Source organism: Salinisphaera dokdonensis CL-ES53, assembly GCF_040361215.1.
In the GTDB taxonomy this organism is placed as follows: domain Bacteria; phylum Pseudomonadota; class Gammaproteobacteria; order Nevskiales; family Salinisphaeraceae; genus Salinisphaera; species Salinisphaera dokdonensis.
In genome coordinates this window covers 910,650-968,320 of record NZ_APND01000001.1, presented here as the reverse complement: position 1 = coordinate 968,320, position 57,671 = coordinate 910,650, and the positions used below count along the sequence as shown (strand labels likewise).

47 protein-coding genes and 1 tRNA gene (2 of these 48 cut by a window edge) are annotated in these 57,671 nt (G+C 63.1%); 28 read left to right on the top strand and 20 right to left on the bottom strand.

The features are described 5' to 3' along the window. Positions 1–978: the 3' portion of a TRAP transporter substrate-binding protein DctP gene (gene dctP, locus SADO_RS04480; RefSeq protein WP_353109560.1), read on the top strand. Its footprint begins 225 nt before the window's first position; the window shows 978 of its 1,203 coding nt (coding positions 226–1,203); the start codon falls outside the window, past its left edge; the stop codon is at positions 976–978. Between the two features lie 637 nt (positions 979–1,615). Here dctP and SADO_RS04475 read toward each other — a convergent pair. The 4 genes from SADO_RS04475 to thiS form a co-directional block, all read right to left on the bottom strand. Beyond that, on the bottom strand, positions 1,616–2,899 hold the full coding sequence (locus tag SADO_RS04475) for a TRAP transporter large permease (protein WP_353109558.1): 1,284 nt from the start codon (positions 2,897–2,899) through the stop codon (positions 1,616–1,618). Between the two features lie 45 nt (positions 2,900–2,944). Next, entirely contained in the window at positions 2,945–3,577 is a 633-nt protein-coding gene (locus SADO_RS04470) for a TRAP transporter small permease (RefSeq protein ID WP_353109557.1), read from the bottom strand. A 347-nt stretch (positions 3,578–3,924) separates the two neighbouring features. Then, positions 3,925–4,605, bottom strand: a complete 681-nt coding sequence (trmB, locus tag SADO_RS04465) for a tRNA (guanosine(46)-N7)-methyltransferase TrmB (protein ID WP_353109556.1) — start codon at positions 4,603–4,605, stop codon at positions 3,925–3,927. Positions 4,606–4,688: 83 nt separating this feature from the next. Further along, positions 4,689–5,687, bottom strand: a complete 999-nt coding sequence (gene thiS, locus SADO_RS04460; protein ID WP_353109555.1) for a sulfur carrier protein ThiS — start codon at positions 5,685–5,687, stop codon at positions 4,689–4,691. A gap of 217 nt (positions 5,688–5,904) precedes the next feature. Here thiS and SADO_RS04455 point away from each other — a divergent pair, with 217 nt between their 5' ends. The 10 genes from SADO_RS04455 (at position 5,905) to SADO_RS04410 (ending at position 15,496) form a co-directional block, all read left to right on the top strand. After that, complete coding sequence (locus SADO_RS04455) at positions 5,905–8,130, top strand: AsmA family protein (protein ID WP_353109553.1); 2,226 nt, start codon at positions 5,905–5,907, stop codon at positions 8,128–8,130. Next, positions 8,072–8,707, top strand: a complete 636-nt coding sequence (locus tag SADO_RS04450) for an SRPBCC family protein (protein WP_353109552.1) — start codon at positions 8,072–8,074, stop codon at positions 8,705–8,707. The genes SADO_RS04455 and SADO_RS04450 overlap by 59 nt, the downstream gene beginning before the upstream one ends. Further along, a complete protein-coding gene (mutY, locus tag SADO_RS04445; RefSeq protein WP_353109551.1) occupies positions 8,679–9,758 on the top strand; it encodes an A/G-specific adenine glycosylase in 1,080 nt (359 codons plus the stop codon). The genes SADO_RS04450 and mutY overlap by 29 nt, the downstream gene beginning before the upstream one ends. After that, on the top strand, positions 9,755–10,027 hold the full coding sequence (locus tag SADO_RS04440) for an oxidative damage protection protein (protein WP_353109549.1): 273 nt from the start codon (positions 9,755–9,757) through the stop codon (positions 10,025–10,027). Before mutY ends, SADO_RS04440 begins: the two co-directional genes overlap by 4 nt. An 80-nt stretch (positions 10,028–10,107) precedes the next feature. Next, a tRNA-Phe gene (locus tag SADO_RS04435) sits at positions 10,108–10,183 on the top strand. A gap of 154 nt (positions 10,184–10,337) precedes the next feature. Next, a complete protein-coding gene (locus SADO_RS04430) occupies positions 10,338–10,934 on the top strand; it encodes a GNAT family N-acetyltransferase (RefSeq protein ID WP_353109547.1) in 597 nt (198 codons plus the stop codon). A gap of 109 nt (positions 10,935–11,043) precedes the next feature. After that, positions 11,044–12,258: a glycine betaine/L-proline ABC transporter ATP-binding protein ProV gene (gene proV, locus SADO_RS04425; RefSeq protein WP_353109545.1), complete on the top strand. Its 1,215-nt coding sequence runs from the start codon at positions 11,044–11,046 to the stop codon at positions 12,256–12,258. Continuing rightward, positions 12,255–13,202, top strand: a complete 948-nt coding sequence (locus SADO_RS04420) for an ABC transporter permease (RefSeq protein ID WP_434547877.1) — start codon at positions 12,255–12,257, stop codon at positions 13,200–13,202. The genes proV and SADO_RS04420 overlap by 4 nt, the downstream gene beginning before the upstream one ends. Before the next feature lie 64 nt (positions 13,203–13,266). After that, on the top strand, positions 13,267–14,148 hold the full coding sequence (locus SADO_RS04415) for a glycine betaine ABC transporter substrate-binding protein (protein WP_353109543.1): 882 nt from the start codon (positions 13,267–13,269) through the stop codon (positions 14,146–14,148). A 163-nt stretch (positions 14,149–14,311) separates the two neighbouring features. Beyond that, entirely contained in the window at positions 14,312–15,496 is a 1,185-nt protein-coding gene (locus SADO_RS04410; protein WP_353109542.1) for an MFS transporter, read from the top strand. 6 nt (positions 15,497–15,502) lie between these two features. Here SADO_RS04410 and SADO_RS04405 read toward each other — a convergent pair whose 3' ends face one another. The 3 genes from SADO_RS04405 to SADO_RS04395 all read right to left on the bottom strand — a co-directional run bounded on the left by SADO_RS04405 (position 15,503) and on the right by SADO_RS04395 (position 20,444). Then, on the bottom strand, positions 15,503–17,293 hold the full coding sequence (locus tag SADO_RS04405; protein WP_353109540.1) for an ABCB family ABC transporter ATP-binding protein/permease: 1,791 nt from the start codon (positions 17,291–17,293) through the stop codon (positions 15,503–15,505). A gap of 76 nt (positions 17,294–17,369) precedes the next feature. Continuing rightward, complete coding sequence (locus tag SADO_RS04400; protein WP_353109538.1) at positions 17,370–17,921, bottom strand: lipocalin family protein; 552 nt, start codon at positions 17,919–17,921, stop codon at positions 17,370–17,372. A gap of 81 nt (positions 17,922–18,002) precedes the next feature. Then, a complete protein-coding gene (locus SADO_RS04395; RefSeq protein ID WP_353109536.1) occupies positions 18,003–20,444 on the bottom strand; it encodes an EAL domain-containing protein in 2,442 nt (813 codons plus the stop codon). A 383-nt stretch (positions 20,445–20,827) separates the two neighbouring features. Here SADO_RS04395 and SADO_RS04390 point away from each other — a divergent pair, with 383 nt between their 5' ends. From SADO_RS04390 to SADO_RS04375, 4 genes are all read left to right on the top strand, one after another. After that, positions 20,828–22,081: a sensor histidine kinase gene (locus tag SADO_RS04390; protein ID WP_353109534.1), complete on the top strand. Its 1,254-nt coding sequence runs from the start codon at positions 20,828–20,830 to the stop codon at positions 22,079–22,081. Between the two features lie 7 nt (positions 22,082–22,088). Then, positions 22,089–23,114, top strand: a complete 1,026-nt coding sequence (locus tag SADO_RS04385) for a response regulator (RefSeq protein WP_353109532.1) — start codon at positions 22,089–22,091, stop codon at positions 23,112–23,114. A 332-nt stretch (positions 23,115–23,446) separates the two neighbouring features. Beyond that, positions 23,447–24,712 carry an alpha-hydroxyketone-type quorum-sensing autoinducer synthase gene (cqsA, locus tag SADO_RS04380; protein WP_353109530.1) on the top strand — a complete coding sequence of 422 codons (1,266 nt, stop codon included), beginning with the start codon at positions 23,447–23,449 and terminating at the stop codon, positions 24,710–24,712. A 109-nt stretch (positions 24,713–24,821) separates the two neighbouring features. Then, positions 24,822–25,028, top strand: coding sequence for a hypothetical protein (locus SADO_RS04375; protein ID WP_353109529.1), 207 nt, complete (start codon positions 24,822–24,824; stop codon positions 25,026–25,028). A 104-nt stretch (positions 25,029–25,132) separates the two neighbouring features. On the opposite strand, the gene SADO_RS04370 is transcribed toward SADO_RS04375, so the two are convergent. The 5 genes from SADO_RS04370 to SADO_RS04350 all read right to left on the bottom strand — a co-directional run bounded on the left by SADO_RS04370 (position 25,133) and on the right by SADO_RS04350 (position 32,314). After that, entirely contained in the window at positions 25,133–26,593 is a 1,461-nt protein-coding gene (locus SADO_RS04370) for an alanine/glycine:cation symporter family protein (RefSeq protein ID WP_353109528.1), read from the bottom strand. 315 nt (positions 26,594–26,908) lie between these two features. Further along, positions 26,909–27,880: a putative solute-binding protein gene (locus SADO_RS04365; RefSeq protein WP_353109526.1), complete on the bottom strand. Its 972-nt coding sequence runs from the start codon at positions 27,878–27,880 to the stop codon at positions 26,909–26,911. A 155-nt stretch (positions 27,881–28,035) separates the two neighbouring features. Then, positions 28,036–29,082: a putative solute-binding protein gene (locus SADO_RS04360; RefSeq protein ID WP_353109525.1), complete on the bottom strand. Its 1,047-nt coding sequence runs from the start codon at positions 29,080–29,082 to the stop codon at positions 28,036–28,038. A gap of 83 nt (positions 29,083–29,165) precedes the next feature. Next, entirely contained in the window at positions 29,166–31,295 is a 2,130-nt protein-coding gene (locus tag SADO_RS04355; RefSeq protein WP_353109523.1) for a TRAP transporter large permease subunit, read from the bottom strand. Next, entirely contained in the window at positions 31,295–32,314 is a 1,020-nt protein-coding gene (locus tag SADO_RS04350) for a hypothetical protein (RefSeq protein ID WP_353109522.1), read from the bottom strand. The genes SADO_RS04355 and SADO_RS04350 overlap by 1 nt, the downstream gene beginning before the upstream one ends. A 363-nt stretch (positions 32,315–32,677) precedes the next feature. Here SADO_RS04350 and SADO_RS04345 point away from each other — a divergent pair, with 363 nt between their 5' ends. Continuing rightward, positions 32,678–33,877, top strand: a complete 1,200-nt coding sequence (locus SADO_RS04345; RefSeq protein ID WP_353109520.1) for a BaiN/RdsA family NAD(P)/FAD-dependent oxidoreductase — start codon at positions 32,678–32,680, stop codon at positions 33,875–33,877. 98 nt (positions 33,878–33,975) lie between these two features. Further along, entirely contained in the window at positions 33,976–35,286 is a 1,311-nt protein-coding gene (locus SADO_RS04340) for a lytic murein transglycosylase (RefSeq protein WP_353109519.1), read from the top strand. A gap of 53 nt (positions 35,287–35,339) precedes the next feature. Here SADO_RS04340 and SADO_RS04335 read toward each other — a convergent pair whose 3' ends face one another. Beyond that, on the bottom strand, positions 35,340–36,323 hold the full coding sequence (locus tag SADO_RS04335; protein WP_353109517.1) for an aldo/keto reductase: 984 nt from the start codon (positions 36,321–36,323) through the stop codon (positions 35,340–35,342). Positions 36,324–36,462: 139 nt separating this feature from the next. Between SADO_RS04335 and SADO_RS04330 the strand changes: the two genes are divergently transcribed. Further along, positions 36,463–37,053: an exopolysaccharide biosynthesis protein gene (locus tag SADO_RS04330; RefSeq protein ID WP_353109516.1), complete on the top strand. Its 591-nt coding sequence runs from the start codon at positions 36,463–36,465 to the stop codon at positions 37,051–37,053. On the opposite strand, the gene nei is transcribed toward SADO_RS04330, so the two are convergent. Then, entirely contained in the window at positions 37,046–37,888 is an 843-nt protein-coding gene (gene nei, locus SADO_RS04325) for an endonuclease VIII (RefSeq protein ID WP_353109515.1), read from the bottom strand. The genes SADO_RS04330 and nei overlap by 8 nt on opposite strands. Before the next feature lie 171 nt (positions 37,889–38,059). Here nei and SADO_RS04320 point away from each other — a divergent pair, with 171 nt between their 5' ends. After that, positions 38,060–38,653: a YceI family protein gene (locus SADO_RS04320; RefSeq protein WP_353109513.1), complete on the top strand. Its 594-nt coding sequence runs from the start codon at positions 38,060–38,062 to the stop codon at positions 38,651–38,653. A 1,069-nt stretch (positions 38,654–39,722) separates the two neighbouring features. Here SADO_RS04320 and SADO_RS04315 read toward each other — a convergent pair. After that, on the bottom strand, positions 39,723–41,633 hold the full coding sequence (locus SADO_RS04315; protein ID WP_353109511.1) for an ATP-binding cassette domain-containing protein: 1,911 nt from the start codon (positions 41,631–41,633) through the stop codon (positions 39,723–39,725). 173 nt (positions 41,634–41,806) lie between these two features. Between SADO_RS04315 and SADO_RS04310 the strand changes: the two genes are divergently transcribed. The 7 genes from SADO_RS04310 (at position 41,807) to SADO_RS04280 (ending at position 49,458) form a co-directional block, all read left to right on the top strand. Then, positions 41,807–43,210, top strand: coding sequence for a DNA recombination protein RmuC (locus SADO_RS04310; RefSeq protein WP_353109510.1), 1,404 nt, complete (start codon positions 41,807–41,809; stop codon positions 43,208–43,210). Then, complete coding sequence (gene moeB, locus SADO_RS04305; RefSeq protein WP_353109508.1) at positions 43,207–44,316, top strand: molybdopterin-synthase adenylyltransferase MoeB; 1,110 nt, start codon at positions 43,207–43,209, stop codon at positions 44,314–44,316. Before SADO_RS04310 ends, moeB begins: the two co-directional genes overlap by 4 nt. Positions 44,317–44,433: 117 nt before the next feature. Then, on the top strand, positions 44,434–46,140 hold the full coding sequence (locus tag SADO_RS04300) for a carbon starvation CstA family protein (protein ID WP_353109506.1): 1,707 nt from the start codon (positions 44,434–44,436) through the stop codon (positions 46,138–46,140). Beyond that, positions 46,137–46,604, top strand: a complete 468-nt coding sequence (locus SADO_RS04295) for a hypothetical protein (RefSeq protein WP_353109504.1) — start codon at positions 46,137–46,139, stop codon at positions 46,602–46,604. The genes SADO_RS04300 and SADO_RS04295 overlap by 4 nt, the downstream gene beginning before the upstream one ends. A gap of 50 nt (positions 46,605–46,654) precedes the next feature. Beyond that, positions 46,655–46,918, top strand: a complete 264-nt coding sequence (locus tag SADO_RS04290; RefSeq protein WP_353109502.1) for a cory-CC-star protein — start codon at positions 46,655–46,657, stop codon at positions 46,916–46,918. Beyond that, positions 46,918–47,886 carry an ArsA family ATPase gene (locus SADO_RS04285; protein ID WP_353109501.1) on the top strand — a complete coding sequence of 323 codons (969 nt, stop codon included), beginning with the start codon at positions 46,918–46,920 and terminating at the stop codon, positions 47,884–47,886. Before SADO_RS04290 ends, SADO_RS04285 begins: the two co-directional genes overlap by 1 nt. Positions 47,887–48,243: 357 nt before the next feature. Next, the gene (locus tag SADO_RS04280) at positions 48,244–49,458 is read left to right on the top strand and encodes a GGDEF domain-containing protein (RefSeq protein WP_353109500.1); all 1,215 of its coding nucleotides are present in this window, start codon (positions 48,244–48,246) and stop codon (positions 49,456–49,458) included. Here the strand turns inward: SADO_RS04280 and SADO_RS04275 are convergent. The 5 genes from SADO_RS04275 to SADO_RS04255 form a co-directional block, all read right to left on the bottom strand. Beyond that, positions 49,436–50,497: a hypothetical protein gene (locus SADO_RS04275; RefSeq protein ID WP_353109498.1), complete on the bottom strand. Its 1,062-nt coding sequence runs from the start codon at positions 50,495–50,497 to the stop codon at positions 49,436–49,438. The genes SADO_RS04280 and SADO_RS04275 overlap by 23 nt on opposite strands. A 69-nt stretch (positions 50,498–50,566) precedes the next feature. Next, entirely contained in the window at positions 50,567–51,772 is a 1,206-nt protein-coding gene (locus SADO_RS04270; RefSeq protein WP_353109496.1) for an NAD-dependent epimerase/dehydratase family protein, read from the bottom strand. A gap of 2 nt (positions 51,773–51,774) precedes the next feature. After that, the gene (locus SADO_RS04265) at positions 51,775–52,815 is read right to left on the bottom strand and encodes a glycosyltransferase family 4 protein (RefSeq protein ID WP_353109494.1); all 1,041 of its coding nucleotides are present in this window, start codon (positions 52,813–52,815) and stop codon (positions 51,775–51,777) included. A 207-nt stretch (positions 52,816–53,022) separates the two neighbouring features. After that, entirely contained in the window at positions 53,023–54,003 is a 981-nt protein-coding gene (locus SADO_RS04260) for an NADPH:quinone oxidoreductase family protein (protein WP_353109493.1), read from the bottom strand. A 194-nt stretch (positions 54,004–54,197) separates the two neighbouring features. Beyond that, on the bottom strand, positions 54,198–54,830 hold the full coding sequence (locus SADO_RS04255) for a TetR/AcrR family transcriptional regulator (protein WP_353109491.1): 633 nt from the start codon (positions 54,828–54,830) through the stop codon (positions 54,198–54,200). Between the two features lie 186 nt (positions 54,831–55,016). Between SADO_RS04255 and SADO_RS04250 the strand changes: the two genes are divergently transcribed. Then, complete coding sequence (locus SADO_RS04250; protein ID WP_353109489.1) at positions 55,017–56,807, top strand: acyclic terpene utilization AtuA family protein; 1,791 nt, start codon at positions 55,017–55,019, stop codon at positions 56,805–56,807. Positions 56,808–56,820: 13 nt separating this feature from the next. Then, positions 56,821–57,671: the 5' portion of an acyl-CoA dehydrogenase family protein gene (locus tag SADO_RS04245; protein ID WP_353109487.1), read on the top strand. Its footprint extends 316 nt past the window's final position; only the first 851 of its 1,167 coding nucleotides appear in the window; the start codon lies at positions 56,821–56,823; its stop codon lies beyond the right edge, outside the window.

The window sequence follows — 57,671 nt, the reverse complement described above, 5'->3', positions numbered from 1 at the left end:
GACGTGACCGTCGAGCTGCTGCCGTACGGCAAGTGGGGTTCGAGCTACTCGGCGCTCTACGACGCGATTCAGGGCGGTTCCATCCAGATCGGTTTCGGTTCCGGCGCGCTGGGCGGCACGGTGCCGGAGTCGCAGTTGCTGTCGCTCAACTTCGTGACCCCCGAGGACGAGCGCCAGGCCGCCGAAGTGCTGAACTCGGATGCCTTCCTCAAGAGCGATGCATGGCAGACCTCCTTCAAGGAGCGTGGTCTTGTGCCGTTGGCCGAGCTCACCGAGGGCTATCAGGTCTGGACCGCCAACAAGGAAATCCACACGCCGGAAGACATCAAGAACCTCGGCATTCGCGTGATGGACAACAGCCTGCTGCGTTCGACCTATCGCGCATACGGCGCCTCGCCGATCACCATCGCCTACGGCGAGCTCTACAGCGCGCTTCAGCAGGGCCAGGCGGATGGCAACATCCAGCCGGTGTTCGCGCACGAGGAAATGGGCTTCTACGAAGTTCAGGACTACATGATCTTCGCCAAGCAGTCGCAGTTCGTGGCGACGCTGATGGGCAACCTCGATTGGTGGGAAGGCCTGTCGGACGAGCAGCGCACGATGGTCAACGACGTGACCAAGACGCTGGTCGATCGCGGCTATGAGATCCAGAAGAAGTTCAACGACGAGCGTCTGGAAACCATCAAGGAAGGCGATATCCAGATCATCGAGCTGTCCGATGACGAGCGCAAGGCGTTCCGCGAGATGTCGATGCCGGTACGCGACGTGTTCGTCGATGAAGTGGGCGAGCGTGGCAAGGCCGCGCTCGATACGCTGCTTGCTGAGACCGAGAAGGTGAGCGGCGGTAGCAGTGATGACAGCAGCGCCAGCAGCGAAAGCGATGCGGGTGGCGACGACGCCAGCGCAGACGACGAAAGCGGCAGTGATAGCGCCATGGAAGACGAGGAAAGCATGGAAAGCGCTGAAAGCGCCAACTGATGCGTTTCGACGCGACATGATTGTCGCCGCGCGGGCCACGAGGCCTGCGTGAGTCACGCTTGAGACCCGGCGGGGTGCGGTGGTGAAACCACTGGCCCGGCCGGGTTTTTTTATGCGTGTCATATAAGCGCGCGACCCGGACGACGGCGGCTCGCGCAGATGTGCGGACGGGCCCGCGACGGATGGGTTGAATACGGCCCTTGCGACGAGTGTTATGGCGTACTCGAGTGGCGGCTTTGGATGACACGACGAGCCAGTCCAGCCGCGATGAAGCGATCGCGGGTGGCGTCATGTGCCCTGTGCCGTTTCAGTTCAGTAGAACCGCCGCCGTGCCGGTGCAGAGGGCAGCAACGTAGGCGAGGGCTGAGCGAGCCTCGCTCCGGCGATGCCAGGCGATTCTGGCGTCATGCACCAAGCCGCATTGGGCTGGCAGAACGGTGCCATGCCGGTGTTGGTGCCCTGTGGTGCAGGCGATGGCTGGGTGAGCCGCGCCCCCGTGTCGGCAACAGCGTGGAGCGGCCTTTAGGCCGTCGTATCGCTTGTGATTGGCGGATATGCGGCAGGCATGCAGGCAAAACGCCGTGCATAAAAAAGCGCCGACCGCGAACACGGTCGGCGCCAGATACCAGCGTATCTTCTATTGGCCGCCGAGAGACGGCAGGAACAGCGAGATCTGCGGGAACAGGATCAGGATGAACGTGGCCAGCAGCAGGATGGCGATGAACGGCGGTGTGCCGCGAATCACATCCAGATAGGGGCGGCGGAAGACCGCGATCGCGGTGAAGATGTCGCAGCCGAAGGGCGGCGTAGCCGAGCCGATGGCGGCCTGGAGCGTGACGATTACGCCGACATGGACCGGATCGAGGCCGGCTGACTGCACGAGTGGCTTGAAGATCGGCACCAGAATCAGGATCACCACGATCGGGTCGACGAACATGCAGCCGACGAAGAACGCGGCCGCAATCAGAAGCAGTGCCAGGATCTGGTTGTCGCCAATGGCGTCGATGGCCGGCCCGAGGATCTGCTCTGGCACACCGGCGGTGCCCAGCGTCTGCGAAAACGCGGCGCCGATGGCTACCAGGATGAACACCACCGCCGTGATCATGCCGGTCGACAGCGCCAGTGAGCCGAGGTCGCGGATCGAGACCTGTCGGTAGATGACCACTTCCAGAAGCAGGGCGTAGGCGACCGCTATGGCAGATGCCTCGACGGCGCTGAAATAGCCGCCGTAGATACCGCCGACCACCAGGATCGGGAAACCGAGCGGCAGGATAGTCTTGCGAAATGCGGTGAAACGCTCGCTCCAGCTGGCCTTGGGCTCCGGCTGGATATCCTTGATCCGCGCGCCGACATAGCAGTAGAACGAGAACATCCCGAGGATCAGCAGGCCCGGCAGGATCCCGGCGAGGAACAGATCGCCGATCGAGGTCTTCATAACCACGCCGTAGACGATGAAGCCGATGCTCGGCGGAATCAGCAGGGCAATGTCGCTGGCGTTGATGATCAGCGCCAGCGCGAAGCTGTCGGGATAGCCCTTGGCGAGCAGGCGCGGGCGCATCGGTCCGCCCATGGCGACCACGGTGGCCTGGGTGGAGCCGGACACGGCGCCAAACAGCGCGCAGGAAGCCGCCGTGGTGATCGGCAGGCCGCCGCGCAGATGCCGGGTGAAGGCATCCACGAGATCGAGCAGGCGGTTCGCTGTATGGCCCTTGGTGAGGATGTCGGCAGCGAAGATGAACATCGGCACGGCGGCCAGCACCCAGCTGCCCACGCCGCTGATCATCCAGCTGACCGCCTGGTCTGGGCCGAAGAACGTCATGTCCATGAACATCATGTACAGCGTGCCCACGGCCAGCGGCACCATCATCGGAAACCCGAGCATCAACAGCACGAGCATGAGCAGGCCTAGTCCAATCAGCATCCTGCGTCCCCCAAAGTCTTCTTGATCCGGTATGCGTACGTCACTTCAGAGGCCATGCGGTTCGTCGGGCGCATGGGTCTGGCCGCTGTCATCGAGCGGCACGTCGCTGTAGGTCTCTTTCTCGGTAAAGGAGCGGTAGATATCGTCGCTCACGAGATTGCGGATGGTGGTGAGCAGATACTGCACACCGGCCAGTGTGAAGCCGATGGGTAACGCCAGATTGATCATCCACAACGGCACGTGCAGCGACGAACTGGTGCGCCCGCGTTCCTGCAGCACCATCACGTATTCCGCTGATTTCCAGGCGAAAAAGAACATCAGTGCGCCGGTGCCCAGGCAGATGATGATCAGCAATGCCTTGCGCGGCCAGCCGCTGAACTGGTCGTAGATCGCGGACATGCTGATATGGCGTGCACAGCGCGCGGCGTAGCCGACACCGACGAAGGTCATGATCACGATCAGCATCTCGGTAACCTCGTAGGTCCCGGGAATGCCGCGATCAAACAGCAGATTACCGACGACGTGGCCGCTCATCAGCAACGCCATGATCAACACGCTGCCGGCCACCACGACGCGCTCCAGCCAGCCGAGGCCCAGATCGATCGCGTTCAGCACCGAAAGAATCACGTTGCTCTCCCGTGGTGCGTCGTGTGGGTCGGCGTTATCCGGATCTGCCATGTGTCTCGCCTCGTGCGATGGAACGATTCGGGTCCAGCAGAGCCATCGCCCTGCCGGGCCGAACCGTATCTATTCGACGGCCGCGTGCGACGAAATGCCAGCACTGCTGCGCCGGTTGCCACGACTCGGCCAATCCCCATTTCGACGGTACAGGCAACGCCGGGGCCTCGCCACTCGCCATTCGGCCAATGGGCGAAATCCTGCGTATGCGTCAGGCACCGCTGGCCTGCGGTATGCAAACGGGATGCCAGTCGGTGCGGCGGCGGGGTTCGCTAGGCAGGCGGACCCGTGGGCGAATTACGAGAAGAGGCTTTCGGACGCGGTGAAGACGCCGTCGGAAGCGCTTTTCAGCGGCGGCGATACGCCATGTCGAAGACCTCGTGGCCCTTGCGGCGCCCACGGGCTTCGAAGCGGGTGCCGGCCCGCGGCGGCTCACTGACGAAACCGCCAACGTCGCCCACGTTTTCGAACGCTTCGTGCGCGTCGAGCACCTCGCGCATATGCTCGGCGTAGTTCGCCCAGTCGGTGGCCAACCGCCACAGCCCGTCGGGCTTGAGGACCCGCGCGATCTCGTCGGCGAAGGGCGGATGCACGATGCGCCGCTTGTGGTGGCGTTTCTTGGGCCACGGGTCGGGGAAGTACAGCAGGACGTTATCGAGACTGTCGTCTGCAAAACCCGCCTTGAGCACCTCGACCGCGTCGAGATTGAACACCCGCGCATTGGTGGCGCCGGCGTCTTCCAGTGCCCCGAGCAGCCGGCCGACACCAGTGAGATAGACCTCGATGCCGATGAAGTCCTCTTCCGGGTGCCGCGCGGCGAGATCCGCGAGCACTTCGCCGGCGCCGAAGCCGATCTCCAGCGTGCGCGGCGCCGTGCGGCCGAATTCGGCGTCCCAGTCGATGGGTGCCGTCGGCATTTCCAGGCCGTAGCGCGGCCAGAGCTCGTCGAGATTGCGCTGCTGGCCGGCAGTAAGACGGCCTTCGCGGCGAACGAAGCTACGGATACGGCGATCGTGCGTCGTGTTCACGCGGTGTAATCCTGGAATCGGCGCGCGGTTGCACGGTTGGTTCGGAACGCCGAGCCGCCGCAGCCGCGCTGAAGACGTGTGGGCTAGAAGGGCAGGTCGGTCATGGGCGACGAGGCCGAGGCATAGCGCCGGCGCGGCATGCGTCCGGCCAGGAACGCCATGCGTCCGGCAATCACGGCGTGGCGCATTGCCTGGGCCATCAGGATGGGCTTGCTCGCCCCGGCAATCGCGGTGTTCATGAGTACGCCGTCGCAGCCCATTTCCATCGCGATCGACGCGTCCGAAGCCGTGCCCACGCCGGCGTCGACAAGCACGGGCACATTGGCGTTCTCGACGATCTCGATCACGTTGTAGCGATTCTGGATGCCCAGTCCGGAGCCGATCGGCCCGGCCAGCGGCATGATCGCCACACAGCCGATGTCTTCCAGACGACGCGCGGCGATCGGATCGTCGCTGGTGTAGACCATCACCTCGAAGCCGTCATCCACGAGCTGCTGTGCGGCGACGAGCGTTTCGCTCATGTCGGGATACAGCGTCTTTTCGTCGCCCAGCACCTCGAGCTTGACCAGGTTATGGCCGTCGAGCAGTTCGCGTGCCATGCGGCAGGTGCGCACCGCATCCTTGGCCGTGTAGCAGCCGGCGGTGTTGGGCAGGAGCGTGTATTTCTCCTGCGGCAGGATATCAAGCAGATTGCGCTTCTTTGCGGCTTCCGGGTCGGACAGCGCCGGCGTGCGCCGGATCGCCAGAGTGACGATCTCAGCGCCGGAGGCCTGGATCGCGGCATCGGCCTGATCGAGATCGGCATACTTGCCGGTGCCGACCAGTAAGCGCGACTCGAACTTGCGCCCGGCGATGGTGAGGCTGTCGGATTCCGACACCGCCTGGCCGCCGCCGATCGCGTGCACGATCTCGAGCGTGTCGCCAGCTGCGATCAGGGTCTGTTCGTAGCGCTCACGCGGCACGATCTGGCCGTTGTGCTCTACTGCAATGCGTTGGTCGCCATAGCCCAGATCGTTGATCAGGCGTGCGAGCGTGGTCTGCTCCGCGCATTCCGTGGGAGCGCCGTTGACTTCGATCTGCATGATTGTCCGAGCACGTCGTCGAGAGTGGTTCGCGGCCGCCATGGCCGCCGAGACGGGTTAGAATAACGCGCCTCGGGCCGGCATGCGACTTGCGCCTGTCACCGTTCAGGCGCCAAGGTTCTCGGGAACACGGCGGCCGGAGACAGGGTCCATCATGACCTGTACGCGGCGTGTCCGTACGTCGTTTCGCTAATCCACAAATCTTGGCGTTGCCTGCATGAAACGTACCTTCCGGATCCTGCTTGCCGTGGTGGGCGTGCTCGTTGCGCTGGTCATCCTGGCGATGATCGCGCTGCCGCTGTTCTTCGACCCGAACGATTACAAGGCGCAGATCAATGCCGCCATCGAGCGCCAGATCGGGCGCGAGGTCGATATCAGCGGTGATATAGGGCTGTCGGTATTCCCCTGGCTGGGGCTGGAGCTCGGCCGGGTCGAAGTCGCCAACGCCGAAGGCTTCGGCGATGAGCCGATGGCAGAAATGAATTCCGCCGAGATCAGCGTCAAGCTCCTGCCGCTGATTTCGCGCGATATCGAAGTAGGCACCGTCAGCCTCAACGGGCTGCGTCTGCGCCTGGCGCGTAACGGCGATGGGCGCAGTAACTGGGCGGATATCAGCGAACACCTGGCCGAGGGCCAGGCAGAAGCCGCAGAAGAAGAGCAGACCGATGCGCCGGACGATTCCGACGGCGAAGGCGGCTTCACGCTTGAATCACTCCAGGTCGGCGCGATCGATGTCAAAGACGCCGCCGTATCGTGGCAGGACGCGACCACCGGCGCGGATTACCGCGCGACCGGTGTGAAGCTCTCGACTGGTCGCCTGGTGGATGGCGAGCCGGTACGCCTCGAGTTCTCCGGGAATATGGATGCGCCCAAGGAAGAGTTCGCCGGTGACTTCAACCTGATCACGCGTATCGAGCCGAATATCGAGGACCAGTTCTATCGCTTTTCGGACATGAGCCTGAACGTGCTCGCCACGGGCAAGGCCGTACCGAACGGCAAGCAGCAGGCCACCCTGGGCGGCAACGGCGAGTTCGACATGGCCGAAGGCCGGCTCAAGCTTTCGGGTGTCTCCCTGCAGGCCGCCGGGCTGAACGTGACCGGCAGCATGGACGGCACTGGTCTCAACGGCGAACCGTCCTATTCCGGTCGTGTGACCGTGAAGCGGTTCGACCCGCGTGCGGTCATGCGCGAATTGGCCATCGAGCCGCCGGCAACCCAGGATTCCGGTGCGCTGTCGTCGGTCGGGTTCGATGCCCAGTTCAACGCCGATAACAACCGTGTTCAGTTCAAGCAGATCCTGGCGACGCTGGACGACAGCTCGCTCAAGGGTTCTGCAGGGGTGGCGAACTTCGAGAATCCGGCGGTCACTTTCGACCTCGATCTCGACGAACTCAACGTCGACGATTATCTCCCGCCGGGCAGCGCCGAGCAGGCGCAAACCGAAAAACCGCCCGAAACCGGCGGGGGTACCCAACAGGAAGAGGCCGAAATCGACCTGTCCGGGCTCAAGGATCTGCGGCTGGACGGCAAGCTATCGGCGGGTTCGCTGACTGCAGCGAACATCAACGTCACCAACGCGGAGCTCACCGTGAAGGCGCGTGACGGCGTGCTGACAATCGAGCCGCTCACAGCCGATCTATACGACGGCAACGTGCGTGTGACCGCGCGTGTCGATGCCTCGAAAGACACGCCGCGCTATGCGCTCAAGGGCAATCTCAACGGCCTGCAGTTCCAGCCGTTGCTCAAGGACGTGGCGGACACCGAACGAGTCGCCGCGCTGGCCAACATGAATATCGATATCACCACGGCTGGCAAGCAGGTGGCATCGATGAAACGCGCGCTCAACGGCAAGTTAGGTTTCGACCTGCGTGACGGTGCCTTCAATGGCTTCAACCTGGCGCAGGTGATCGCCTCGGCGCGCAGCCGTCTGTCCGGCGACGGGTCGGCCGATGGCGGTGATGGCCTCGGCGAGTCCGAGAACACGCCCTTCAATCGCTTTGCGGCGTCGTTCAATGTCGTCGATGGTGTGATGGCCGGGCGCGATCTCAATCTCGTGACCAAGCTGCTGGAAGCCAGTGGTTCTGGCAGCTACGATTTGGCGAAAAACGCGCTCGACTACAACGTCAGTGCGAAGGTGCCGGAGAACGCGTCGGGCAAGTTGTCCGATCTGGCTGGCCTCACGGTGCCCATCAGCCTGACCGGCAATTTGCTGTCGCCGAACTACAGTCTCGATGTGAAAAGCGCGCTTCGCGGCGCGGCCGAGAAGCGTCTGCAAGACGAGAAGGCCAAGCTGCAGGACAAGGTCCGTGAGAAGCTCAAGGAGCGCACTGAGAGTGTCGACAGCGAGGTGCGCGATAAGGTGAAGCAGGGCCTCAGAGGTCTGTTTGGCGGCCAGAAGAAGTCGGCAGACGAGAGCGCCGATTCGTCGCCTGATTCGCAATAGCCTGCGTCCAGCGCGCCGGCCCGGCGCGCTGGCGGGCCTGCTGCTGTTTGCGGCCGCGAACGCGCAGGCCGTGGTGATCGAGCGGATGCAGGTTAGTCGCGACGACACGCGCTATACCGTCGCCGCGGCCATGACTATCGATGTGCCGCAGCCCACGGCTTTCCGCGCCGCGACCGACTATGAGCGCCTGCCCGAATTCAATCCGAGTATCGTCAGCAGCAAGCGCTTGTCCGGTCAGCGCCTGCGCTCGAATATCCGGCTGTGCGTGGCTTTCTTCTGCAAACAGATCAAGCAGGTCATGCGCTACGGCGAACAGGCGCCGGAGAGCATTGCCATGAAGGTGGTGCCCGGCGCGGGGGATTTGAAGGACGGCCATGCCGATTGGCGCTTCAGTTCGGACGAGCACGGTGGCACGCGTCTGTTGTTCGATGCCGAAATCGAGCCGGCCTTCTGGGTGCCGCCACTGATCGGCCCTTATCTGATTGCTCGCGAGCTGCGCCGCCAGGCGCAAGTCACCGCCGAATCCATCGAACGTCTCGCTGACGACTATGAAAAAGACGACAGCACAGCCGACTGAACGCGCGCCCGATGAAATCGCAGGGGCGTTGCTGAACTGGTTCGATGTCCACGGCCGGCACGATCTGCCTTGGCAGCACCCGCGTACGGCCTATCGGGTCTGGGTCGCGGAGATCATGCTCCAGCAGACTCAGGTCACGACCGTTATCGGCTATTTCAATGCCTTCATGGCTCGATTTCCGGATATCGAGACGCTCGCCGACGCGCCAAGCGACGACGTCATGGCCCACTGGGCCGGGCTCGGCTACTACGCCCGGGCCCGTAATCTGCACGCCGCTGCGAGGGCTGTGGTGGCCGAGCAGGGCGGGGTGATGCCGCGCGATGTCGACGGCCTCATGGCACTGCCCGGGATCGGCCGCTCCACGGCAGGCGCGATCGTGGCCCAGGCGTATGGCGATTGGGCGCCGATTCTGGATGGCAACGCCAAGCGCGTCGTCGCTCGCCTGGCCGCGGTCGAGGCTACACCGGGTACGGCCGCCTACGAAAAACCGCTATGGCAGCTCGCCGAGCGCTATACGCCCCGCGAACGTGTGACCGACTACACCCAGGCGATCATGGATCTCGGTGCGACGCTGTGCACGCGGCGCCGCCCGGCCTGCGAGCGCTGCCCGTTGGCCGATTGCTGCGTTGCCCGTGCCGAAGGGATTCAGGATCGAATCCCGACCCCGCGCAAGCGTGCCAAGAGGCAGCAGCGCGAAACCCGTGTGCTCGTGGCGGTCGATACGCAGGGGCGGGTACTGCTGGAAAAACGTCCGCCGACCGGCATCTGGGGCGGGCTCTGGAGCCTGCCGGAAGTGCCCGTCGACGCCGATGTTCGTGACCATTGCGATAGACAACTCGGCCTGGCGGTCACGCAGGCGCGCGATCTGGCGCCTATCCAGCACGGTTTCACCCATTTCGAGTTGTGTATTCATGCCACCCAGGTGCAGGTCTCGCATACGACACGTATCATGGACGCGTCGCAGCAATGGTTCGCCGACGATGCGCGCCCCGGCGTGCCGGCGCCCATTGCGCGGATTCTCGACACTCCACAGAAAGCGCTAGCGCTATGAGCCACACCGTCCACTGCGTCAAACTCGACAAGGAAGCCGAGGGCCTGCCCCGGCCGCCGCTGCCCGGCGAACTGGGCCAGCGCATCTACGACAGCGTTTCGATGCAGGCCTGGCAGCAGTGGCTGGTCGAGCAGACGCGTCTGATCAACGAATACGGCCTGCATCTGGCCGACCCGAAGGCGCGCGAGTTCCTCACCGAGCAGACCGAGGAATATTTCTTCGGCAGCGGCGAGACGGCCGAGACACACTACGTCCCGCCGGAACAATAGCTTTCGAACCGACCCGGGCGGTTGACGCCAGCCGCTCGGGTCGGTTTAATACGCGCTCTCCAAGATCGGTTCCACGATCTGGCCGGATAGCTCAGTTGGTAGAGCATGCGACTGAAAATCGCAGTGTCGGTGGTTCGATTCCACCTCCGGCCACCATCTTTTCCCCCTACATCGGTTCTGACAGACTCTTCTTGTCGCCTGTCGGCGCGTCGACGTGTGCGAAGCGCCTGGATCTGCCGTCGTCGGGATGCACATACATGCGCGCCAGTCTTACACTGCGCCTAGTGCAATACCGGCAGAGAGGGCGTCAATGGGGCAGTTGAGCTATAGCCGTTGCAGCGGCGCCGAGATCGCGCCGTATGTGGAGGAGCTCGCCGCATTGCGCATTCGCGTGTTTCGAGATTTCCCCTATCTGTACGACGGCGATGTCGACTACGAGCGCGAGTATCTGGCCACTTATGTGAACTCGCCGCGCTCGCTCGCGTTTCTGGTGCACGACGATGGTGCGCTGATCGGCGCGACCACTGCGCTGCCACTCTCTGATGAAGAGCCGGCTTTTCGTCAGCCTCTGGCCGATGCCGGTTTCGATGTGTCGATGGTGTTCTATTTCGGCGAGTCGCTGTTGCTGCCCGCCTATCGCGGGCACGGGATTGGCCACCGATTCTTTGACGAACGCGAAGCCTGGGCCCGGCGCGTGGGCGATTTCAGCCATGCCTGTTTCTGCGCGGTACAACGGTCTGCGGATCACCCCTTGCGCCCGACCGGCTACGAGCCGTTGGACCGTTTCTGGCACAAGCGTGGTTTCGCGCGCCGCGACGATATCAGCGCGGTCTATGCCTGGCAGGATATCGACTCGGATACCGAAACCGACAAGCGGCTGACTTTCTGGCTGCGCGCGCTGGACTGATGTCTGCCGTCGCGTTCCCGTGGCTGCGCATTGCAGCGGAATAGGACAGTGGTGCGAAACTTGCGTTAGGGTAAAAAGCCAGTCGACTACTCGGCGTCGGGGGACGCGTTTGAGCACGAAACTATCAGTAGAGAACGTTTACAAGGTCTTTGGCGCGCATCCAAAGCGTGCGCTGGATCGGATCAAGCGTGGTCAGAGCAAGGACGAGATCTTTGCCGCCACCGGCATGACGGTCGGCGTGTCCGATGCCAGCTTCGAAGTTGAGCAGGGCGAGATATTCGTCGTCATGGGGCTGTCCGGGTCCGGCAAATCCACGCTGGTGCGCATGCTCAATCGGCTGATTGATCCCACGGCGGGCGCTATCCGTATCGACGGCCAGGACATCACCCGTATGACCCGCAAGCAGCTTATCGAGCTGCGTCGGCGCGAGATCAGCATGGTGTTTCAGTCCTTTGCGCTCATGCCGCATCAGAGCGTGCTCGAGAACACGGCCTTCGGCCTCGCCGTCGGCGGCATGAGCCGTGAGGAGCGCGAGAAGAAAGCGCTTGCCGCGCTCGAGGCGGTCGGTCTCAAGGCCAATGCGAACAGCTATCCCGATGAACTGTCGGGCGGCATGAAACAGCGCGTGGGTCTGGCCCGCGCGTTGGCGGTCGATCCCGGTATCCTGCTGATGGACGAAGCATTTTCCGCACTCGATCCGCTCATCCGTACGGAAATGCAGGACGAATTGCTGCGGTTGCAGGCCGAGCATTCGCGCACGGTGGTGTTCATCACCCATGACCTGGACGAGGCCATGCGAGTGGGCGATCGCATCGCCATCATGCAGGGCGGGGCGGTCGTGCAGGTGGGCACACCCGAGGAGATCGTGCGCGAGCCGGCCAACGAATATGTCCGCTCCTTCTTCCGTGGGGTGGACGTCAGCCATGTCTTCACGGCGGCCGATGTGGCGCGCAAGGACCATGTAACGGTCATGGAACGCCCCGGCGTGAGCGTGCGTGCCGCGCTGGAGCGGCTGCGCGAGTACGACGGGTCGGCGGCGGTGGTCCATGATCGAAGCCGCAAGTATCAGGGCGTGGTCAGCATTGACTCGCTGATTGCGTGCATCGACGGCCTCGGCCGTCGCGAGGAAGGCCGTATCGAGCAGGCCTTCCTCGAGGACGTGAATCCGGTCGTGGCGGACACGCCGCTCACCGAGTTGATGACCCAGGTCGCGGAAAGCCCGTATCCCGTACCGGTGGTCGATAGCGACGGTCGCTATCAGGGCACGATCTCGCGCGCGACGCTGTTGCACACGCTCAACCGCACCGAAAAGGGGGCCGCATGATCAGCCTGGAGGCCGGCATCGGCTCGCTCTGGCAGTCGCTCAAAGAGGCTTTCGTCATGGAGCTGCCGATCGGCGAAGGGTTCACCGCCGTCGTCGATTTCATGCAGGACCATTTCGAGCTGTTCTTCGTTGCGGTGGCGAACACGATCAGTTTCGTGGCCGACAATCTCACCGAGTTTTTCAATTACCTGCCGCCGCAGCTGGTATTCGGCGTGCTGGCCGTTCTCGCGCTCTGGCGCGTGGGCTGGCAGTTCGCGTTGTTCGTGCTGGTCGGCCTGTATGTTGTGCTCGGCATGGATCTCTGGCCCGAGTCCATGGATACGCTGGGACTGGTGATTGCCGCCACGCTGGCCGCGCTCGGGGTCGGTTTGCCGATCGGTGTTGCCATGGCCAAGAGCGAATTGCTTGCGGCGACCGTTCGGCCCGTGCTCGACTTCATGCAGACACTGCCGGCGTTCGTCTACTTGATTCCGGCCGTGATCTTCTTCGGCACCGGCCGCGTGCCGGGCACGATCGCGACCGTGATCTTTGCCATGCCGCCCGCGGTCCGGCTGATGAATCTGGGCATCCGCCAGGTGCCGACCGAGAACGTCGAAGCCGGTCGCGCCTTCGGCTGCAATCAGCTGCAGTTGCTGTTCAAGGTGGAACTGCCGCTGGCGTTGCCGTCGATCATGGCCGGCATCAACCAGACGATCATGCTGGCGCTGTCGATGGTGGTGATCGCCTCGATGATCGGCGCGGGTGGCCTGGGTGACCCGGTGCTTGCCGGTATCCAGCAGCTGCGTCTGGGCGTGGGCTTCGAAGGCGGACTCGGCGTGGTGATCCTGGCGATCATCCTCGACCGCCTCACACAGAGTTTCGCCCAGCCGAATCGCCAGCGAGAGGGCGTGATAACCCGGCTCAAACAGTTTTTCGGGCGCGCCGAGACAACGCGTTCGGCCTGATTTTCACGACGGCGTCCACGTGACGCTGCCGAGGCACGAGATCATACGAAGGGAGACCGAAGGCATGAAGAATCATTCGTTCAAGCAATGGTTGGGCACGGCCGCGATCGCGGCGGGCCTGACGGTCGGAACGCTAGGTTGCGCACAGGCGGCCGACGATACCATCGAGTTCGGCTGGACCGCCTGGTCCGATGCCGAGTTCGTCACCAAGCTGGCCAAGCAGCTGATCGAAGAACACACCGATTACGACGTCAAGCTGACGCTGTCTGCAATCGGCGTGCAGTATCAGGGCGTAGCCAATGGCGATCTCGACGCCATGCTCATGGCCTGGCTGCCCGACACCCATGCGGACTATATGGAGCGGGTGAAGGACGACGTCGAGAACCTGGGCACAATCTATGAAGGTGCACGTCTCGGTTGGGTCGTGCCGGATTATATTCCCGAAGACCAGTTGGCTTCGATCGAGGACCTGAAGAAAGAAGCCGTACAGGAAAAGCTCGACGGCAAGATTCAGGGCATCGACCCGGGCGCCGGCCTCATGCAGTTGTCGGATACGACCATCGACGACTATGGCCTGGACGAGTATCGCCTGGTCTCGGCCAGTGGCGCAGCGATGACGGCGGCGCTCGCGCGTGCCGAGAAGCGTGAAGAATGGATCGTGGTCACGGGCTGGACACCGCACTGGATGTTCGGCCGCTGGGACCTGCGTTTCCTCGATGATCCCAACGGCACGCTGGGCGAAGCGCAGCATGTCGACGTGATCGCGCGTAAGGGCTTCGAGAGCGACTATCCTGAAGTCGCGGCGTTCCTGAGCAACTACAAACTGGAACTGGAAGAACTCCAGGCAGCGATGTACGAGGCGCAGGAAAGCAGCTACGAGGAAGCGATCCAGACTTATATCGACGAGCATCCCGACCAGATCGAGGGCTGGTTCGAGGCAGGCTGATCAACGCTTGATATTGCGCTTGTAGAGGCCCGGCAATTGCCGGGCCTTTTTTATGCGCGGGCCTTGTCATCGATGTCGCTGCATAATGAAGCCTGTTAGTCTCTGACGCCTTGCGCATCAGCTGTTGATACGACGCGTACTGGTTTTTCCAGGGACCGAAGGCATGACCGAGACCCACCGTTCCGCGGCGCTGTTCTTTGCCGTCGCGCTTACGTTTGTCGTGACCATGATGGGCACGACGCTTCCCACGCCGCTGTATCCGATCTATCAGGAACAGCTGGGTTTTTCACAGCTGGTCATCACCGTGATCTTTGCTGCCTATGCAGTCGGCGTGATCGGAGCGCTGATCGTGACCGGCAGCTGGTCGGATCAGATCGGGCGCCGACCGATGCTGGCTGCCGGTCTGCTCTTCTCGGCGGCGAGTGCCTGTGCGTTTCTGTGGGGCGGCGGGCTTGCGCCGTTGCTGATCGGGCGCGTGCTGTCCGGCATTTCGGCGGGGATCTTCACCGGCACGGCGACCGTGGCCGTGGTTGAACTCGCACCGGCGGCCTGGGCCGGCAGTGCCACGCTGATCGCGACTGCGGCCAACATGGGCGGGCTTGGCCTGGGGCCGCTGTTTGCCGGGGTGCTGTCGCAGTATCTGCCGGCGCCGCTTACGCTCTGCTTCATCGTTGATCTGGCGCTCATCGCGCTGGCGGGGATGGCCGTTGTCCTGGCGCCCGAGACCGCGCGCCGGCCCGCGCGACCGCGTCTGCGAATCCAGTCATTGCAGGTGCCGCCCGAGGTGCGCGGCGTATTCGTGCCGGCCGCGATCGCGGGTTTTGCCGGTTTTGCGGTGCTGGGTCTGTTCACGGCCATCGCACCCGCCTTCATGGGCCAGATCCTGAATTATTCCAACCATGCGCTGACCGGCGCGGTGGTGTTCCTGCTGTTCGTGGCTTCTACGGTTGGTCAGATTGGCCAGGCACGGCTGCCCGAGCGCTGGCGGCTCCCGGTGGGCTGTGTCGGGTTGATTGCCGGCATCGCATTGGTCGCACTTGCCATCATTGCCTCGTCACTCGGGCTGCTTGTCGGCGGCGCCCTGGTGGCCGGTGTCGGCCAGGGCGTGGCGTTCCGGGCCGGTATGGGGGCCGTGACCGCTGCGAGTCCGACCGAACGCAGAGGCGAGGTGGCCTCGACGTTCTTCGTGGTGCTCTATATCGCGATATCGATCCCGGTGGTGGGTATTGGCGTGGTGGCGGATACGATCGGGCTGCGGGTGGCCGGTATCGGTTTCTCGATCGCGGTGGCGGTACTGGCCGCGGTGGCGCTGGCAAGCCTGTTGACGCGCCGCCGCGCGGTCGCCTGATTCAAGTCAGGCGATCGGCTGGGCCGATTCGCGCTGTTGGAGCCGCCACATCGCGGCATAGCGGCCGTCGGCTGCGAGCAACGCCGCATGCGTGCCGCGTTCTACAATCGAGCCGTCGTCCATGACTACGATCTCGTCCGCGTCCACGACCGTTGAGAGCCGATGGGCAATGACCAGCGTGGTGTGATCGGCGGCGAGTTCAGCCAAGGCAGCGGTGATCGCCTGTTCGGCGTGGCTGTCGAGCGATGATGTGGCCTCGTCGAATACGAGGATCGCGGGGCTCTTGAGAATCGCACGGGCGATGGCGATACGCTGTTTCTCACCGCCGGAGAGCTTCAGGCCGCGCTCGCCGACAAGGGTATCCATGCCGTTGGGCAATCGAGCGAGCAGGCCGTCGAGATGGGCCATGCGAGCGGCATTGGCGATTGCGGTGGGATCGGCATCCGGCTGTCCGTAGGCGATGTTGTATTCGATGGTGTCGTTGAAAAGCACTGTGTCTTGCGGCACCACGCCGATTGCGTCACGCAGGCTGGCGACCGTGAGTTCGCGTATATCAGTACCGTCGACCGTGATTCGCCCGGCATCGACATCGTAAAAACGAAACAGCAGCCGGGCGAGGGTCGACTTGCCGGCACCGGACTGGCCCACCACGGCCAGCTTGCGTCCGGGCGAGATGGTGAAATCGATACCGCGCAATATCTGGCGTTCCGGCTGGTAGCCGAACTGGACGTTCTCGAAGCGTACTTCCGGACGCGTGGCGGTCAGGGCCTGTGCATCCGGTCCATCGCCGATGCCTGGTTCGACATCCAGCAGGCGGAACATGCGCGCGGTGTCGGCCAGCGATTTCTTCAGCTCGCGATAGACGAAGCCGAGAAAGTTCAGCGGTACGAACAGCTGGATCATGTAGGCGTTGATCATCACCAGGTCGCCGAGCGTCATGTCGCCGGAGACCACCCGTGATCCGGCGAGCATCATCATGGCGGTGATTGCGATCGCGATCACCGTGGCCTGAATGGTGTTGAGCGTGCCCAGCGACAGGCGCGAGCGGCGCAGGGCGGCTTCCCAGCCACGCAGCTCGCGGTCGTAGCGATCGGCCTCATAGCGTTCGTTGCCGAAGTACTTGACCGTCTCGTAGTTGAGCAGGCTGTCCACCGCACGGGTGTTGGCCTGGGCGTCTAGACGGTTGGATTCGCGCACGTGTCGGGTGCGCCATTCGGTGAGCAGCGTGGTGGCCGCGATATAGACGACCACGCTGACGAGCACGATGACCGCGAACCAGGCGCTGTAATAGAACAGCAGGATGCCCGCCACCATCGCGATCTCGAGCAGGGTCGGAATGATGTTGAACAGCATGAATCGCAGCAGAAAGCTGATCCCGCCGATGCCGCGTTCGATGTCCCGCGACAGACCGCCAGTGCGTCGCGACAGGTGAAAATCCAGATCGAGCGCGTGCAGATGCTCAAACACGTTGAGCGCGATACGGCGCATCGCGCGCTCGGTCACACGCCCGAATACCAGATCGCGCAGTTGGCCGAATAGGACCGAGGCGAGGCGCAGGGCTCCATAGGCCAGCAGCAGGGCGACCGGCAGAGCGACACGCGCGCTTTCGTTCGCGTCCAGCGCGTCGACGATATGCTTGAGCACGATGGGCAGGACGACCGTCGCACCCTTGGCGCCGACGAGCAGGGCGAGTGCGATGGCCACCCGGGTTCGGTGTGCCCATAGATAGGGCCACAGGCCGGACAACCGGCGCCACTCGTCACGCGGCTGCTGCTCGTCGGCGGATTCTGTACTCAAGACGTTACGGTCACACTGCGATCGATACCGGCTGGTTCGCTATTCACCGCGATACTGGAACGATCAGCGATACGGATCAGCCATCGCTGCGCTGGTCGAGTGGCTGCTGGGGGACCTTGCGCAGCTTCGATGTGTCGTAGCCGTAGTCGGCGACCTTCTGCACGAGCGAGTCATAGGTGGCATCGTCGATTTGCGGGGTGCGCGCCATGATCCATACATAGTCGCGCTTTTCGCGCGCCACGATCGTCGTCTGGTAGTCCGCATCCACATAGGAGATGAGGTACTGCATACGCATGACCCAGTAGAAGCGCATGGCCCATACGGCGTTGTCGGTATTCTCGATCACGCTGCCAGTGGGCTTCATGGTCTTTTGTTCGCCGTCGAAGCCGCCTTCGAGATAGGTGAATGTGGTGGCGATCTTGCCGGGCTCGATCTGCTCGTAACGTTCGATCGAGTTGTAGGCATTCTCGGTCACGCTCGGCGGAATATGGGCGATGACATACCACTTGCCCATGTAGCGGTCGATATCAACCTGTTCCTCGACCGGAAAGTTGTCCGCGGGCATGACACTGCAGGCAGCGAGCAGCCCCGGGGCACACAGGGCGATCAGTTTCTTGAAGCCGGACATGATGTGTTCTCTGATTCGACGGATGACCAGAGCTTACGCGAGCCACGCCCTAAGCGGATTCGAGATCCCCAGGGCAAGCGTTCAGCGCGCGCGCACGATTCGCTGGCGTGAGCCGATGCTGCTGGAAAGCATCTCGAACGGAATCGGTCGGGCGACGTGATAGCCCTGCGCATAGTCCACGCCAATATTACGCAGCGCGTCGAGCAACGCGCGGGATTCGACATGTTCGGCGACGGTGAGCAACCCCATGGCCTGGCCGACCTGATTGATGGCCTCCACGATCGAGCGCTCGACCGGGTCGTGGAGGATATTCGAGACCAGCTTCCCGTCGATCTTGATGAAGTCGGACGGCAGGTTCTTCAGGTAGGAGAACGAACTCAATCCGCTGCCGAAGTCGTCCAGCGAAAAACGACAGCCCAAGGCACGTAACGACCGGATCAACTCGCCGGCACGCCGGGTGTTGGTCACGGCGGTGGTTTCGGTGATCTCGAAGACCAGTCGGCGCGGGTCCACGGTGCTGCCCGTAATAAGGCCGCGCGCGTAGTCGACGAAGTGCTCGTCGGTGATCGACTGCCCGGAGATATTGATGCTGTAGTGCTCTATCGGCCGGTGGTCGTCACCGGCGGCTGCGATTAGCGTGACTGCGCGCTTGAGCACCCAACGATCGATACGTGCCGCAACGTTGTATCGCTCGGCCGTGAGCAGAAAATTCTGCGGCGAAAGAATAGCGCCGTTGCTGTCGCGCATCCGCAAAAGCAGTTCAACGCCGCACGGTTTGTGCAGACTTTCGTCGATCGGCTGGATGAGCTGGGCGAACAGTTCGAAACGGTTGTTATCCAGCGCTTCGCTGATCTGCTGCATGCGCTGCATGTCGCCATGGCGGGTCAGTGTTTCGTCGCTGTCGCCGCGATAGATATAGACTTGGTTGCGCCCCTTCTCTTTGGCCAAGTAGCAAGCGGTATCCGCTCGGCGCAGTAGTTCCGTGGTACTGACCGCTTCCCGGTCGATGGCTGCGACGCCGATGCTGGCGCCCAGGCGGAACAGTTTGTCGTTCCAGCGGAACCGAAAACGATCGATATCGGCGCGCAGCGCCTCCGCCTTGATCCTGGCGTCGGTCAGGGACAGATCGCGCATGATCAGTCCGAACTCGTCGCCGCCCAAGCGGGCGACGGTATCGCCGGCTCGAACCTGCCCGGAAATCTGGTTGGAAAGCTGGCGTAGCATTTCGTCGCCGGCGTCGTGCCCGCAGGTGTCGTTGACCAGCTTGAACTGATCCAGGTCGAGATAGCACAGCGCGTGCTGGCGCCCTTGGCCGGTTTCGGCGAGGAACTCGCTTAACAAATGCTCGAAGGCCCGCCGATTGGGAAGACCCGTGAGCAGATCGTGATTGGCCTGGTGCGCCAACTCGCGCGAGATCTGCTGCAGGCGGGTGATGTCGTGCAGCACGATCACCGTGCCGACCACACATTGATGTGTATCCCGGATCGGGGAGATCGTGACCTTCACCGTATGACCGGTGGTCTGCGGGGCACGGTCGTAGAGCGTGAGATTCTCGTCGCGCTCGTGAACGGTGCCGCTGTTGAGACATTCCTGAACCAGGCCGTTGACGGTGACGTTGCGTTCGCAATCGACGAAATTGCACAGGGTGTCGAAATGCTGACCACTGGCGTCTGCCATCGGCACGCCGAGCATCTGTTCTGCACGCGGGTTGAGATAGTCCACCTCGCCGTGCGCATTGGTCGTGATTACGGCGTCACCGATAGACGCGAGAGTTACCTGAGCGCGTTCCTTCTCGTCGTCCAGAGCGTGCTGGGTTTCGATCAGACGCGTGCCGTCACGACATACGCCCTCGCTGCCGACCGGCTCGCCGTTTGCATTGTCGATCCGGCGCGACGATATGAGTAGCCAGGCCACGCTCCCGTCGCGGCGAAACACCCGGGTAGGGTGGCGGCGAAGCTGGGTGCTGTACAGCAACGGCTTTTCGTCCTTGTCGGGATCCGCGAGCAGGTCGCGCAACAGCCGGCCTTCAAGTTCGGCGGTGCGGTAGCCGAGCATATCGCTCACAGTCTCCGTCACCCAATTGATTCGGCCGTCGCTGTCGGTGTGATATAGCACGTCGGTGACGTTGCGCAGCAGGCGCTGAACGCGCTGATGGCGTACCAGCAGTTTGTCGCGATACCGCTGTACGCGATATACGAGATTGTCGATGGTCGCGACCAGATGCGAGTCGGCGCCTTCGACCGAGATCGGCGGGCGTTGGCGGCTGTCACCGGCCAGGTCGATGTTGTCGAGCCAGGTAATGAGAGGGCTGATGATCTTGGCGCGATCGGGGTCAGTGGCATGCAGGGCTATCCAGCAAAGCAGGCCCGCTGCGATGCCCGTAATCGCCTCGATGGCCAGGAGAGCGCTGAGGGCGGCCGTACCCGGCAGGCATGCGATCAGTATGGTCGTGAGCTGACCAGCGAGGACGACACCCAATGCCCACCGGATCGTCAGGCGCGGATTGCGAAGTGTGTTCATCATGGCGCCTTGCGTCGCCGTCCCAATGAAAGACAGCACGCCTTACGCGATAGTGCGGGCCTTGAAGCGTGCATGGCGTTGGTATGCATACCGTGTTCTGTGGGCGGCCCAGCCGAGTATAACCTTGCAGGTTGCGTGGGCGGTTGCCGACGCATGGGAACAAGGCTGATGCTACGAATTCGAGCGGTCTACGTATAGGATGAATCGATGTTCGAACATATTTCCAATTATCCGCGCGTTAGGGCGAATCCGGAAGGGGGGCGCTCCCTGTGTTTTTCTCTCGCTCTCTGAGTCTGCGTACTCCACAGGCACCGCAGACCTGGCGGCGTTTACGTGTTCGCCTCGCAGCCTCGTTAGCTCAAAGCGCGGTCTATTCTCGTGCGAACATGCGCATGTTCGCCATTGTTGCTGTTATCGGCCACCCGCTCTATTACCTTTGCTGGACCGAATTTCAACCGCAGGGCTTTGAAAGCGCATGGTTGCGTGCTTTCAGCGTGCTCGTGGCGTTGCCCATGCTCTTCGAGCATCGGCTTTCACGCAGCGATTTCTGGCGTCGTAAGGTAACGCTTTACTGGTTTCTGATCGTTGTTTATCAGTTACCGTTCTTTTTTGTATTCATGTCGCTGATGAACGAGTTCGCAACCGTCTGGGCGCTCTCGACCATGGCGGCTTGCCTGCTGATGGTGCTGATCGTATTCGATTGGCTGATGATTCTCGCTATGGCGGTTGTCGGCGCGGGCGCGGCATGCGGGGTTTTCCAGTTGGTCGGCGGCGATCTGGCCGCGCAGGCGGACGACCTGTTGCCGCTGGTGCCGACCTATGTGTTTGCAATCCTCGCGGGCAGCGCCTTCAACTACAAGACCGAGCTTGTCGCGCGCGAAAAGCTGGCGGCGATCACCTCCGCTGTGGGCACCATGGCGCACGAACTGCGTACTCCTTTGCTCGGTATTCGCAGCGGCGCACGTGGTTTGCAGAACTATCTGCCGGCGATCTTCGAAGGCTTTGAACTTGCCCGGGAACACGGTTTACCGGTCAAACGTGTCCGCACGGCTCACTATAGACAGATGCACGCTGTACTCGATCGCATCAATGCCGAGACGGAGTACACGAACGTCATCCTCGACATGCTGCTGGTCAATTCAAGCCGTACGACGATCGACGAGACTTCATTCGAGGTCGTGCGAATTGGCGCGTGCGTAGGAGCAGCGCTGGAGCGCTACCCGTTCCACTCGGCGCGTGAACGCGAGCGAGTGAGCTGGGAGCAGGGCGCCGATTTCGCGTTCTTCGGCTCTCAACTACTGACGGTCCACCTGCTGTTCAATCTGCTCAAGAACGCGCTTTATTTTCTTGCCCAGGCTGACGACGAGAACGGCAGTATCCGAATCTGGACCGAGCGCAGTGCCGCCGGGGCCCACCGGCTGCATTTTCGTGACACAGGTCCCGGCATACACCCTGATGTATTGCCGCGCATATTCGAGCGCTTCTACTCCGCTATGCCACGCGGGCAGGGCACAGGTATAGGTCTGGCCTTCTCGAGACTGGTTATGGAGAGTTTCGGCGGCGATATTCGTTGTCACTCTGCGCTCGGTCGCTATACCGAATTCGTACTGACCTTCCCAGCGGTAGACCCCGATGAATGACACCCGTTTGGCGCCGTATTTTCATCCCACACAGATCGTGCTCGTCGATGACGATATCGATTTTCTAGGCAATCTCAGCCTGCAACTCGAAGCGGATCTTCCCTACCTGTTATTCGATTCGACCCATAAGGCGCTTGGCTATATCAACGACCGAGAAAGTGAGGCACCGTCGCGCCAGCGCTTTTTCCGGTTCGATAACGGTGGTTCAGCCCTGTCCGGAGGCGGCGGCGAACGCAAGGTGAGCCTCGACACCGATGCGATCACGCGTGAGATGTATTTCACCAACCGTTTTTCCCAGATATCGATCGCAATGGTGGATTACGCCATGCCGCAGATGAACGGTCTGGAGTTCTGCCGCCAGATTCGCAATCCGCATATCAAGAAAATACTGTTTACCGGGGTCGCGACGGAGGTCGAGGCCGTCGAAGCCTTTAACAAGGGCGTAATCGATCGGTTTATCCGAAAGAGCGAGCGGAACGTCTACGAGCAACTCAACCAAACGATTCGTGAGCTCCAGCACGCGCATATTCTCGATACCTTCAGTGCGGCCACCGACGTATTCGACGTTCGAGTACCGGACCTGTTGCGCGATCCTGCGGTCGAGACGCTGCTGAAGAATCTCCGGGCACGCTACGACTTCGTCGAGTACTACATGACGGATGATCCTGCCGGTTTCCTGCTTGTGGACGGCGACGGTGAGCTCTATCGGCTGGTGCTGGTCGACGCGGATCAGCAACAGCGGCTCATAGAGCAGGTTGAGGCCAGTGGCGCACCACAGGAATGCCTCAAGTTACTGAGCACGGGAGATAATCTCCTGGACCCGGCTATGCTGAATGGGGCGCAGAACGTCACAAGTGACCCCTACCGTCAGTGGAAATCACATATCCGCGTGGCGACGCGACTCGAGGGTAAGCGCAGTTATCGCTGGGCTGTCTTCGAGGCGGGGCTGCCTGACAGCGATGTCACGGCGCCGAACTCGACTTTCAATCGCTACCTGGAGTGGCTGGATACGGTTGGCTACTCGCTGATGTAGCGTCGGCGCCGAGCCCCGTTCGACAGCTTTGGCTGGCGGGCTCGGTCGCCCATGTCTTTTACTGCCGAGCGATTACGCTAGCTCTAAAGCCTGCGGTGGAAAAGCACATGCGTGCTTTGACATACGAGCGGTCGAGAGCGTGCAGCTGATGTTCGACCACTATGGAGAAATGGGAAAAAGTTACTTTTCCGAGACCGGCGTAAGCTGTCTTGTGTGAAGCGGAATTTTGTTATACCTAGGAAAAGTGAAATGTATTTGGGGTGACAAATATTGTCAATCTCGAATATCACAATTCTTCTTACATTATTTCACGACAACGACACAGGTTTGCCATGACTAATTCCAACGTATCCAGTTGCTCGCCGCTGCGCCCGACGTCCATGCCCGAGCCCGAATTCCTCAGCGAACACGTGGATCATTATTTCCGCGAGCGCGTCGAGAAGACCTGGAAAGGCGGGCACATCATGCACGGGCGCGAGCCGGGCGCGGACGCCATCCTGATGGTCACCAACGACTACCTGGACCTCGCCAATCATCCGGAAGTGCTGCAGGCCCAGATCGACAGTCTCCGGGGTTCGGACAACACGGTGGTGATGTCGGGCGTCTATCTTCATGGCGACAGTCCGCAACTGCATCTGGAGCGTCGCATGGCGCGCTGGATGCGCATGGAGTCCAGCCTGCTATGCCAGTCGGGCTATGCCGCCAATGTCGGGCTGATCCAGGCGATCGGGGCGCCTGGTACGCCGGTCTATGTCGACATGTTCGCGCATGCATCGCTCTGGGAAGGCGTGCGCAGCGCGGGGCTGGAATGGAAGCCGTTCCGCCATAACGACCCGAAGCATCTCGAAGTCATGATCGAACGCAACGGCCCCGGCATCGTGGTCGTCGACTCGGTCTACAGCACCACGGGCAGTATTTCGCCGCTCGAAGAGATTGTGGACGTCGCCAATCGCCATCACTGTGTGACGATCGTCGACGAATCGCACTCGCTCGGCACCCATGGCGATCAGGGACGCGGCCTGGTTGCGGGTCTCGACCTGCAGTCGAAAGTCCATTTCGTGACCGCAAGCCTGGCCAAGGCCTTTGCCGGGCGCGCCGGTCTGATCGCCTGCAGCGAACGACTGCGCCAGTTCATCAAGTTCAACTCGTTTCCGGCGATCTTCAGCTCATCGCTGCTACCGCACGATATCGCAGGACTCTCTCGTACGCTCGATCTGATCAAGGGCGCGGACCATGAGCGCGAGCGCCTGCATGCCAACGCGGCATATCTGCGTCGTCATCTGGATGCGCTGGGCTACAACGTCGACAGCGGCGAGGGCCAGATGATCGCACTAGAAGCCGGCACCGAGCAGCAGACCATCGTGCTGCGTGACGCGCTCGAGTCGCGCGGGGTATTCGGATCGGTGTTCTGTGCGCCGGCTACGGCATCCAAGCGTGCGTTGATCCGACTGTCGGTGAACTGCAACCACACGTATTCCCAGTTGAGCCGCGTGATCGAAGTGTGTGCCGAGATCCGCGAAGAGGTGGACCTGGCCAACTGGCCGTCGACCCGGCGTGCCCGCAAGCGCCAGGCTGCTTCGGATCAGGCGGCCGCCTAGGTTTCAGGCTGAAGCACCCCGATGCCTCGGGGTGCTTTAAAGCGGTTCGGGAATGTTTTGCGCCGGCGCCTGTCTCTAGAGCACAGACCTCGACTAGGCGGCAAACGACATGGCCGATTTGGAAAAACTCAGCAAGAGCAACGATACGAGCATTGAAATCCTGCAAGCGATCGCCGATCAGCGCGGCGACGAAGAGGACGCGATTCTCGAAGCACTGGAAAACCCGGAAGATTTCGACGCGATCGTGACCCGGGCGCGTGAGCATGCCCAGGAATCGGGCGCAGCCCTACGCTGGCAGGGTCGCGAAATCCTCTAGAGCAGGCGTAGCAATGCACTCGTTGGCGCCAGCCGGTATGCGACCGGCTGGCGCTTTTTTTATGGGCGTCGATCCCGCAGCGGCAAGAAGGCCGCCGGGCCTGTTCAGTCCCAGATGCCCGGTTCGACTTCGTCCGGCTTCTTGAGTACCTGGCGATTGAATACCGGCTCGATGATGCCTTCGTTGCGTTGTCGCTCGTAGTCCTTGAGCACACGCATGGCGATCGGCGCAAGGAACAGGATGGCGATCAGGTTAGTCGTGGCCATCAGCCCCATGGCCAGGTCAGCGAAGTCCCAGACGAAACCCAGCGACGCGACCGAGCCGACCATGACCATGGTCAGTACCAGCGGTCGCAGGATCGCAATGGCTTTCTTGTGATGCTTGCCGGCCAGGTATTCGAGATTGATCTCGCTGTAGGCAAAGTTGGCCAGGATCGAGGTGTAGGCGAAGAAAAGAATCGCTATCGCGATGAAGCCGACGCCGAAGCCGCCGAGATGATCCTGCATGGCGTTCTGGGTCAGCTGGATGCCCTGCATCGATTCGCCGCCTCCGCCGCTCGCCAGCATCTGGTCGTAGACGCCCGACAGCAGGATGACGATCGCGGTGCAGCTGCAGATGATCAGCGTATCGATCACCACGCCGAACGACTGAACCAGGCCCTGCGCGGCCGGATGATTGACCTCCGCCGTCGCAGCCGCGTTAGGCGTCGAACCCATGCCTGCTTCGTTCGAGAACAGCCCGCGCTTGACCCCGTTCTCCATCGCGACCTTGATGGTATAGCCGACCGCGCCACCGACGGCCGGCCCGAAGCCGAAAGCGCTCTGGATGATCAGCCAGAACATGCCGGGGACTTCGCTGTAGTTGGCGATCATCACGTAGACCGCGACCAGGAAATAACCGATCGCCATGATAGGCACTACTTTTTCCGCCACGCGCGCGATCGAGCGCAAACCACCGTAGATCACCACGCCGGCCAGCAGAACCAACGCGACGCCGGTCGCCCAGGTCGGCACGTCGAAGGCGCCTTCCATGCCCTTGGCGATGGTGTTGGCCTGCGCGCCCGAGAAGGCGAAGCCGTAGGCGATGATCAGGAACACTGCGAACAGGATGCTCATCCACTTCTGGCCGAGCGCGCGCTCGATGTAATAGGCTGGCCCACCGCGATAGACGCCGTCGGCGTAGTGGATCTTGTAGACCTGCCCGAGCGTGCACTCCACAAAGGTCGTTGCCAGACCGACGAGGGCTGTCATCCACATCCAGAACACGGCGCCCGGGCCACCGACCCATAGCGCCAGTGCCACGCCGGCCAGGTTGCCCGTGCCCACGCGCGCCGCCAGCGACGTGGCCAATGCCTGGAACGAGCTCACGCCTTGATCGCTGCTGCGGCTATCGAACGTGATCTTCACCATGTGCCCGATCATGCGGAACTGCATGAACCGGCTCATGATGGTGAAGGCGATGCCCGCACCAAAGAGCAGGTAGAACAGGACGTACGACCAGATGAAACTGCTCACAGGCGTCATGATGGCGTAGACGCCCTGTGTCAGTGTGTCGATGAATTCCATCGCTTGAAGCTCCCTGCGAAATACTTGTTACAGCGGGTGGGCGGCCGCATTGCCCGCTTCAAGGGCAATGCGCGGGGTGCATGGTGCACGGCATGACAGTGTCGGTCGCTTGGACAAACGTTGTATCTGCAAACCGTATGCACAGAGCGAACGGTGGTGTGGCCGGCGTCCACAGGCGGCGTGGGTTGTATCGGCCCGTGGATGGGCCGCGGCATCACCGCCGCGTTTGCTGCATGTCGCCCAATCACGCTGATTCAGTGCCCCCATGCCCTCGGGAGCCTACGCCGCGTATAGACCTAATGCCAGTCGGGGGTATCAGCCGCTCACGGCGCCGCCCTCGGTCGAGCGCGAGCATTCTGCCAGCCCAGGATCGTCGGCGCAGCGGATCTTTTTCAGCAGGCGTTGCATGCGGTGGTCGTACCACTGCTCTTGCCACAGCTGCTGGCGTATCTCGAGCAGCATGCTGCGGTACTTCGTTTCGCGTTCACCGCTGATCGGTACCCAGTAACGCTCCGGAATCTCGGCATCGGCTTGCCGGATACGCGGGATGATGCGATCCCACGCCTTGTTGGCCGCCCACTGTCGCGACTCGGCGGCAAAGCCGTCCGGGAAACGGTCGCGGTGTATGACCATCTGCGCCGAGAGCATGCCGAGCACGAACTCGGCCACGCCACCGTCGTCGCCCAGGCCGCGATACAGTTCGAGTGCGTTGTAGGCGATCGCCGGCGCATAGGCCATGTCGACACTGTGATTGTTGAACAGCGGGCCGAAGCTGGCGATGGTCGCGGGCACCGGCGACGCGCCGGCAACATTGGCGACCACCTGGGCCTGCTTGTCGTAGCCGATCACGGCGACCTTCTTGCCGGCCGCGGCCTCCAGGCTGTCGAGAAAACGCCGGTCGCGCGAGAACAGGTATACCTTGCCGCCCGGCACCACGCCGGCAACCTCGTATTCGCCGTTACGCATCAACGGTGCGGCCTTGTCGCTGGCCATGACGCGGATCGCGGTATGCATCTGGTCGTAAGTCTGCAGCGCGCCGACCATATCGAGACTGCCGGCAAACGGCACGAACTGCTTGACGCGGATGCCGGTCAGGCCAACGGCGTCGCAACGCCCGGATTTGAAGTCGTTGGCGGCCACGCCTTCGTCGGTATACGGGCGCAGATCGAACGTCACGCCTGCCTCCCGTGCCATCACGACATAGTCCTGGAACTGTTCGATAACCGCGCCGCTGGCGCCGACCGGGTCGTAGACGCAGATGGAGCGCTCGACAGCCGAGTCAGCCATGGCCGCGTTGCTGCCTACCGCGATAAGAAGCAGGGCAGTGAGTGGCCGGCGTAAACACAAGGGAACAGGCATCGCGGACTCCTTTAGGAATTCAAAAAAAAGCCCGTCGTGCAAAGCCATGCACGACGGGCTGTTGGCGCAGGGCTCAGCTGCAATCAGTTGACCGGGCCGCCCTCGCTGTCCTGGCTGCATTCCGCCAGGCCGCTGTCGCTGGAGCAGCGGATCTTCTTGAGCAGGTGCTGCATACGATGGTTGTACCAGCCGTTGTCCCAGAGTTCCTGACGCGTGTTGCGAAACATCTCGCGGTAATTCTTGTCACGCTCGCCCGAGATGTGGACCCAGTACTTGTCCGGGATATCGCTGTCGGCGCTTTCGACACGGCGCAGTGTCGAGTCGTACATGTTGTTGAACACCCACTCGCGCGATTTCTGGCCGAAGCCGTCCGGGAACTTGTCCTGATGCACCACGAGCTGGCCGGAGAGCATGCCCAGTACGAAGTCGGCGATGCCACCTTTCTCGCCGAGGCCCTTGTAGAGCTCGAGCGCGTTATAAGCGAAGGAGGGCGCGTAGGCCAGGTCCACGCTGCCGTTGTTGAACATCGGGCCAAACGACGCGATCGATGCGCCCACCGGCGAGGCGCCGGCAACGTTCGCCAGCGTCGAGGCCTGTTTGTCGTAGGACATTACGGCGATCTTCTTGCCGGCCACGGTATCCAGGCTTTCCAGATAGGCCTTGTCACGCGCGAACAGGAACGCCTTGCCTAGCGGCACCACGCCGACCACTTCGTAGTCGTCTTCCTTCATCAGGTCGGCCGCCTTCGGACTCGACATGACCTTGATGGCGGTTTTTTCCTGTTCATAGGTCTGCAGGCCGCCGGCCATGTCCAGGCTGCCCGCGAACTGCACGAAATGGATCGCGCGTACGCCGGTAATGCCGACCATGTCGCACTTGCCGGCCTTGAAGTCATTCGCGGCGACTGCTTCGTCAGTATAGGCGCGGGTATTGAACTTGATCCCCCATTCGCGGGCCTGCACCACGTAATCCTGGAAGGACTGGTAGATGAAGCCGTTCGCGCCGATCGGGTCGTAGATACACAGGGAACGCGTTTCCTGGGCGGCGGCAGGCTGCATCGCGCTGCCGAGCAGGGCAGCGGCGCCGACGGCAACCGCGCCGACATAGGACGATATTTTTCTGGATAGCATGGGGTTTCTTCCTCCGGAGTTATCTTCAGAACGGGCTGAAGGTTTGCTTTTCGGTTTACGCGCCGTCGTTGTCCAGGGACGCATCAGAACAGGTGCATGAAGATGAGCGGCACGAAAGCGACCAGAACCAGTGCCGAGGCCATCACCGTGATCGGTAGCAGCATCGCCTCATGACGACGCCAGAAGCTCGGGTCGTCGGCTACTTCGGCCTTGGCGAGCTGTATCTCGGCATCGCCGACCACTTGTCGGGTCAGCAACTGGTTGAGCGCCACCGGTGGGCTGAGATAGCCCAGTTCGAAGGCGACCAGCACGATCATCCAGAAATGGATTGCATTGATGCCGTTCTCGTAGGCCACCGGCGCGAGCGTCGCGCTCACCAGAATGATGGCGCCATAGGGCTCCATGATCATGCCGATGAACACCAGCATCACGACCAGGATAGCCGTCGCATACCAGACGTTGCCGAGGTTTTCAGGGAACAGCTCCATGATGCCGGAGCGCTCCATGACGCCACCGAACACGATCGACAGCACCATGAGCATGAGCAGGGCGCCCAGCAGCATCGAGGTATCGGCGGTCGAGGAGCGCAGTGCGTTCCAGAAGCCGGCCGGCTCGTGGTCGGGGGCCTTGGCCTGGCCACGATCTGCCTTGTAGATCGCCTCAGCGTACAGGCGCTTGGCACGCCAGCGGTCATATCCGAGTAGCGCGATCAGCATGATCGGCAGGATCACCGGCGCCGAGAACTCGTTGAAGCTCTGCCCCAGAAGACGCGTGTACAGCAGGACCACGGCCACGCCGATCACCACATACGGAATTAGTGGCCCGATCGCCTCACGCATCTTGGGCAGCGCGGTATCCGGTGTGGCGATATACGGCTTGCTCTTGCGCGTGAGATACACGAAGCCGGTGAAGATGAGCGCGGTCAGCGCGAACACATACAGGCCCCAGCCAAACAGCTGATCCGTGGTGACCTGCCGGTTGAGCGCCGCAATGATCACGACCATCAGGCAGGGATTGAGGACGACGCCCATGCTGCCGGACATGGCAGTGGAAGCCACGGCCAGTTGGCGGTAGGTGCCGGCAATCCTCAGTTCCTGATAGATCACCGCGCCGATTGCCAGCACGAAAATGCCGGAAGCGCCGGTATAGGCGGTCGGCCAGGCCGAAGCGAGCACGACGAGAATGACCACGAATTCCGGGCGCATGTCCCAGGAGCGGAACAGGCCGAAGATCACCTCGGCGATACGCGTGTGCTTGAGCATCATGCCCACCCACACGTACAGCCCGATGCCGGTATAGAGATCCGCGAAACGGATCATCTTGGTCAGCTGAATCGCCGGTCCGGCCACATAGCCTTCGGCTATGAAGAAGTAGGTGATGCTGACCAGTGCAAGCCAGCAGTACAGCGGAATAGTCAGTAACGCGTGGAAAATCGAGCCGCCCGATGGGGCGTTCGCCGGTAACTTGAACAGGCGATATGTCGCAACTGCGGCCAAGGCGAGAAAGCCGATCAGCCAGAGCAGATTCAATGCGAACTCGCCGCCCGAATCGAGACGCAGCCACACGAAGCCGCTGACTGCCATGGCCAGGTTGGCGGCCACCTGGGCGCCGGCGCTTACCCGGTAATCGATTCGTGATTTGGGCGTGCGCAGCCCGATCTGTTCATTGAGCGCGAGGGAGATGAAGCCGCCGAGCATGATCAGAAGCACCAGAATATAGGCCTGGAATCCCTGGCCCATCTGGTTGATGCGGCCCATGCTCAACTCGAGGGTACGGAAAGCCCGTAGCGTCGATGTCGAGGTCATCTCGTTGTTGTATTCGTAGCGCTCGTAGCTCGCTCGGCACTGGTCGCGTTGACCCTCGAGCGAGCGACGCTTGGCTTCCGGATCGGAAGGCCCGGCATCGAACAGGCTGTCTGCGTCGGCGGTCGTCGACTGGCTCTGCGCGATGCGCGCATCGATATCCATGTCCGGGTCGCATGTCGGTTCCGACATGTCGTAGCGGAGCATGTTGTAGTTCTGCCAGATGTCGCCGCCAAGGCTCAGCAACTGGCCGTGAATAAAGGCGCTGGTGCCGAACAGGATGGCAAACAGCAGCAGCACGGCCACCGGCAGGGTGATCAACCAGTTGCGGGTAGCGCTGTATGTCGTCGACACATCGCCGGCGTGCGGGTCGGCTGCTGCCGACCCGCTGGACTCGATTTGGCTAGTCATCAGTTAAGAAAGCTTCCGGCGTCGAAGTTGGAATCGGAGCTGTCGTCCTCATCGCCCGGGAAGTCGCCGAGCGCGAGGAAGGGCGTGCGTTGGCCCGTCTCGCGGGTCCAGATGCGATCCGAGAGATACAGCGCCTGGGCATAGGCGACTTCGGACAGGATGAGGTAATCCTCGGGCGCGTCGCCGGCGTTGTAGATCTCGGCGACCTGACGAATGCCTTCCTTTTCACGCTCGTCGTTGGATTGTCCGAAACCGGCGATCGCATACAGCATGGCCGGCAACGGCATGCCTTTGCTGGCGCCATAATCGGCGGCTTCCTTGAGCTGCGTCCACGGATCCTTGCCGTCCGGTGTGGTGCCCGGCACGCTCAGCCAGACCACGGCCTGAAGTGCGTTCGGTACGCCCCACCATTTTTCGTTGTCCATGCAGTCGGTCGCGCGGCCGGCCTTGGCGGCGACGTCCTGTGGGACGCCGACACTGCTGGAGGCCTGGATATCGCTCAGCAATGCCTGGATCGAGGTGAGCGTACCCACCATGTATTCGAATTCCTCGGTGTCGTTGCCGTAGGAAGGGCAGTTGCCGTCGCCGAGCTCACCGAAGGCATCCACCGTGTCTCGATAGACCTGATAACGACGCAAGGCCGTACGGCGGAAAAGGCGCTGCGACTCCACGCGGGCGTCGCGGGCTTCTGCCGTGTCGCCGTTGCGCAACGCGCGGGCGAAACGCAGCTGCTCTTCCTGCGCTTTGGTTTCCGAGCACAGACCCGCGAGCAGGTTGGTGTTGAGCAATACCTTGGAGGGGCGACCGATCACACGGCTGAACGAGGCCAGCAACTGATGCTGACCCATGCCGGTGCCGCAGGTGGAAAGATCCAGGTCGCCGCTGCCCAGCACGTAGGGTACGACTTCGTCCTGGGAATAGTGGGCGAGCACGTGGCCGGTCGGCTTGTAGATCAGCCCACAGCCACTCAGGCCTACGACAAGACCTGCCATTATCGGCAGCGATAGTCTCTTCAGCATGGCGTTCTCGCCCTCCTTCGGATTGTTTTAATCGTTGGTGTCCCGCACCACGCAGTCGCGGCTGCGTACTTGTTTTTTTATGCTGGCAAACCCCCTGAGCGCAGTCTGCCGAGTGCCGCTGATGCGCGCTTGACGAGACTGGAATCCCGAAACGGTATCGGCCGGCAGTTTGGAAAATATATCTTTTACGCGTGACGAAACCAAGTCCCAGCCATTGGCGGACGGTCGTTGCAGGCAGCAGTAATCCATTCGGCCTGATCCGTTCAGAATGTTGGCCGTGCGACAATTCTGTCCTCCAGCCCTTCTCGAAACAGGCATTCACGTGCAAGGACACGGCCGCATGCATATCCCCCGTAGCCGCCGATGAGCGGCGATCAGTCAAAAGATGTGATCGTGCTCGGTGGCGGCGCCGCCGGGCTAATGTGCGCGGCCGTGGCCGCTGCGCGCGGCCGGCGCGTCGTTGTGCTCGAAGGCAGCAAGCGCTGCGGCAAGAAGATACTTATGTCTGGCGGCGGGCGCTGTAATTTCACCAACCTGTACAGCACGCCGGAGAATTTTCTCTCGGCGAACCCGCATTTCTGTAAATCGGCATTGGCGCGCTACACGCCGGCCGATTTCATCGCCGCGGTCGAAGCGCACGGCATCGCCTATCACGAGAAGGAGAAAGGGCAGCTGTTCTGCAACGAATCGTCGAAGCAGATCGTGGCCATGCTGCTGCAGGAGTGTGCGGCGGCAGACGTGGAAATACGGGTGCGCGCGCCGGTCGAGAGCGTTGCGAGGGATGGCGCAGGGTTCGTCGTGCATACCGAGGCCGGCAGCGTTCGCGGCGAATCACTGGTGGTTGCCACCGGCGGCCTATCGATCCCGAAGATGGGGGCAAGCGGTATCGGTTATCGCATCGCGCGCCAGTTCGGCTTGGCCGTACGTGATACGCGCGCCGCGCTGGTGCCGTTCACGCTCAACGGGGGTCAGGGCAAGGCCTTCGGCGCGCTCTCTGGCGTGGGTCTGGATGTGGAGGCACGCTGCAACGACGCTTACTTCGATGCCGGCATGCTGTTTACCCATCGAGGCTTGAGCGGACCCGCGATGCTGCAGGTGTCGTCCTACTGGCAGCCCGGCGATACCGTGGCAGTGGACTGGTTTGCAGGCGCCGATGTCGAGCAGTGGCTCACGGAACGCCGTGATGCCCGGCCTGACGCGCGGCTGGCCACCGTACTTGCCGAACGTCTGCCGCGTCGGTTGGCTCAGTCCTTGTGCAACGAGGTCGGCAAGGCGTCTCTCGGCAACCATCGCCTGCGCCAGCTCGACGACCAGGCCTGCGCGGCGCTCGCCACGCGGCTGACCGAATGGCCGTTCACGCCGGACGGCACAGAAGGCTATCGCACCGCTGAGGTCACCATCGGCGGCGTGGATACCGGTGCCTTGTCGTCGACAACAATGGCGGCGCGTGACGTGCCGGGCCTCTATTTCATCGGCGAAGTCGTCGACGTGACCGGCCATCTCGGTGGTCACAATTTCCAGTGGGCCTGGGCGTCGGCGCAGGCGGCGGGCGCCGTCGTATAGCCCGCTCGGCACGGCCGGGACAGGCGTGCCAAGAAGATAATTGAATCCGCCGCGCGCTTGCCGGACACTGGCAGCGCCCTTCGTTCAGCCCCTTCATCATGCCGATCCAGCCCCGTCATTTTCTCGTCCCCGTCTTCTGTTTATCAGTCGCAGCCTGCGCCTCCGATCCTGTAGCAAGCGCGACATCACAGAACGAATCCACGCCGCAGTCGTCGACGTCATCCGAGGCGCGCTCGGCGGAGATTCGCCAGCCTCAGCCGGCAACGTCTACCGCGCGTGACAGCCGTGGCTTCGATGCCTGGGTGGCCTCGTTTCGCCAGCGTGCAAGCGCGCGCGGTGTGTCGCGCGACGTGCTTGACGAAGCCTTCGGCCGCGCCGCGTTCCAGCCGCGCATCATCGAGCTGGATCGTCGTCAGCCTGAATTCAGCCGCGCGATCTGGGGCTATCTCGATAGCGCCGTTTCGGATACGCGCATTCGCCAGGGCCGGGACAAACTAGCGACATACGACGGCATCGGTCGCGAGGTCGAACAGCGCTACGGCGTGCCGCGCACGATCATCGGTGCGATCTGGGGGGTGGAAAGCAACTACGGCAGCAATTTCGGCAGCTACGAGACGATCGACGCGCTCGCAACGCTGGGCTACGACGGCCGGCGTTCGCGCTTTGCCGAAGAACAGCTCTACGCCGCGCTCGAGATTCTCGCCAACGGCGATATCGACCGCGATCGCATGCGCGGTTCCTGGGCGGGTGCGATGGGCCATACCCAGTTCATCCCTACCAGCTTCAATGCCTACGCGGTGGACGAGGACGGTGACGGCCGGCGCGACATCTGGAACAGCATCGCCGACGTCATGGGTTCGACCGCCAACTATCTGAAATCCAACGGCTGGCAGCGCGGTTCCACTTGGGGCCGCGAGGTGGTGCTGCCGCCGAACTTCGACTATGCCCAGGCCGAGCTCGATACCCGCCGCTCGACCGCCACCTGGCGCCAATCCGGCGTGCGTGCGGTCGATAGCCGCGGCCTGCCGTCGTTCGAGTCGGCATCCATCATCGCGCCGGCCGGCGCGCACGGTCCCGCGTTTCTGGTGGGCCCGAATTTCCGCACGATCCTGCGTTACAACAATGCCACCAGCTATGCGCTGGCCGTGGGCCTTCTTTCGGACCGACTCGCCGGGCAGCCGGGCGTGTACGGCGACTGGCCGCGAACGCTGGCCAGTCTTTCGCGCACCGACATCAAGGAAATGCAGCGCCTGCTCAACGAACTCGGCTATGGCACCGGCACGCCGGACGGCATCATGGGCCCGAATACCCGTGGCGGTCTGCGCGCATTCCAGCGTGCGAGCGGGATGACCGCCGACGGCTATCCGACGCACGAACTGCTGCGCCGCATCCGCGCGGCCGCGGGCTGACATGAAAAGCCGGGCGTTAAGCCCGGCTTCAGCCAGCCTGGAAGCCGGCCGCGCTAGTTGTGCCCAGCGATGGGGTGGGGCGCGTAGGGCGCTTCCAGTTTTTCCTTTTCGTCGGCGGTCAGTTCGATATCGATCGCCTTGATTGCCTGGTCGAGGTGATGTGATTTGCTGGCGCCCACAATCGGCGCCGTAATCATTGGATTGGACGCTACCCAGGCCAGTGCGATCTGTGCCATGGGCACGCCGCGTGCGTCGGCCACCTCACGCAGGGCATCGATCACCGGCGTGTCGATCTCGCCGCCGAGCTGCCACTTGCGGGTGTTCTCGTCGGTCTTGGCGCGCATGCTCTCGCCGCCCTCGCCCTGGGTCGTCTTGCCGGCGAGTACCCCGCGTGCCAGCGGGCTCCAAGGAATCACGCCCACGCCCTGATCGGCGCATAGCGGCAGCATCTCGCGCTCTTCCTCGCGATAGACGAGGTTGTACATCGGCTGCATGGTCACGAACGGCGTCCAGCCGTTGCGCTCGGCCACCTGCTGAGCCTTGGCGAACTGCCAGGCGTACATCGACGAAGCGCCGATATAGCGCGCTTTGCCCGACTTCACCACGTCGTGCAGCGCTTCCATCGTTTCCTCGATGGGCGTGTCGTAATCCCAGCGGTGGATCTGATAGAGATCGACATGGTCGGTCCCCAGTCTTTCCAGCGAGCCGTCGATGGCGGACATGATGTGCTTGCGCGACAAGCCGCGATCGTTGGGCCCGTCGCCCATCGGCATGAAGACCTTGGTTGCGAGTACGAAGTCATCGCGTTTGGCGTAATCGGTCAACGCTTTGCCGACAACCCGCTCGGATTCGCCCAGCGAATACATGTCGGCGGTATCGAAGAAATTGATGCCGGCATCGAGCGCCTGCTTGATAAACGGCCGGCTGGCCTGCTCGTCGAGCACCCATTCTCGCCACTCAGGCGTGCCATAGGTCATGGTGCCGAGGCATAGCGGCGAGACTTTCGTGCCGGTCGTGCCGAGGCGTTTGTATTGCATGCTGGTTTCCGCTTGGAAATATGTGCCCCATACAATAAACGACGCGCGCAACGCGTGCTGCAAACGCGGGCGCCAGCAGGGAACATCGCCCGCCCATGCTAGTCTGACGCTCATTCAGACCTTGCAAAGAAGCCCCCGCATGGGCGAAGCCACGACACTCACCGCGCTGCTCGAATCGCTTGATTCGACGCCAAGCGACGCGGGCGCCAGCGATCGTCTGTCGATTGGCGAGATTCTCACCGTCATCGGCGAACGCGGCTACGGGCCGCTGGTGCTCATGTTCGCGTTGATTGCGGCACTGCCGACCGGGGCGGTGCCGGGCATACCGAGCGTATGCGGCATCTCGATCGCGCTCGTTTCGACCCAACTCGTGTTCGGCAAGGATTATCCGTGGCTGCCGGCCAAACTGCGCGAGCTATCGATCGAGCGTCAACGCTACAAGCAGGTCTCGCGACGGCTTACGCCGTGGACCCGGCGTATCGACCGGCTGGTGCGTCCGCGCCTGCACGTGCTGGTCGAGGGCGCATCCACGCGACTGATCGGCGTCGCTTGTGTTGTGCTCGGCGCCTGCATGATTCCGCTCGAGATCATTCCCTTCGCTGCAGCTGCGCCCGCGTTCGCGATCGCCCTCATGGGCCTGGGGCTGACGGGCCGCGACGGCTTCTGGGTGCTGGCCGGGATAGTGCCGGCCGGGCTGGCCGGTTACTTCGTCTTCACCCTGATCAACTAGCCGGCTGACACGCCGGGCAGGCATAGAGTCGGCGGCTGGCGATACGTGTTTTCTCGATCGCGGTGCCGCATCGGTAGCAGCCCTTGCCGGCACGTTCGAAGACCATGTGTCGGCGGGCGCCGAAGCGCTTGCCCTCAGCCTTGAGGCGCTCTGCGCGTTCGGGATCGTTGGTGATGCCCTTGAGGCGATAGGCGCGTTCGATCAGCACACGCACGGCGGTGACCAGCCGCCCGCGTTCGTCGGTCGAGAGCGTGCGCGGCTTGCGTGCCGGGTGCAGGCCGGCTTCGAACAGGATCTCGGAACGCAGATAGTTGCCGATGCCCGCGATGAACTGCTGATCCAGCAGCAATCCGCCCAGCGCGCGGCCGGCAAAGCGCCTGTCATCGAGCCGATCGTCGAGTACTGCGTCGTCGACCGATTCGTCGTTGAGCGGATCCGGGCCGAGCTTTGCGAGATAGGGCACGTCGTTCAACGCGTCGGTTCGTACCACCCGGATATCCGAGGCGCTGTAGAGCCGCGCCGCACGCGTGTCGCCGATGATGGCGAAGCGCAGCTGGCGCCGGGTGTCCGGTTCGTGATCGGCGCGGCCGATACGCCACTGGCCATAAAGCTGGTTGTGACTATAGACACACCAGGGGCCGTCGCTGTCACTCGCCGAGAAGAATACGAGCACCGCCTTGCCACGGGGCTCGACCGCCTCGATTCGGCGGCCGGTCAGCGACGGCTCAAAGCGCTTGTAACGATCGAACGCGAAGAATATCGAGCGCGCCTCGTCGTTGCCGACCGCCCGATCGATATCGTCGGCCATGCGCCTGATTTCCGGCCCTTCGGGCATGCAGTGACTCGTTCAGCAAGGTGAAGAATGATCTGCGGCTACGCGAGACCAGGCGCCGCGGATGAGCCGACCCACGGTCCTGTACCTGTCGTACTGCGCGTAACCGTAAATACGCTAGACTCGGATGCATCGCCCACCACGGGCGGTCCAACCCGCAACGGAGTGATTTGGATGAATAAAATACTGCTCGGACTGGCCTCGGCCAGCCTTCTCGCCGGTACGGCCAGTGTGGCCAGCGCGGCCGAGACCTACACCATCGATCCGTCTCACACCTACGGCAATTTCGAGATCGGGCATATGGGCCTGTCGACCATGCACGGTCGTATCGACGTTACCGGCGGCGAGATCGTCATGGATCGTGAAGGCGATACCAGCCGCGTCGAGGTCACGATGGATCCGGCCACGGTGGACACCGGCCACGACAAGCGCGACGAACATCTGCGCAACAAGAAAGGTTTCTTCGAGGTCGACAAGTATCCTGAGATGCGTTTCGTCTCCAAGAGCGTGTCTTTCGATGGCGACGACGAAGCCACGGTCGAGGGCGAGCTGACCCTGCACGGGGTGACCAAGCCGGTCACGCTCGAAGTCGACGATATCGTCTGCATGGCCAATCCCATGGACGACAAGAAATATACCTGCGGTTTCTCGGCCGAGGCCGAGATCAAACGCAGCGATTTCGGTATGGATGCTTTCATTCCGCTGGTTGCGGATGAAGTCGAGATTCAGATCGAAGCTGAGGCTAATCGGCCGAACGACGCGGCCTGATTCGCGGAGCTCTGGATACGGCGCCGGCAACTCGAAAAGTTGTCGGCGCTTTTTTGTGCGGCGCTGGATACTCGAGACAGAGAGATTCGACGTTGAAGTAGTCGAATCCGAGAGTGCCAGCGCTGTCTGTGGATGACGCACCGCCGATTTAGGGCGGGCTTTCGCGCTACAGCGCGAGATAAAAGGTCCGTCGAAGCCGTGAGCGCCGTAAGACTCTTGGTTCGAACTTGGGGAGTGCCGAATCAACGGCGCAGGCACATTCGACTTGGGGTTTCGCGCTGCAGCGCGAGTGTCTTTTATTTGCTTGTCCAAATAAAAGTCACCAAAACAAAAGACACCCCGTCTTGCGTCGATGCTTTGCATCGGTGCCCTGCGCGGATCCGGCCGAAAGCGGGCCAGCCGGAAACTCGCTTCGCTCAGACATCCGGCTGTCTGTTTCCGCTTTCGGCCTCCACTGCTCGGCGCTGCGCCAAGGGGCCCCAATACGGGCAAGCTCGCTATCGCTCGCTCAATGCCGCGCTCTTTTATATCGGATTAGGCAAGGCCTAATCCGATGGGAGCGGAGTCGTACGGTCAATTTCGGTTTGGCAGGCGGGATGGCCTTCGTTGTTGCTGTGGCGTCTGTATTGGGCCCCGTTGCACGGCGACGGAGACACGTAGTGGCGACGGGTGTCCGGCGCACCGCGCCGGTGCGTACAGCATGTTTGAGGATCGCCAAAGCGATCCGAGTTCTGTACGCATCCCGTCGCCGCTGCGTGTCGGAGTGCACCGGCGCAGCCGGCGCTGTGCCCGGGTGTCTTTTTGTTTGCTTACTTTCTTTTGGACAAGCAAAAGAAAGTGAGTCGCAGAGCAGTGCGAAACAAGAGGTGCGACTAACTCGTGAGTGCCGAAAGACTCGTAGCCTGAAGCTAACGCGTGTCGCACCAGTTGTTCGGCCACAGAACTACAACGAAGTGAACGCGGCTTCGGCAGAAGTCTCGCGCCAGTATCGATCGGGTTGCCCGTAGCCCACACCCTGCCGACTAAAGCCTGGGCTAGCTGTCGCCGGGCCCAAGCGCGACCGTCGCAGTCAGGCCTGACGCGCCTCTAGCGCCTCCCAGCGTTCCAGGGCGTTCTCCAGCTCGCTCTGTGCCTTGCCGAGTTTTTCCGTGGCCTGTTTCACTTCATTGGCCGGCCGATCATAAAAACCGGGCTTGGCGAACTCCGCCTCGAACCCTTCGATCTTGGTTTCCAGCTTCTCGATCGTGTCCGGCAGAGCGCGTAGTTCCTTGCGCTCCGCGCTGGTCAGCGGATTGGCTGGCTTGGGTTTCGGTTTGGGCGCGCTGGCGGCCGGCTTTGACGCGGCCTTCGGCTTGCTCATTGATGTCGTAGGCGCTTCCGTGCGTGGGCGCTGGCGCAACCAGTCGGTATACCCGCCGACATAGTCGTTGACGTTGCCGTTGCCATCGAACACCAGGCTGCTGGTGACCACGTTGTCGATGAAGGCTCGGTCATGCGAGACGAGCAGCAGGGTGCCGTCGAAGCTCATCAGCCGCTCTTCGAGCAGTTCGAGGGTCTCGACGTCGAGGTCGTTGGTCGGCTCGTCCATGATCAGCAAGTTGGCGGGCCGGGTGAACAGCTTGGCCAGGAGCAGACGATTGCGCTCGCCGCCGGAGAGCACATGCGTTGGGCTACGCGCGCGCTTGGGCGAGAACAGGAAGTCCTGCAGATAACTCATCACGTGCCGGTCCTGGCCGTTGATGGTGATCGAGGAACGGCCCTGAGCCACGTTGTCGAGCACGCTGATCGAGTCGTCGAGCGCGGCGCGATGCTGGTCGAAGTGGGCGATATCCAGGTTGGTGCCCAGTTTGATCGTGCCGGCGTCCGGTTCGATGCGCCCGAGCAGCAGGTTGATCAGCGTGGTCTTGCCGCAGCCATTGGGGCCGATGATGCCGACCTTGTCGCCGCGCTGGATCACCGTCGACAAGTCGTTGACGATCGGCTTCTGGTTGTCGCCGTCGTCCCATTTATAGGCGAGGTTCTCGGCCACGATCACGTGCTTGCCGGAGCGCGCGGCATCCTGGGTGATGATATTCGCGGTGCCGCCGCGCTCGCGCCGCTCGGCGCGCTCGGCGCGCATGGCCTTGAGCGCCCGCACGCGGCCCTCGTTGCGGGTGCGCCGGGCCTTGATGCCCTGGCGGATCCAGACTTCTTCCTGGGCCAGGCGCTTGTCGAACAGCGCGTTGGCGTTGGCTTCGTCCGCCAGCATCTTCTCCTTGCCTTCCAGGAACTTGTCGTAGCTTCCGGGCCAGGAGGTGAGCTTGCCGCGATCCAGATCGATGATGCGTGTGGCGAGATTCTTCAAAAAGGCGCGGTCATGGGTGATGAACAGCAGCGCGCCGTTCCAGGCCAACAGCATTTCCTCGAGCTGGGCGATTGCAGCGATATCGAGATGGTTGGTCGGCTCGTCGAGCAGCAACAGGTCCGGTTCCTGCACGAGCGCGCGGGCCAGCAGCACGCGGCGCTTCTGGCCGCCGGACAGGGCTTCGAACTGCCAGTCGGCGTCCAGGTTCAGTCGGGACAGGGTGGACTCGACCTGCGGCGCGAGCGTCCAGCCGTCCATGGCCTCGACCCGTGCCTGCGCCTTGGAGAAAGCGTCCATCACGTCCTCGCCCGCGGACAGGCGTGCGGTCAGCTCATGGAAGCGGGCCAGTGCTGCGCCCACATCGCCCAGGCCGCCCGCGACTACGTCGAATACGGCGCCGGATGTGCCGGCCGGGACTTCCTGTTCGAGCCGGGCGACGCGCAGATCGGGCTTCTGCTCGCGGGTGACCTCGTCCGGCTCGATCTCACGCGAGACGATGCGCATGAGCGTGGACTTGCCGGTGCCATTGCGGCCGACGAGCGCAACGCGCTCGCCGCGGTCGATACTGATTTCGGCGTCGTCGAGCAGCGGATGGGTGCCGTAGGCCAGCCGGAGGTTGCGCAGTTGCAGGATCATGGGCGCGAAAACGTCGCGGGGAGAGGAAAATTTAAGCGCGCATTGTACGCGCCGCTACGCTTGCCTGTTGCGCCGCCGCAAAGGTCGCGGCTCGATCCTGTCAGCCGCGCTCTTGGCGGCAGCGTTAGACTGAACACAGACCGAATCCGTATCTACCGCGCCCGCGCCTGCTGATGACCACACAAGCTATTGTATTGATTGTATTCGCCCTGATGCTGGGCGCTCTCGTGGGTACTGCGCTGGCGGTGCTCTGGGCGCGTTCGGGCGCCGCGCAACTGGAAGCGGCGCGCGACGCGGCCCAGCGCGAGGCGGAATCCCAGGCCGAAATGCTTGCCGATACGCGCCGCGGCCTCGACGAAGCGCGTCAGGCGCTTGCCGATGCCCGCAGCGAAAACGCCCGGCTCGAAACCCGCCTGGAAGGCGAGCGCCGCAACAGCGAGGAGAAGCTCAAGACGCTGACCGAGGCGCGCGAAGCGCTTACGCATCAGTTCAAGACACTCTCGCAGGAAATCCTGGAAGAGAAGAGCCGCGCCTTCACCGAGCAGAACAAGGCCAGCCTCGAGCCGCTGATCAATCCGCTGCGCGAGCATATCGGCCGTTTCGAGAAACAGGTCAAAGAGGCGTATGACTCGGAGAACCGTCAGCGCAGCGCGCTGGCCGAGCAGGTGCGGCTGCTGGAGCAGTCCAACAAGGCCATCGCCGAGGACGCGACCAATCTCGCCAACGCGCTCAAGGGCGAATCCAAGACCCAGGGCAACTGGGGCGAGATGATTCTGGAGACGGTGCTGGAGCGTTCAGGGCTGGAAAAGGGCACCCAGTACGAAACCCAATTCGCGAGCACCACCGAGGACGGCAATCGCCAGCTGCCCGACGCCGTCGTGCACCTGCCCGAACAGCGCAGCATCGTGATCGATTCCAAGGTCTCGCTGACCGCCTATCTACGCGTCCATGAGGCCGAGGACGAGGACACGCGCCGCGCCGCGCTCGCCGAGCATCTGGGTTCGGTGCGCCGCCATCTCAAGCAGTTGTCGGCGAAGAACTACCAGAACATCGACGCGATCCGCACCTTGGACTATGTGTTCATGTTCATCCCGTCCGAAGCGGCCTATGTCGAGGCGCTGCGCGGCGATTTCGACCTCCAGCGCGAGGCGCTCGACGCCAACATCGCACTGGTTTCGCCGACCACGCTGATGCCCATGCTGCGTGCGATCGCCAATCTCTGGCGGCTGCAGCAGCAGGAAGAGAACGCCGCCGAGATTGCCGACAAGGCCGGTGCGCTCTATGACAAGTTCGTCGGTTTCCTCGACGATCTCGACAAGCTCGGCCGGGCCATGGATACCGCGAACAAGGCCTATGAAGGCGCGCGCAACAAGCTGGTGTCCGGGCGCGGCAATATCGTGCGGCGCAGCGAGCAGTTGAAGAAGATGGGCGCGAACACCAGCAAATCGATCGGGCAGTCGTGGCAGCGCAATGCGGCATTGGGTGCTTCCCGGGGCGACGCCGACACCAGCGCCGCGCCCGAAGACGACGATGAGGACGGCTTCATCGAAACCGACGATAGCGGCGACGAGACATGAGCCTGAAAGAGCAGATCGCTGCACTACGCGAGCGCATACCGCCGGTTGATGCCGAGTGCGCGGCCGATCTTGCCCGCGAGGGCGCGCTACTGGTGGATATCCGCGAGACGGACGAGATCGCCCAGGGCACGCCGGTCGGTGCGAAACCGCTCGGCCGCGGTTTCCTGGAGATGCGGCTCGAGCAGGAAGTCCGCGATCCCGAGCAGACGATCCTGTTGCTGTGTGCGTCCGGCTCGCGCTCGCTGCTCGCTGCCGATCAGCTGTCGCGGCTGGGCTATACGGACGTGCGCTCGGTCGAGGGCGGATTCGACGCCTGGAAGGGTGCCGGCCTGGCGTTCGAGACACCGGCCATGCTCGATAACGCCGATCGGGCCCGCTATGCGCGCCAGCTGACTCTGCCCGAGGTCGGCGAAGCGGGGCAGACGAAGCTGCGCGACGCGCGTGTGCTGGTCATCGGCGCCGGCGGACTGGGTTCGCCGGCGGCGTTCTACATGGCCGCGGCCGGGGTCGGGCATATCGGCATCGTCGATCACGACGTGGTCGATCGTTCCAACCTGCACCGCCAGATCCTGCATCGCGATGCCAGTGTCGGCCAGCCGAAGGTGCGTTCCGCGATGGCGACACTCACCGCGCTTAACCCGACGATCGATATTCAGCCCGTCGAGGCGCGGGTCAGCGGGGAGAATGCCGCCGATCTGGTCGCGGGTTACGACCTTGTGGTCGACGGCTCGGATAACTTCAACGCCCGCTATGCGGTCAATGACGCCTGCGTGGCCGCGAACATCCCGCTGGTCTATGGCGCGGTCGAACGCTTTGCCGGCCAGGTCGGCGTGTTTCCTGCAGGCGGCGCGCCTTGCTATCGCTGCCTGTTCGCGAGTGCGCCGCCGGCCGGCGCGGCGCCCACCTGTGCGGAGGCCGGAGTGCTGGGCGTGGTGCCGGGGCTGGTCGGTACATTGCAGGCGCTGGAAGCGATCAAGCTGATCATCGGCATGCCGGAAACGCTTGTGGCCCGGGTGCTCACCCTCGATGCCAAGACCCAGCGCTGGCGTAGTCTGCAGATTCCGGCCGACCCCGCCTGCGCGGTCTGCGGCAGCGGCAAGCACTGATCACGGTTGCAAAATCCCTGATACGTTCGTCGGGTGGCGCCGCGCATACGCGCGTTGCTAGCATTCGAAGGATGGCCCAGCGCCCGCTTCCGGGGCGCGATAGCGAGGGGAGACGATATGCCGGCTTTTCTGTTGATCGTGATCACGATGATCGCGTTCTATTTCGCCTACCGCTTCTATTCGCGCTATCTGGCCGAAAAGGTCTACCGGCTCGATCCCAACTTCGTCACCCCCGCGCATGAACTGCGCGACGGCGTGGACTTCGTGCCGACTCATAAACATGTGCTGCTTGGCCATCACTTCACCTCGGTGGCCGGCGCGGCACCGATTGTGGGGCCGGCTATCGCGGTCTACTGGGGCTGGCTGCCTGCACTGACGTGGGTGATCCTGGGTACGATCTTCGCCGCCGGCGTGCACGACTTCGGCTCGATCGTGGTTTCTGCACGCAACCGCGGCCAGAACATCGGCACGCTGTCAGGCAAGGTTGTTTCCGCCCGGGCCAGCACGCTCTTTCTGCTGATCATCTTCTTCCTGCTCACGCTGGTGAACGCTGTGTTCGGCGTGGTGATGGCAATCCTGTTCGAGAAGAACCCGGGTGCGGTCATTCCGGCGCTGATCGTGATTCCGATCGCCATCTTCATCGGCCAGTGGGCCTACCGATTGGGCCGATCGATCATCATTCCGTCCATTCTCGGTCTGATACTCCTTTATATCGCCATTCCGATCGGGCAGGCGTACCCCATCTATGTCGACGGGCTTGCCGAAGCGGTGGGCCTGTCGGTGCGCACGACCTGGATCATCCTGATCTTTGCCTACACCTGGATTGCCTCGCGCCTTCCGGTATGGGTGCTGCTGCAGCCGCGCGACTACATCAACGGCCAGCAGCTGATCGTGGCGTTGTTCGTCATCTTCCTTGGCGTGCTCGTGGGCTGGGATACGATCAGTGCCCCGGCGGTCAACGAAGTGGCGCCGAATTCGCCGCACTGGTTCCCCTATCTGTTCATCACCGTTGCCTGTGGTGCGATCTCCGGCTTCCATAGTCTGGTGGCCTCGGGCACGACTTCGAAGCAGCTCGACAAGGAAACCGAGGCGCGTTTCGTCGGCTATGGCGGCGCGCTGGGCGAAGGCGCTCTGGCACTCGCGGCCATCCTCGCCTGCACGGCAGGTCTGGGCGCGGCGGGCGACTGGAACGCGGCCTACGCCGACTTTGGTGCTGCCTCCGGCGGTGCACTGGGCAACTTCGTCAACGGCACTGGCCATTTCCTGAGCAACTTGGGCATACCGGCCACGCTAGGCGCGACCTTCGCGGCGGTGGTGGTGATCACCTTTGCCGGCACGACCATGGACACCGGCGTGCGCCTGCAGCGCTATATCCTCCAAGAGATCAGTGAGCTGGCGGGCGTCAAGGCGCTGTCCGGCCGTGTGAACCTGCTGACCACGCTGGCGGTGCTGATTCCGCTCGGCCTGGCACTTGTGCCCGGTGGTGAAAGCGCCAGCGGCAAAGGCTTTGCCTTCGGCCGACTCTGGACTCTGTTCGGAACCACCAACCAGTTGACGGCGGGTCTCGCCCTGTCGATCATCGGCGTATGGTTGCTGGCGCGTAACCGTAATCCGCTGGCAGCGCTTATTCCGCTCGTATTCCTGCTGTTCATGACGACTTGGGCGCTGTTGCTCAATCTAGTGGATTTCTTCCAGAAGGGCGACTGGCTGTTGCTGGTCATGGATGCGGCCATTTTCGTACTGGCGGCCTGGCTCGTGGTCGAGGCGTTCACGGCATTCAACCGTGAACGCATGAACCCGAGCGCTGCCACCGCGGACCGATGAGCCCGACATCCCTGCCTGCGCATGCCCGTCGTGGCTCGCGGGCAGGGGTGCGTTCGCATCAGGCGATTCTGGTCCGAGAGCAGGATTCCCAGCACAGCGGCTCCGGTTGCTGTGGCCGTTTGGGCGAAAGCCACACCGAGTTAGGCAAGGCAGCCGATTTCAGCCATAGCCGAGCGCGCATGGAGCAGATGGGCGAGATCTATCGAGCGTTGATCGACGCCGCGCCTGATCTCGATCTGGTGGTAGCCGATCCGCGCAACATCGTCTGGCTTTATCCTGCGATCTGGCGGGCCGCACGGAACAACGGTCTCGGCGTGGGCGCGACGCTACGTTCGATGGGCCGCGCGGGTGCGCCGGTGGCGGTCGTTGTCGACGGCGAGACGCTGTTCTCCGGTCGGTTGCCGGAGAGTGAGACGGTCGTGAAGGCCGTTCTCGATCGAGTCGCGTTACGCTTCGACGCCTGAGCCGCGGCAGTTCTGCCGTATTCAACGCACCGCCCGAAAGGCAGCTGATCATGTCGAACGACAAAAGCCTGTGGCAACGCTTGTCCGACTATCACGACGAGCTGTTCATGGCGCCATGGCGGGCCGGCGTCGCCCGCGAAGCACGCTCGGAAGAAGATGCGCTGGTCGCGTTGCTGTTTCTGGAGGCGCTGGGCATCCCCGGCCCGGCCGATTATTACGCGCTCGAACTCTACCCGGATCTTATCGAAGCGTTCCATAGCTGGCATCAACGCATGGGCATGGAGACGTTCCCCGAAGCCGGTGTCTGCTGTTGATGGCAGGCAAGCAGCACGAGCATCATCACGACGAACCGACGCGTTTCTACCTGTTCGGCGGCAAGGGCGGAGTCGGCAAGACCACGCTGGCAGCGGCCAACGCGCTACGGCTGGCGGCCACGGGCCAGCGCACGTTGCTGGTGTCGACGGACCCAGCGCATTCCGTGTCGGATCTGCTGGAGACACGGCTGACCGCAGAGCCTACGGCGGCCGGCGACAATCTCTGGGCCATGGAGATCGACCCGGAGGCTGACGCCAAGGCCTATGTCGAAGGTATTCGTGAAGACGCCGAGGCGGCGGTCTCGAAGGCCGTGCTGCCCGCGCTCGACCGACATCTGAAGCTCGCCGTGCAGGCGCCCGGCACGGCGGAATCTGCGCTGTTCGACCGCTTTACACGGATCATGACCTGGTGCCCGGATCATTATGATCAGGTGGTGTTCGATACCGCGCCGAGCGGGCATACCTTGCGTCTGCTCACCCTGCCCTCGATGCTGGGTGCCTGGGTTGAAGGTCTGCAGCAACAGCGCGCCAAGGTGAACAAGCTGCAGGGCATGTGGCGAACGATGGCGGGGGTTTCCGAGCCGGATCGCGAGGATCGCGTGCTCGCGCGTCTGCGCCAGCGCGCCGAGCGTTTCGCCGAGTCCCGTAAACGCCTGCACGCGGAATCGGTGTTTCATCCGGTGCTGCAAGCCGAACGCCTGCCGATCGAGGAGACGGCACGGGTGATCGAGCAGCTACGCGATACGCAGATTCCGGTTGGCGCACTCTACGTCAATCGCCTCTGGCCGGCCGACGAGGCCAGCGCCTTCGTCACCGAGCGGGTGGCCCAGCAGAACGAGTATCTCGCCGAGATCCGCGAGCGTTTCAGCGACTTCGCACTGGTCGAGGTTGCCCAGAGCGCGCGCGATATCGTCGGCCGTGAGCAGCTGAACGCGCTGGCCGAGCGCCTGGCTACGACGCCGGCGTAGGCGCATGCCATAACTCCCGCAACGGATGGGCGCCTTGCTCGTGATGCGCTGGTGCCGGGTGCGGTCGTCGAGTCGTGGTCAGGTGCTTACCGCATCACGTCGCGTGTGCGGGTGTTTGCGGCATGGCTGTTGTAGTCTTGATCGTGGGATCAGCGACTTCGGTCGTCGAGGAAAAAGGGGGTGGCGGTCACGGTGATGACGCTGTGGCTGCTGCGTGACAGGCTCGGCGGGCTGCCATGGGTGCTCGCCGGGCTGTGCTAACAACGGTTCGCAAGGTGCACACCAACGTGTGCGGCCGGGTCTGTCTTCGCGCCGGATGGCGCGCTGCGGCCAGCGAATCGTGAGGACTCACGCGCGATGGTGAGCTACCCGTTGCTGAAGGTAAGCGGTCGGTTGAACTACCGCCGACTGGTCGATTTCCTGCGTGCCACCCGGGACCCGGAGTACCTGGCTGCGAAAGCCATGGATATCGGCGATTTCACGCGGCTGGCGATCCTGTTCGCCGCGGTCTTTCTGGTTGCCGCGATTCTCTGGGACCACGCAATCGACGCGACCAACGCGCCGCAGGCGGCCTGGCTGCGCGTGGTCGAGGCCTCCGTGGTGCTCGCGTGGGCGGTGGCCAGTCGGGTGGATATTCATTCGAGGCAGGCACGGATTGCCGCGCTGCTGGCGCCGCTGTTTGTCGAGATCACCTTTCTCAAGATCCTGTCGATGCTCGAGGGCGGCGGCTCGTACGGCATGGGCGGCATTCTCTACGGCTATATTTTCGGGCCGTTTCTCGTGCTCGCCCAGCCGTTCGGGTTTGCCGTGCTGGTGCTCTCGGTGCCGACGATCTTTCCGGCGCTGGCGAACCTGCTGGGCCTGTCCTTCGGTATCGATATGGCGCTGTTCAGCGCCTATGTCTGGATGGGCTTCGTTCCGATCGTTTTCATCCTGCTGACCTTCGAATATCTCTACTGGAAAGTGTTCTCCTATCGCCGCCAGGTCGAGCGCCAGGCGGTCACCGATGGTCTGACCCAGATTGCCAACCGCGGGCATTTTCTCAGCGAAGGCGCGCGTTGCCTGGAGCGGCATCGTCGATACGGGCATCCCGCCTGTTTTCTGTTCATCGACGTGGATCATTTCAAGACGATCAACGACACCTACGGTCATCGGGTTGGTGATGCCGCGATCCGCCACGTGGTGCGCACGGTTCTGCCGCTGGTTCGCGAGAGTGACCTGATCGCACGTTACGGTGGCGAGGAGTTCGTGGTGCTCCTGCAGGAAACCGAGGCATCGCTGGCCAGCAGTATCGCCGAGCGCATGCGGGCCGCAGTGGCCGCGAATCAGTTCCGGCCCGCCGGCCGTAATGCCATGCCTGTCACGCTGACGGTAAGCATCGGCGTGGCATCGTTCGCGCCCGGCACGGACATCCCCGACATCGATGTGCTGGTGCACAACGCCGACGAGGCGCTCTACGAGGCCAAGCGGCAGGGGCGCGATCGCGTGGTCAGTGATTTCGACGCGCTGATGTCGGTCGGCGATGGCGACATCGCGGCACGGGAAGCGGTCAGTCGAGCAGCCGGATCTTGAGGCGACGTACCAGTTCGGTGGCCTGCGCCTCGGTGAGATGACGCGCGAGAATGACGGTGCGGTTACGCAGGTTCATCGCCACGCTTTCCTGGCTGTCCGCGAAAACAGATACGGGGTTGGGCGCCGGCATGTCTTCGGCTTGCGCGGTAACCGGTAGCGTGAGTGTCTGGCGAAGGCTCTCGGGATTGTAGTAGTTGTCGATCTCGTCGGTTGCCCCTTGCGGCACGTAGATGCCGCCGATATGCGTGCGCGGATAGCGGCCGGGGTCGCCGCCGGCCACCACGGTCAGAGTGTCGTCATCGATCACGATGCGGGCCAGCGGCGCACGCCGGGAAGCCGTAAGACTTGCGGCGGCACCGGTCAGCGCGATGGCGATCAGGGCGATCGCCGCTATCGGCAGCATGGCGAGCAGTGCGATATCCGGGAAGTGGTTGTCGAGCCAGAGGGCGAGCGCGCCGAATACGATGGCCGCATTGACGACGATACTCAGCAGCCGGTTCAGTGGCCGCCAGCGGTTCTGGCGTACGTCCAGCGCCACCACGCCGTGGCGCCGGCGGCGCTCCACGATGGTTCCGTCCTCGTCGTCGGATCCCTGTCGGATCGACAGCGCCATGAGCGTGAATGCGGCGGCGAAGACGGCTAGGCCGGCGAATGTGATGTCGAGCCGCATGCGGTGCGAGTCGCCGACGAAAGGCGTGAGCCCGAGGCCCAGGCTGATGACGGCAAGTACCGCCGCACCGAGACAGGCCCCGGCCCAGCGTGTGTGTCCGCGTGCGCTCTGGAAGAGCCCCGAAAGCGCCAGCGCCGGGATGGCCCAGGCAAGCATGGGCGATACGGTCTCGGCGGCGGATGGCCGATCGAGCCCCGCCAGGGCGTCGAGAACGGTGCGCGTGACCATGAAACCGGACGGCATCGAGCCATCGCCGAGCGTGAGCCAGGGCGTGAAGTAAAGCAGCAGCAACGCGACGGTCAGTGCCGTCGGGGTCCAGCGGGCATCCATTTCCACAGGGCGAACACTCGGCTCACGGGTGGATCGCAAGTATAGGCCAGTGCTGCAATGTTGGGACAGTTACGCGCGCCCGACGGCTTGCTGGACGCGCCGGACTATTCAGGATGCGACGCGCTCGCGCCCTAGTTGGCGTGATGGCTCGCGTGGCTGCACCCATTGCGAGGTCGCGACGATGCGCGAGTCGTCACAGCGATCGGCATAGCGCTGGGCGATATCGATGATTTCGTTCAACAGGCTGCCGCGCAGGGTGGTCGGTTCCAGGCCGAGATCGAGCAGGCAGGCGTTGTCGACACACAGATCGTTCTCTGCAGCTTCGCGGCGCGGATTCGGCATGTTGCAGATGGCCGCGCCGGTCAGCTCGGACACCAGTTTCGCGAGTTCACCGACGCGCCAGGTCTCGGTCATCTGGTTGTAGATGCGCACGCGCTCGTTGCGCTTCGGCGCGTTGTCGATCGCCATCTCGATACAGCGCACCGTGTCCTGGATATGGATGAAGGCGCGGGTCTGGCCGCCGCTGCCGTGCACGGTCAGGTCATGGCCGACCGCGGCCTGCATTAGAAAACGGTTGAGCACGGTGCCGTAGTCGCCGTCGTAGTCGAAGCGGTTGATCAGGCGCTCGTCCAGGCGCGTCTCGCGCGTCTGCGTACCCCAGACCACACCCTGGTGCAGGTCGGTGATTCGCAGGCCGTCGTTCTTGTTGTAGAAATAGAACAGCAACTGATCCTGGGTCTTGGTCATGTGATAGATGCTGCCCGGGTCCGGCGGGAACATGATCTCGCGCTGGGTGCGGGCCCCTGCGCTGTCGTCCACCTCGACGGTGAGATAGCCCTCGGGAATACGCAGCCCGCCGCCGTAGCCGTACACACCCATGGTGCCCAGATGCACCAGATGTGCATCGACGCCGGTTTCGACCAGCGCACAGAGCACGTTCTGGGTGGCGGCGAGATTGTTCTCCACGGTGTAGCGTTTGGCGCGCGCGTGCTTCATGGAATAGGGCGCCGAGCGCTGTTCGGCGAAATGCACGATGGCATCCGGCGCGAGCCGGTCGATGGTGGCTTCCAGGCGGTCGTACTCGCGTGCCACGTCCATATGCAGCGCCGCGATGGTGCGGCCGGTGATCTGTTTCCAGGCGTTCAGGCGCACATCGATCGGCGAGATCGGCGTGAGCGACGCCACGCCGAGCTCGTTATCGATATTTCGGCGCGAGAGGTTGTCGATGAGGGTCACGTCGTGGCCCTGGCCGGACAGATGCAATGCCGTCGGCCAGCCGCAGAAACCGTCACCGCCGAGTATCAGTACCTTCATTTTCAGACCTCTAGTACCGGGGGATCGAAACGCAATTGCGGGCGCCGTGCCGGCGCGAGTTGGGACGCAAACTCGGCGGCGGATGCAGCCCAGCCGTTTGCGCGGGCGTAGGCGAGGCCGGCGGCGCCCTCGAGTTCAACAGCGGCGAGCGCGGCCGCGCGCAGGTCGTTGTCGAGCACGCCGGTGACGTAGTTCTGCACGACCTGTTTCGGGCCGGTGACCGGGTACGCCGCTACCGGCACGCCGCAGGCCATCGCTTCCATGAGCACAAGGCCGAGCGTGTCGGTACGGCTGGGAAAGACCATGCAATCCGCCGCGCAGATATGGCGCACGAGATCCTCGCCCAGGCGCATGCCGGCGAAATAAGTGTCGGGATAGCGCTGTTCGAGATCCGTGCGCGCGGGCCCGTCGCCGACGACGAGCTTGCTTCCGGGCAGGTCGAGCTCAAGGAAGGCCTCGATATTCTTTTCCGGCGCGACGCGACCGAAATACATGAACACCGGGCCGGGCAGATCCAGTTGGACCGGTTCGACCGGCCGAAACAGCCGCGTATCCACGCCGCGCCGCCAGAGGGCGAGCCGCGAAAAGCCGCGATCCTCGAGATAGTCCGCCAGAGGCGGCGTGCTGACCATCGTGCGGACGCTGCGCCGATGAAAGACGTTGAGCACCCGATAGCCCAGCCCGACCGGCACCATGGGCCAGCGGGCGTTGATGTACTCGGGGAACCGGGTATGAAACGAAGTCGTGAAGCGCCAGCGGCGCAGCCGGCAATACAGCCAGCCGGCCAGCCCCACGCTGCCCTCGGTGGCGATATGCACGGCGTCCGGCACGAAACGTTGCAGGCGTCTGGCAACGCCGGGCAGCGGGGCGGCGGCAAGCCGGATCTCGTTATAGGTCGGGCAGGGCACGGTCACGAACAGGCCGGGATGAATCACGAGCACGTCGTGGCCGGCGCTTTTGAGTTCGTCGACCAGAGCACTCAGCGCGGTGACGACACCGTTGACCTGCGGCTTCCAAGCGTCGGTGAGCAATGCGATGCGCATGCGTCTCCTCGTTCGGGCCCGCAGTCACGGTGACAGCGGGCGCGGGATGGAGCGCAGTGTGGGTCGCGCAGATAACGCAGCGATGACGCCGCGATGTCGTTTCGATGACAGCGGCGCGTGCCGGCGTGTGCCGGCACTAATGAAAAAGGCCGGCCGGGATGTACCGGCCGGCTCTTTTCGCTTCAGGCTATTTCAGGCCATTCCGGGTTATTCCTGCGGCTTGATGACCAGCTTCCCGGATGCCTTGCGCGACGCCAGCATGGTGATGGCCTCGCCGCCGTTTTCCAGCGAATAGGTGCCCGAAACATGCGGGCGCAGACGGCCCTCGGCCAGCCAGCTGAACAGCGTCTTGAGCTGCTTCTGATTCTCGCCCGGTTCGCGCTGGGTGAACGAACCCCAGAACACGCCGACGATCGAGCAGCCCTTGAGCAGGGCCAGGTTCAGCGGCGGCTTCGGGATCGTGCCGGCGGCAAAACCGATCACCAGCAGGCGGCCACGCCAAGCGGTGCCACGCAGGGCTTTTTCGGTCATGTCGCCGCCGACCGGGTCGTAGACCACATCGACGCCGCGGCCGTCGGTACGTGCCTTGATTGCGTCCTTGAGGTCTTCCTCGACGTAGTTGATGGTCTCGTCCGCGCCGTGTTCCTGGCAGACGGCCAGCTTGTCGGCGCTGGATGCTGCAGCGATCACATGGGCGCCGAGCGCCTTGCCGATCTCGATCGCAGCCAGGCCGACACCGCCCGACGCACCGAGCACCAGCAGGGTTTCGCCGGATTTGAGATCGGCGCGGTCGGCCAGCGCGTGGAACGTCGTGCCGTAGGTCATCACGAAGGCCGAAGCGGTGACGTGGTCGACGCCGTCGGGCATCGGGATCACGCGGTTGGCGTCGGTCGCGATCTGTTCGGCCATGGCGCCATAGCCGGTGAACGCGATCACGTTGTCTCCGGCCTTGAGATGTTTCACGTTGTCGCCCACGGCGGCGACGGTACCGGCCAGCTCACCGCCCGGAGAAAACGGCAGTTCCGGCTTGAGCTGGTACTTGTCTTCGATGATGAGGCTGTCGGGGAAGTTGACCGCCGCGGCCTGCACGTCGATAAGCACTTGATCGGCCCCGACTTCCGGGGTGGGCATCTCTTCGACGACCAGTGTTTCCGGGGGGCCGAACTGTTTGCAGAGCAATGCTCTCATTTCATGTCTCCTTGCGTATCGTTATGTCGTGTCGGGCGCGGCCCGAGCCATGAACGGACGTTCGTTCAGCATTCTGCCTGAATCAGGCCTGCCATGGGTCGGTGGCAGAACATCTTCTGAGTTCCTGCACGCTTCGAGTGCGCCGAGGTGTTCGGGTTCCGCGTAAGCCATGCTGGCGCGGAAGGCCGAGGGCTTCAACCGATGGCGTAACGCGCCAGGAAAGTGGCCACCGCTTCGTCGCAGGTGCGCTGCACCTTGGCTTCGGACGGCCGGCGTTCGTCGTTGAGCATGCGTGGCCAGAACACCACGCTGGAGATCATGCCCAGGAACTGTTCTGCGGCAAGGCCTGCTTCGGGGACAGCGAGCGTGCCGAGCGCGTGTTCACGTTCGATATAGGATTTCACCGCCGCAAGGAACGGACCGTGGCCGCGCTGCTCGAGGGCATGCCCCATCTCCGGCAGTCGCAGCGCTTCGGCGATAAGCGCGCGCACGAGCGGATGAAAATGAGGCGTCAGAATCAGTCGGGCGTAGTGGTCCGCGATCTCGTGCAGCACTTCACGCGGCTTGCCTGCCGGCAAATCGACAAGCGATTCCGGGGAGACATCCAGAAAAGGCCGCTCGATGATCTGGGCAAACAGCTCGTCCTTGCTCGGAAAGTGTCGGTACAGCGTCGCTGTCGATACGTCGGCGGCCCGCGCGATACGGCTCAGGCTGGTGCCGGTAAACCCGCGATCGAGAAAACACTCAAGCGCCGCGTCGAGAATCGCGTCGCGTTTTTCTTCCGAGATCTGGCGGTGGTAGGCCGCCGCGGGACTGGCGCTGGGCATGAGCGGGTGCAGTGTCGATGAGGTCTCCAGTCTAGCTTATAAGCGTCTAAGGTGAGTCACTCCACTTGACTTAAGAAATACCGCGTCGCAGTCTCTGATCGAACGGCCTTTGGGTGCCGGATTCGCAGCGCGCTCGTTGCTGCGATATCCGGGCGCCGGGCATCTGGACAAGGAGTATTGATCGCCGTGGATTCGATTCGTATCGGCTGCGCATCCGCCTTCTGGGGCGACAGCAACGCGGCCGCCACCCAACTCGTCGAGCGCGGCGATCTCGACTATCTGGTCTTCGACTATCTGTCGGAGATCACCATGTCGATTCTCGCCGCCAAGCGTCGGCGCGATCCGAACGCGGGCTATGCAGAGGATTTCGTCAGCCATGCGCTCGCGCCGGTGCTGGGTGAGATCAAGGCGCGCGGCATTCGCGTGATCAGCAATGCCGGCGGCATCAACCCGGCCGCCTGTCGCGACGCGCTGGCCGAGGCTGCCGCGGCCGCCGGCGTCGAGTTCAATATCGCGATCGTGACCGGCGACGATCTCATGGTTGGCCGTGAACGGCTGGCGTCATCGATCACGCCATCGCCCGGCGAAGGGCCGATGCCGGGTCGTCCGGTCAGCATGAATGCCTATCTCGGCGCGCCGGGCATCGTGGCGGCGCTCGCCGATGGCGCCGATATCGTGATCACCGGTCGCTGCGTGGACAGCGCGGTCGCGCTCGCGCCGCTGGTGCATGAATTCGGCTGGGCGTGGGACGACTACGACCGGCTCGCCCAGGGCAGCTTGGCCGGGCACATCATCGAATGCGGTTGCCAGTGTACCGGCGGCAATTTCACCGACTGGCATCTCGTGGCCGACGGCTATGCCGACATGGGTTATCCGATCGTCGAAGTGGAGGCCAGCGGCGATTTCGTCGTGACGAAACCGGCGAACACGGGCGGGCTGGTCAGCCCCCACACCGTGGGCGAGCAGATGCTTTACGAGATCGGCGATCCGCGCGCCTATCTGCTGCCAGATGTGGCCTGTGACTTCACCCGGGTTCGTCTCGAGCAGGTCGGCGACGATCGCGTCTCGGTGTGTGGCGCGACCGGGCGCGCGCCGAATGCCGACTACAAGATATCGGCAACTTATATGGACGGCTATCGCTGTACCGCGCTGTTCGTGGTCGGCGGTATCGATGCGGCCGCCAAGGCGCACTGCATCGCGGACTCGATCCTCGCACGTTGCGAGCGGTTGTTCGCGGACGCCGGGCTCGCGCCGTTCGCGGCCCGTGAGATCGACGCGCTCGGCTCGGAAGCCATGTACGGCGCCCAGGCCCAAGCCGGTGCGGTCGCAACCCGGGAAGTGGTGGCCAAGATCGCGGTGCGTCACGAAAAGCGTGAAGCACTGGAACTGTTCACCCGCGAGATCGCCGAAGCCGCGACCGGCATGGCGCCGGGACTGACCGGGTTTTTCGGTGGCCGCCCGAGCGTGAGCCCGGTGATCCGCCTGTACTCGTGCTTCGTGCCCAAGGCCGAGGTGCCGGTAACGGTCGAGATGCAGTCGGTCGCGCGTGCCGTGCCAGTCGCAACCGACGGCGGATTCGAGCCGCAGACGCTGTCGGACACGATCGGAACCGACGTCTGGCAAGCGGATACGGACGCGGTGGCCGTGCCGCTCGTGCGCTTGGCGCTCGCGCGCAGCGGCGACAAGGGCGACGCCGCCAATATCGGTGTCATCGCCCGCGATCCGGCCTATCTGCCTTACCTGCGCGCGGCACTCACCGACGCGGCCGTCGCGGCCTATTTCGAACATTTCCTGGACGGCGAAGTCGTGCACTGGGAGCTGCCCGGCAGCGCGTCGATGAATTTCCTGCTCACGCGCGTGCTCGGTGGCGGCGGCATCGCCTCGCTGCGTGCGGATCCGCAGGGCAAATGCCTGGGCCAGATGCTGCTCAATTTCCCGATTCCCGTACCGGCCGCGCTCGCGGCCCGGCTCGCCTAAACGAGACCCGACCATGCAGTTCACCCCCGAACACGAATCTCTGCGCGATACCGTTGCCCGCTTCGTCGACAAGGAGATCAATCCGCACGTCGACGCCTGGGAGGCCGATCAGCAGTTCCCGTCGCACCAGTTGTTTCGCCAGATGGGCGATCTCGGGTTGCTCGGCATTCACAAGCCCGAAGCGTATGGCGGCATGGGGCTCGACTATTCCTATGCGATGGTGGCGGCCGAAGAGCTAGGCCGGATCAAATGCGGCGGTGTGCCGATGGCGATCGGCGTACAGACCGACATGGCCACGCCCGCGCTGGCGCGCTATGGCAGCGACGAACTGCGGCGCGAATTCCTGGCCCCCGCGATCGCCGGCGAGCAGGTCGCCGCGATCGGCGTGTCCGAGCCGCAGGCCGGCTCCGACGTCGCCCAACTCAAGACCACGGCGACCAAGGACGGCGACGACTACGTCATCAACGGCTCCAAGATGTGGATCACCAACGGCATGAAGGCCGACTGGATCTGCCTGCTGGCCAACACCTCGGACGGCCCGGCGCACAAGAACAAGTCGCTGATCGTGGTACCGCTGGATACGCCCGGTGTGGAGCGGGCGCGCAAACTGCACAAGCTCGGCATGTGGTCGTCCGACACAGCCCAGCTGTTCTTCGACGACGTGCGCGTGCCGCGGCGCAACCTGATCGGTGAGGAAGGTATGGGCTTCACCATGCAGATGCAGCAGTTCCAGGAAGAGCGCATCTTCGCCGCGGCTTCGGCGCTCAAGGGCCTGGAGAACATCGTCCAGCGCACCATCGAATACACGTCGGACCGCCAGACCTTCGGCACGCCGATTCTCCACAATCAGGTCGTGCATTTCCG

Bases quoted from the DNA above. Each gene is read 5' to 3' on its own strand.
- SADO_RS04475 (WP_353109558.1), bottom strand. From the start codon at position 2,899: ATGCTGATTGGACTAGGCCTGCTCATGCTCGTGCTGTTGATGCTCGGG.
- SADO_RS04470 (WP_353109557.1), bottom strand. From the start codon at position 3,577: ATGGCAGATCCGGATAACGCCGACCCACACGACGCACCACGGGAGAGC.
- thiS (WP_353109555.1), bottom strand. From the start codon at position 5,687: ATGCAGATCGAAGTCAACGGCGCTCCCACGGAATGCGCGGAGCAGACC.
- SADO_RS04455 (WP_353109553.1), top strand. From the start codon at position 5,905: ATGAAACGTACCTTCCGGATCCTGCTTGCCGTGGTGGGCGTGCTCGTT.
- mutY (WP_353109551.1), top strand. From the start codon at position 8,679: ATGAAAAAGACGACAGCACAGCCGACTGAACGCGCGCCCGATGAAATC.
- SADO_RS04440 (WP_353109549.1), top strand. From the start codon at position 9,755: ATGAGCCACACCGTCCACTGCGTCAAACTCGACAAGGAAGCCGAGGGC.
- SADO_RS04430 (WP_353109547.1), top strand. From the start codon at position 10,338: ATGGGGCAGTTGAGCTATAGCCGTTGCAGCGGCGCCGAGATCGCGCCG.
- SADO_RS04420 (WP_434547877.1), top strand. From the start codon at position 12,255: ATGATCAGCCTGGAGGCCGGCATCGGCTCGCTCTGGCAGTCGCTCAAA.
- SADO_RS04415 (WP_353109543.1), top strand. From the start codon at position 13,267: ATGAAGAATCATTCGTTCAAGCAATGGTTGGGCACGGCCGCGATCGCG.
- SADO_RS04410 (WP_353109542.1), top strand. From the start codon at position 14,312: ATGACCGAGACCCACCGTTCCGCGGCGCTGTTCTTTGCCGTCGCGCTT.
- SADO_RS04400 (WP_353109538.1), bottom strand. From the start codon at position 17,921: ATGTCCGGCTTCAAGAAACTGATCGCCCTGTGTGCCCCGGGGCTGCTC.
- SADO_RS04395 (WP_353109536.1), bottom strand. From the start codon at position 20,444: ATGATGAACACACTTCGCAATCCGCGCCTGACGATCCGGTGGGCATTG.
- SADO_RS04390 (WP_353109534.1), top strand. From the start codon at position 20,828: ATGCGCATGTTCGCCATTGTTGCTGTTATCGGCCACCCGCTCTATTAC.
- cqsA (WP_353109530.1), top strand. From the start codon at position 23,447: ATGACTAATTCCAACGTATCCAGTTGCTCGCCGCTGCGCCCGACGTCC.
- SADO_RS04375 (WP_353109529.1), top strand. From the start codon at position 24,822: ATGGCCGATTTGGAAAAACTCAGCAAGAGCAACGATACGAGCATTGAA.
- SADO_RS04370 (WP_353109528.1), bottom strand. From the start codon at position 26,593: ATGGAATTCATCGACACACTGACACAGGGCGTCTACGCCATCATGACG.
- SADO_RS04365 (WP_353109526.1), bottom strand. From the start codon at position 27,880: ATGGCTGACTCGGCTGTCGAGCGCTCCATCTGCGTCTACGACCCGGTC.
- SADO_RS04360 (WP_353109525.1), bottom strand. From the start codon at position 29,082: ATGCTATCCAGAAAAATATCGTCCTATGTCGGCGCGGTTGCCGTCGGC.
- SADO_RS04355 (WP_353109523.1), bottom strand. From the start codon at position 31,295: ATGACTAGCCAAATCGAGTCCAGCGGGTCGGCAGCAGCCGACCCGCAC.
- SADO_RS04350 (WP_353109522.1), bottom strand. From the start codon at position 32,314: ATGCTGAAGAGACTATCGCTGCCGATAATGGCAGGTCTTGTCGTAGGC.
- SADO_RS04345 (WP_353109520.1), top strand. From the start codon at position 32,678: ATGAGCGGCGATCAGTCAAAAGATGTGATCGTGCTCGGTGGCGGCGCC.
- SADO_RS04340 (WP_353109519.1), top strand. From the start codon at position 33,976: ATGCCGATCCAGCCCCGTCATTTTCTCGTCCCCGTCTTCTGTTTATCA.
- SADO_RS04335 (WP_353109517.1), bottom strand. From the start codon at position 36,323: ATGCAATACAAACGCCTCGGCACGACCGGCACGAAAGTCTCGCCGCTA.
- SADO_RS04330 (WP_353109516.1), top strand. From the start codon at position 36,463: ATGGGCGAAGCCACGACACTCACCGCGCTGCTCGAATCGCTTGATTCG.
- nei (WP_353109515.1), bottom strand. From the start codon at position 37,888: ATGCCCGAAGGGCCGGAAATCAGGCGCATGGCCGACGATATCGATCGG.
- SADO_RS04320 (WP_353109513.1), top strand. From the start codon at position 38,060: ATGAATAAAATACTGCTCGGACTGGCCTCGGCCAGCCTTCTCGCCGGT.
- SADO_RS04315 (WP_353109511.1), bottom strand. From the start codon at position 41,633: ATGATCCTGCAACTGCGCAACCTCCGGCTGGCCTACGGCACCCATCCG.
- SADO_RS04310 (WP_353109510.1), top strand. From the start codon at position 41,807: ATGACCACACAAGCTATTGTATTGATTGTATTCGCCCTGATGCTGGGC.
- moeB (WP_353109508.1), top strand. From the start codon at position 43,207: ATGAGCCTGAAAGAGCAGATCGCTGCACTACGCGAGCGCATACCGCCG.
- SADO_RS04300 (WP_353109506.1), top strand. From the start codon at position 44,434: ATGCCGGCTTTTCTGTTGATCGTGATCACGATGATCGCGTTCTATTTC.
- SADO_RS04295 (WP_353109504.1), top strand. From the start codon at position 46,137: ATGAGCCCGACATCCCTGCCTGCGCATGCCCGTCGTGGCTCGCGGGCA.
- SADO_RS04290 (WP_353109502.1), top strand. From the start codon at position 46,655: ATGTCGAACGACAAAAGCCTGTGGCAACGCTTGTCCGACTATCACGAC.
- SADO_RS04285 (WP_353109501.1), top strand. From the start codon at position 46,918: ATGGCAGGCAAGCAGCACGAGCATCATCACGACGAACCGACGCGTTTC.
- SADO_RS04280 (WP_353109500.1), top strand. From the start codon at position 48,244: ATGGTGAGCTACCCGTTGCTGAAGGTAAGCGGTCGGTTGAACTACCGC.
- SADO_RS04270 (WP_353109496.1), bottom strand. From the start codon at position 51,772: ATGAAGGTACTGATACTCGGCGGTGACGGTTTCTGCGGCTGGCCGACG.
- SADO_RS04265 (WP_353109494.1), bottom strand. From the start codon at position 52,815: ATGCGCATCGCATTGCTCACCGACGCTTGGAAGCCGCAGGTCAACGGT.
- SADO_RS04260 (WP_353109493.1), bottom strand. From the start codon at position 54,003: ATGAGAGCATTGCTCTGCAAACAGTTCGGCCCCCCGGAAACACTGGTC.
- SADO_RS04255 (WP_353109491.1), bottom strand. From the start codon at position 54,830: ATGCCCAGCGCCAGTCCCGCGGCGGCCTACCACCGCCAGATCTCGGAA.